This is a genomic window from Acinetobacter sp. YH01019, from assembly GCF_013420285.1.
In the GTDB taxonomy this organism is placed as follows: Bacteria; Pseudomonadota; Gammaproteobacteria; order Pseudomonadales; family Moraxellaceae; genus Acinetobacter; species Acinetobacter gandensis.
The window spans coordinates 1-57,671 of the sequence record NZ_VOYM01000007.1 but is presented as its reverse complement, the minus strand read 5'-3'; the positions used below and the strand labels follow the sequence as shown (position 1 = coordinate 57,671).

Sequence of the window (57,671 nt, the reverse complement as noted above, 5' to 3'; positions counted from 1 at the left end):
ATCCTTCACCGTATTTAACAGGCAGACCCACCACGGTACATTCCACTTTGAAATGTTGATTTGGTGCGTCACCCTGAATATCTACAACCTCGTAAACCGGGAGAGGTTTTTTACGTGCTTGTAAATACTCTTGTAAACGTGATTTAGGGTCTTTCAGTTGATCAGTAGGTTCAATATGATCTAAATATGGAACGTACCATTTCAAAACAATAGGTTCTAAAATTTTGAGATCCTGACAATCGACATAGATAGCTCCAATGATCGATTCTACTGTATCCGCCAGTATAGACTCACGATGATGACCGCCAGATTTCAATTCACCTGTGCTTAGAATTAATTCTTGGCTCAGTTTTAAATCATTGGCGATTTTACCTAGGGCTTCCTGACGAACAAGCGTCGCACGCATACGCGTTAGACGCCCCTCGTTCTCATGCGGATAAGCATGATACAAATAATTGGCAATTATCATTCCCAACAATGAGTCGCCTAGATATTCTAGACGTTCATAATTGGTTTTATGGCTCACCGATCGGTGGGTCAAGGCCAGTTGTAACAATGCAGGTTGTTTAAACTGATAACCGATACGACTTGCTAAACGAGCTTCATTTAGCTTGGACTGAGCTTTGATCAAAACTTTTCTCGAACTTCAACACAATATCAATATTCAATAAGAAAGGTTTTCTTATCTCATAATCTTTTTTCACTTGTAGACCATCTACATTTGTGACTTGAGCAATATCCTTAAAGTTTAAATCACGCACACCATTCATATCTAGACGCTGAGACATCTGAGATTCAAATTTAGATGGCGCAATATTTTTAGGACTACTCTTCATTAACGCTTCAATTTCGCTGTTAACCAAGCGGTCATCAACATACGGTCCCCAAACCGCAATTAAAGCCTTTGCTAAAAAAGCAAAACCAATCACCGCAATTAAAATTGCGATATAAGACGTTCCCCGTTGATGTCTCATTTTATTTTCCTGATGTAAGACTAATCAATACTACCATTACGACTAAATGAAGGTAGTTTTAAACCAGGTTCCTTATGCATCCACTTATAAAAAGCACGTCCAGTTAAATTTTCTTCAGGTACAAAACCCCAGAAACGACTGTCAGCACTTTGATCACGATTATCCCCCATCGCAAAATAGTGACCTTCAGGAACCTTAACTTCCCAATATAAACCATTTTCAGTCGAATATTTACCATTTTCAACATAGTTGATAAATGGTGCTTGACGGGCAACATTCACCCCTTCAAGTTCACGCATGGTAAATGTATGCGTACCCATCGTTTCTTTGTGATAAATCGCAGTAGGCGTATCTAAAGTATCTTTTTCACGGCTAAGTTCAACTGGAACTTTTGCCACTTTTTGACCATTAATACTGAGCTGCCCATGATCATAAACAATATGATCACCCGGCAAACCTACAACACGTTTGATGTAACTAATGGTTGGTTGTGGCGGGTAGCGAAATACGATGACATCACCACGTTCGGGCTCACCCACATCAATAATTTTTTTATTGATAATTGGCAAACGCACACCGTAATCAAATTTATTCACCACAATAAAATCACCGGTTTCTAGGGTTGGAACCATAGAATCAGATGGAATATTGAAAGGTTCATATAAGAATGAACGCAAAATTAACACCACAGCTAATACAGGCCAGAAGTCATAAGCCCATGTGATAATGACATTTTCATTGCCTTTACCTTTTGTCTGTCGTTGTTTCCAGACCAATTTATCCAACAGCCACACTAAGAAAAAGATGACTGTGACAGGTACAAGGATCAAATTAAAATCAAAATCCATGAGCTCATTTACCTCTTTTTATTATCTGTCTACTTTCAATACTGCAAGGAACGCTTCTTGTGGGATTTCAACACTACCCACTTGCTTCATACGTTTCTTACCTTCTTTTTGTTTCGCTAAGAGTTTTTTCTTACGCGATACGTCGCCACCATAACATTTCGCCAATACGTTTTTACGCATCGCTTTGACAGTTGAACGAGCAATGATTTGTGCACCAATAGCAGCTTGAATCGCAACATCAAACATTTGACGTGGAATTAAGTCTTTCATTTTTTCCACAAGTGCAATACCACGATGGCGTGCATCTTGACGGTGGCAAATCATGGCCAAGGCATCAACCTTATCACCATTAATTAACACATCTACCTTAACCAAAGATGAAGACTCAAAACGCACAAAATTATAATCCAATGATGCAAAGCCACGTGAGCAAGATTTCAATTTATCAAAGAAATCCATGACCACTTCAGCCATTGGAATTTCAAAGGTAATTGATACTTGGTTCGCCATAAACTTCATATCTTTTTGAACACCACGGCGCTCAACACACAAAGTCATGACATTACCTAAGTATTCTTGAGGCACTAAGATATGACACTCTGCAATTGGTTCACGTAAGTCTTCAACCGTTGAACCATCAGGCATTTTAGATGGGCTGTCGATATAAATGGTTTGACCATTTTTCATAACTGCTTCGTAAATTACGGTTGGTGCAGATGAAATAAGATCTAAATCGTATTCACGTTCCAGACGCTCTTGTACGATTTCCATGTGCAGCATACCTAAGAAGCCGCAGCGGAAACCAAAACCTAAAGCATCCGAACTTTCAGGTTCAAAGAATAAAGCCGAGTCATTAATTTGTAATTTATGTAATGCTTCACGGAATGGTTCGAAATCGCTTGCATCAATTGGGAACAAACCTGCATAAACCTGCGGCTTCACTTTTTTGAAACCTGGTAAGCTTTCAACTTCTGGTGTTGTTGCAAGTGTGATGGTATCACCGACTGGTGCACCAAAAATATCTTTAATACCAGCAATAACGAAGCCTACTTCACCCGCTTCAAGCACGCCTGTTTCAGTATGTTTTGGATTGAAGATACCTACAGATGTAATAATGTGCGTTTGGCCTGTTGATTTCATCAACATTTTGTCGCCTTTACGCACACGACCTTCTTTCACACGTACTAAAGAAACCACACCTAAGTAGTTATCAAACCAAGAGTCGATAATCAAAGCTTGTAACGGCGCTTCACGGTCACCTTGCGGTGCAGGAATGACATTGACTAGTGTTTCAAGCACACCTTCAATCCCCAAACCTGTTTTTGCCGAACAAGTTGGTGCTTCAGTTGCTTCAATCCCGATAATGTCTTCAATTTCTTGAATCACACGCTCAGGCTCTGCTTGCGGTAAATCAATCTTATTTAATACAGGCAGAACTTCCAAGCCCTGTTCGATCGCGGTATAGCAATTTGCTACTGATTGAGCTTCAACACCTTGTGCAGCATCAACAACCAATAAAGCACCTTCACACGCAGCCAATGAACGAGATACTTCATAAGAGAAGTCAACGTGTCCTGGTGTATCAATAAAGTTGAGTTGATACTCTTCACCGTTTGGATGCGTGTAATACAAGGTAACAGACGCAGCTTTAATCGTAATACCACGTTCACGCTCAAGCTCCATAGAATCAAGAACCTGTGCTTGCATTTCACGATCTTGTAGACCTCCACAAGTTTGAATAAATCGGTCCGCTAGCGTCGATTTACCATGATCAATATGCGCAATGATCGAGAAATTACGAATGTTTTTAATATCAACAGATTTTTTAGCTTGCGCCATGGGCTACCTTGAAAAAAATAAAGCGCTATGCAATCAATATTTAATGCATAGCAAAAGCCGAATAGAAATTGCGAAGGATTATAGCAGATGGATTTTTCAAAGTATCGAAAATAATGCAAAGCTTTTAGAGAGAGCATCATTCTGCAAAAATGATGCGGCAAAATACGTATTGTTTAGGTTATTCAGCTTTATTTCCACCATCATCATACTGACTAAAATCCATAGGATTTTCTGTAGATGCTAAAGGTTGATAAGCTTGAGTAAACGTCGGAGACATACGCTTTGGACGCCCTGTTGCAATTTCTACACACGCCCACTGGGTGTTGGCTGTAAATAAAATCGCTTTGTCTTTAGGGCGATAAAATACATACTGCCGAAACGAATACAATGCATTGATATCATTCAACCATGTCCGCAAAATGATTTCTTCACCTTCAAATGCTGCTTTACGGTATTGCACATGATGTTCAACAGCCACCATGGCATGCTTCAATTCAATATATTCTTTTAAGCCTAAACCCAAAGCTTCAATATGTGCTGTTGCGACATCTTGCATCCAACTGACATACACCACGTTATTTACATGATTTAATGTATCGATATGTTCAGCTTGAACTGTAATTTTTAAATCAAAGATATCGCTCATAGCGTCCTGCAAATTTTAAACTATGTCCCACAGTCTACTCATTTTTATCTAAGGGTAAATTGCAAAAACACTAAAGTTAAAAAAACCACTCGCTTGGAGTGGTTTTAATTTAGTAACTCATTACTGAATGCGCATACCAACAATGGCGCTTTGCCCTTCACGGATTAACGAAACACGTGCAATACTGCCATTTTTCAAATCAGAAACTGCTTTAACAAAGTCTTCAGAGTTATTCACGACTTTGTTATTAATTTGAGTGACGACATCACCCGGCTGGATACGCGCTTGTGCTGCAATACCACCTGCACGAACATCCTGAATGAGCACCCCACCTTTTAATTTTAAGCGAGATGTTTCATCTGCTGTCAGATTGCGAATTGACACCCCTATCACAGGTCCTTTACGTACAGGAGTCACTTCAGCTTTGGCTGGTGTATCACCCGGTGCTGTAATTAAAGTTGCAGAAATATTCTGACGCTTATCATCACGTAACACTTCTAATTGAATTTTTTGGTTCGGCCCTACGCGGTTTAGGTAATTGAGTAATTCACCGGTACGTGAAATTGGGGTGCCATTGAATTTTAAAATTACATCACCCGCTTTAAAACCGGCTTTGGCAGCAGGTGAATTTGGCGCCACTTGCGTAATCAATGAACCTTCTGGTTTTGACAAATTATAAGATTCCGCCAAATTGCGATCGACATCTTGCAACATCACACCTAAATATGCACGCGTCACTTTACCGTTTTTCTTCAACTGATCTGCTACATCCATCGCAACATCAATCGGAATAGAGAATGACAAGCCCATATACCCCCCCGTACCACTAAAAATACGAGAGTTCACACCAACTACCTCACCCGACTGATTAAAAAGCGGACCACCTGAGTTACCTGGGTTTAAAGCCACATCGGTCTGAATAAACGGAACTGAAGTTTCCCCCATCATGTTACGCATTTTTGCACTAACAATACCCGCCGATGCCGAATAATCAAAACCAAACGGAGAACCAATCGCAAGTACAGGCTCACCCACACGCAAGCGATCAACATTGCCTGTGCGAAGTTCAGGGAAATTACTACCATTCACTTTTAATAAGGCAACATCAGTGCGCTCATCGCTTCCAACGACCGTTGCATCAATCTCACGACGGTCATTCAACACAATCGTAACTTTAGACGCATCCTCAACCACATGATGATTTGTCAATAAATAACCATCTTTACTGATAAAGAATGCACTACCGTAACCTGTTTTTTCTTGTGGTGCTTTTTGTTGTGGAATAATGACCTGATTACCAAAGAAGCGGCGTAAAATTTCAGGAACCTGCTGTTGTAATAGTTCTTCTTGGCTTAACTTTTTAACAACATTTACACTCACAACCGCAGGGCTTACCTGCTCGACTAAATTCGAAAAATCCACAGGGCCAGCAGCTTGTGTCTGTGCTGTTGCAACCGTAAATACTGCTGCATACAATCCTTTTTGTAAGTACGATTTGTTCATTTTTAGCATTCACCCAATTGTGCTTATCATTTGAAATATGTTTGTTTTTATCACAAAGCAAGTCTTTGCTTCGTAATAAAATGTTGGATCAATTCTTAAGAATATTATCTTAATTATTCCTTAAATATTACACATCTATGAATATTTTTCATTATTCTTAAACATTCATGCCCTTGCCTTTTTGATCAAAAAACGTTGTGATGATCGGATATTTTTAAAATTAGCTGATGGACATGTCTAATTTAAACACTACACATCATTTTGATGTGATTATTGTGGGAAGCGGTGGTGCAGGCCTAAGTTTGGCACTTTCCCTGCCAGATCATTTCAATATTGCAGTACTTGCAAAATCGACCCTGACCGATGCCAGTACCTATTTTGCCCAAGGTGGCGTAGCTGCAGTACTCGATAAAACTGATTCGATTGAACAACATATTGATGACACGATGATTGCAGGTGCGCATCTATGTGAATTCGATGCAGTTAAACAAACGGTCAAAGGTGGAAAACCTTCAGTAGATTTTTTACTTAATCAAGGTGTGCAATTTACCTTAGATGAACAAGCACAATTACACCTTACTCGTGAAGGCGGTCACTCTCAGCGACGCATTATTCATGCAGCAGATGCCACAGGTCGTGCTATTTCCACAACATTGGTTGAACGTGCACAAGAAAAAACCAATATCCATATCTTTGAAAATTTTATTGCGATCGATTTAATCACCAGTCAAAAGCTGAATCCACACGCTGAAAATCGTGCCCTTGGCCTGTATGCACTGGATGAAAGTAATGAAAAAGTACATACCTTCCTAGCACCATTTACAGCACTTGCTTGTGGTGGAGCCATGAAAGCATATTTATATACATCCAACCCCGATATTGCGACTGGTGACGGTATTGCCATGGCCTATCGAGCAGGTTGCCGTGTTGCCAACATGGAGTTTAACCAGTTCCATCCAACCTGTTTATATCACCCGCAAGCACGCTCTTTCTTAATTACCGAAGCCATGCGCGGTGAAGGTGCATATTTACGTCTACCAGATGGTGAACGTTTTATGCTACGTTTTGATGAACGTGCTGAACTTGCCCCACGGGATATTGTGGCGCGTGCGATTGACTATGAAATTAAACGTCTTGGTATTCGCCATGTATGGCTAGACATTACCCATCAACCCGCTGAATTTATTACAGAACACTTTCCAACACTGTATGCACGCTTACTCGAATTAGGTATCGATATTACCAAAGAGATGATTCCTGTAGTTCCTGCAGCACATTACACTTGTGGCGGTGTCGTTGTCGACGAGAACAGTCAAACTGACATTTCAGGTTTGTATGCGATTGGCGAAACGTCCTATACCGGACTTCATGGTGCCAATCGAATGGCCAGTAACTCTTTACTTGAATGCTTTGTTTATGGCATGAGCGCAGCAAAACATATTCAGGAAAATTTTAAAGCAGATCAACCAATATCTACAATACCGGCATGGGATGATTCACAAGTAACCAATCCAGATGAAGATGTGGTGATTTTGCAAAACTGGGATGAATTACGCCAAACCATGTGGAATTACGTCGGTATTGTTCGTACTACAAAGCGCCTCCAACGTGCCCTACACCGCATTGAAATGCTTAAGCGTGAAATCACCGAGTACTATCAAGATTATCAAGTCAGCAAAAACTTAATTGAATTACGCAATTTAGTCTTGGTATCAGAAATGATTGTTCGCTGTGCCATGGAACGTAAAGAATCACGTGGCTTACATTTTACTTTGGATTATCCAGAACAAGCAGATGAACTGCGTAAAACAGTGTTAACACCACCTGATTTCACGGTTGATTGCCCTGTAGTAAATACTGAGTTAGTCTCTTAAAACTTTTAAATCAAAAAAGAAGCCGCACATTATGTCGGCTTTTTTTGATTTTACTATCCATAAATATGTAGCGCAGCTTTGAAAGTTTCTAAGTGCAGATTTACCAGATCATCCATATTCTGATAGCCCCCAGCCAATACAAACATCAACGGTATATCTGCACGTTTAGCCAAGTTAAAAACCATTTCTTCGCGTTTTTGTATCAAAGTGGTGCTAAACCATGATGAGCCAAAAGGGTCAGCTTGATGACAATCCATCCCTGCTTGATAAATAATTAAATCTGCACCCCATGCTTTAGCTTGCTGTATTCCTTCATGTATAGCCAAAGTATATTGTGCGAAATTTCCACGATCTTTATGCACATGCCGTGTTAAAGAACGTTCATAAGTGGGACAACCAAAATGTAGCCCATAAATACTAAAATTAAAAAGGTTCTCTAACCGTCTTGTAAACTCAGCTGTGCCATTCCCCCCATGTTGATCGCAATCGAGTACAAAGATTTTTTTATTCGGATTCTGCTGTGCCACCAAAGCCAAACCATTGAATGTGCAAAATGATCCACCGTATTCATACACTGCATGATGAAAACCCTGTGCAACATTTGCTGCAATGCCTTTTTGCAAAGCCATTTCTGCTGCCATCAACTGCCCTGCATTGATTCTCAGCACTGCATCTCTAAGCTGGGTATTCCAAGGCTTAAAGCCTGAAAAGGTCGCAAGCTTAGTGGGCTTCCCTGTCATAAATGCGTCCACATAAACAGGATCATGCACTTGGCTTAAAATTTCAGCGTCAATACACTCAGGTTCATATATTCGGATGTTCTGACATTGTTCTAAAGCTGTTCCAACTGCTAATAATTTTTCCATACTATTGGTATGGGTATGAGCAAAATATTTTGGCGAAAAGCATACATCTAACATGATGGAAACACTCAAAGTTGCGCTATTGCCACATCTATTAATTGCTGGAGCTCAGTCGTACCTGGACTATACAGACCATTATCCACTTGCTGCTGAAAATGCGTGCTGAATGCACGTTTTCGATTTTGTGGCGACACGGCCAAAGTCGTTAAGCGTAAAAACCACCAACCAGAAATGGCCTGATAAGGAATCACAAAACCTTTAAACTCCCGATTTTGTCGTTTTTCAACTAATTGTTCAGCATCATAACTCACGGAAAAAAGTGAACCTGCTGGAATACGAACACCATTCATGAGTACAGGTTTCAAACTGATACAAGAATGGTTATCCCCCATATTTAATTTTTCCATAAATATGGGCTGACCGTGTACATCTACAAAAATATTAATTTCACCGTTACGTAATACACGTCGATGTGCGATTTTTAAAAAGAAATTTTCAGCCATTGGACATGAGCCAACTTTTGGCTTATCAACCAGTGCTTGCACTTCAACAATTTGGTTTTCAATCGGGGATTTTGGCAAAATCACATCTTCAATCAAGGAACAAATAAGCTGACTTTCTTCTAAATTTGCATGTTGCTGGATTTGACGCAAACTTTTTTGGAGACGTAATTCTTTCTCTAAAACATCGCAAAATTCTGTAGCTTGTTCAGATTGATTCAATTGCTGAATATTTTGATTCAAATCCAGATTACGCCAACTTGACAAATCTACATGATATGCACGACTTTGATCTAAAATTTTGCGTAAACCGTGCGTGTCATATTGATCAAAAAGTTTAAGATCTTGAAATTCATGTGATACGCGCGGCACATTAATATATTCAGCTAACACACGTGTGGCTTGGGTATAGCCACAGCCACGTCGTTCAGTTTGATGTGAGTAATGCTCATTCAGCATTTCTGTCAATTTTTCTGACAAAGGATATGCATGATCCTGAAAGAGCCGAACAACTTCATGTGCAGTAGCAGTCATGTATTTAACCAATCAAATCTGTGATTCAATTATAGATTTAAAACAGCACTTATGAGTTGATTGATTTCTACTAAGCTTTTGAAATTATGCAAATAAAAATACACTACGCAGAAAATTCACCAACCAATGCACAATTTATTTAGACAGACTGCTGCATTTTAATCCAATGTAATGGATCAACTGCATATTTTCAGTTCAATGTCGCTGCGGAGGAATCGAATAGCTACCGGTAATATGAGCCACAGGCTCTTCAACACCCTCTGAATAAACCAATACCTCACCATAAATGATGCTTTTACCGACCTTAAGTAATCGACATTCTCCCCGCAAGTCTTTATTCGCCTCAGGCTTTCTTAAAAAGTTAATATTCATACTTGTGGTGACTGCAAGTCCGACAATTCCAATCTCTGCAAGTATTGCCACATACAATGCAAAGTCCGCCAAAGTCATCATAGTCGGGCCTGAAACAGTATTGCCAGGCCGCAAATCTTTTTCAGTCACATGCCAAATTAAAGTGGCAGCCTTTTCACCAACTTCTACGATAGTGCAATGCTTTAAACTTGGTGCAAATTCAGTTTCAAGGAAATTAATAATCTCCTGTTTTGTAGCATGCATAAAAATCATCCATAACTTTTGCTATGAATGATTTTTAAATCAAATGCCTAACAAATACTATGGCATTTTAGATCTGCTGTAGATGCGATAATGCCTGTTGGAAAACATGCTCAGGTGTTTGGGTTGCGTCAAGGCGTTTCATTCGTTCAGGGTGCGTTTGATGAATCTCAGCAAAACCTGATCTTACTTTCTCAAAGAAAGCTGCTTTCTCTTGCTCAAAACGGTCTAAAGCACCACGCTCTCTTGCTCTTAACATTCCTGTTTCTATCGGTGCATCAAGCCAAAAAGTAATATCGGGTATACGCGCAACAAAACTTGCATTTAAGACGTTGAGTTTGTCACGATCTAAGCCACGTCCTGCACATTGATAAGCAAAACTCGAATCGGCAAAACGATCACATAAAACGATTTTACTTTCTGCCAATGCCGGTAAAATCACGCGCGCCAAATGCTGCGCACGTGCAGCATACATAAGCAACAATTCGGTATCATCACTCATTGCTTCATCATGATTGACGGCCAAAAGTAATGCACGAATTTGTTCAGCCATAGGTGTACCACCCGGCTCACGTGTAAGTACGACATTTTTACCCAAATTTTGGAAATGATCATGTAATTTACGAATGAGTGTAGTTTTACCCACACCTTCCGTGCCTTCAAAGCTAATAAACATGCTCACTCCTTAGTTTTTCGCACGAATTACAGATAAATATTCTTGTACCGCGCGATTATGGTCTTGCAAATTACTGCTAAATTTATGGCCGCCATTTCCTGTTGCAACAAAATATACATTGTTAGATGAATCAGGATGCATTGCAGCTTCAATGGCTTTTTGACTCGGCAAAGCAATCGGTGTTGGTGGTAAACCATTAATCGTGTAAGTGTTATAGGCTGTTGGTGTACGTAAGTCCTGACGCGTAATATTACCGTTGTACTTATTGCCCATACCGTAAATCACAGTTGGATCTGTTTGCAAACGCATCCCTTGTTTGAGACGACGCACAAATACACCAGACACTTGTTCAAGCTCACTATCAATACTGGTTTCTTTTTCAATAATCGACGCCATGATCAAGGCTTCATATTTATCTTTATACGGTAAATCATTAGCACGATTTGCCCAGGCTTGATCAAGCGATTTCATTTGACGTTGGTACAAATCTTTTAAAATTTTACGATCAGACTCACCTTTGGCAAAGAAATAAGTATTCGGAGCAAATAAACCCTCTGGGTGTGAATATGGAATACCCAGTTCCTGCAAAATCTTTGAATAAGGCAGATTGCTAATGTCATGCGTTACCAATGGATCACTTTTCAATGCATCAATCAGTTGCTTAAAGGTCGTCCCTTCAATCACTAAAATACGATTCATTTGTGCATTTTCAGAGTTCGAAATCAACTCCATCACATCACGCACACTCATGCCTTCATGAATTTCATACACACCTGCTTTTAAGGTGTCATTAATCATGATTTTTTGATACAGCTTTAAAATGATCGGGAAGCTTACCTGTTTGTCCTTTGCTAGACGGTCGATAAATCCAGAATAAGTGTCACCAGTTCCAATGGCTAACATCTGTTTCTTACCGTCGATAGGATATGCTTTAAACAGGCTTGACCACAATAGCATGGCAAGCAAAAGCACAACGCCAACCAAAACAACAAAGATAGCTTTCAAAGGAAAACCTGTCTTCACAGGCTTTTTCTTATTGGATTTTTTCGAGGCAGCGGACATATTAATGAATCTGATTTAATTGAAGCGTCTGGAAAAGTTCAATACAAGTTTGAACATCTAATACAACCCCATTCAGAGTTGATGCAATTTTCATTGGACTCAGTGCATTACAGAAGAATACGCTTTTAAAATCAGCAATTTCGTCCATATAAATATAGCGCTGTGTGCAATTTATACCATGTTGTTGCATACGTTTCAGAATTTCTGCCCGCATGACTCCATGCACACCATTATAACCAAGTTCAGGCGTGATCCATCCTTCATTTGTATGAATAAAACAATTACTGCTCACACCTTCAACAACTGAACCCTGCACATCGGTCACCAATGCTTCTAACCAGCCCTTTTCATCTAGTTCCGCTTTAAGCATGACTTGTTCTAAACGGTTTAAAGACTTTAACCCGACCAAATTAGGCATGGTTAAACCAATTGCCTGTTGAAGGATGCCACTATCAACAATGTCATAATTAAAATCATCTACCTTTTTAGGATAATAAAATACCCATACATCAGCAGGATGATCAGGCAAGCTGTAACCACGCTGCCCCTCACCTCGACTCAGCACGATTTTAATTGTGCCATTGACCGCATCACTTTTGCGCAGCAGTTTTAGTGTTTGTTCAATCAAGTCTAAATTGGCACTTAGCTTTAAACGTTCATTACTCAGCTTTAAACGTGCTAAATGTAAGGGCCACAGTTCAATCTGACCCTGACGAATACGTGCTGTAGTAAAGCAGCCATCACCATAATGAAATGCTCGATCTAGCAAATCAATATGTTCAATTTGCTGGGTATTTTTAAAACACTGCATAGCGCGTTATCCCAATTCAATCTGCCTAGTTTAAAAAATTACGAAGACAAATGTATTTCTTTTTTGGTCATATTAAATTCTTTTTTTATTATTTTTTCTGCATAAAAACTACAGATACTCTTACTTCATTAAATAAAACATGCACAAAAATGAGGCACACATGAACATTGCAAAACTAAAAATTGGGGTATTGGCTGCGTTAATTTCGACAACAGCATTCAGCGTATCGGCCAAAGATTTCTTAAATGTCTCTTATGACCCTACACGTGAGTTGTACGATAACTTTAATAAAGACTTTGGTGCATATTGGAAAAAGACCACAGGACAAGACATTAACTATAAACAATCACATGGCGGCTCAGGTAAACAAGCACGTGCTGTCATTGATGGCTTAGATGCCGATGTCGTCACGCTTGCACTTGCTGCCGATATTGATGAAATTGCAGCACGTGGCTTAGTGGCTAAAGACTGGCAGAAAAAATTCCCACAGAACTCGACACCTTATACCTCAACTATTGTCTTCCTTGTGCGTAAAGGCAATCCAAAGGCTATTAAAGATTGGGGCGACCTGATCAAGCCAGGTGTTGAAATTATTACACCAAATCCGAAAACCTCTGGAGGTGCACGTTGGAACTATTTAGCTGCATGGGCTTGGGCTAAACACCAACCTGCGGGTAACGATAGTAAAGCTCAGGAATTCGTTCGTCAGATTTATAAACAAACCAAAGTACTTGATTCAGGTGCTCGCGGTGCAACAACAACATTTGCTGAACGTGGCATTGGCGATGTATTACTGGCTTGGGAAAATGAAGCACATTTGGCTGTGCGCGAACAACCCGGTAAATTTGAAATCATTACACCATCTTTATCGATTTTAGCTGAGCCACCAGTGGCAATTGTTGAAAAGAATGTGAAAAAAGACGGTAATGAAAACTTAGCCAAGGCATATTTGAACTATCTATATTCACCTGCAGGTCAAACCATTGCCGCACAAAATTACTATCGTCCACGTAATGCAGCAGTTTTAGCGAAATATAAAAATGTATTTAAACCTTTAAAACTCGTCACGATTGACAAAGAGTTTGGTGGTTGGGGCAAAGTACAAAACAAACATTTTGAAAATGGCGGTATTTTCGATCAAATTGTAAAAACCAATAATTCAAAATAAGTTAAGCATTTCACTAAAGCATCGATCTTTTACATAAGGTCGGTGCTTTTTTACACCCACACTCTTTATTATCTTTTTTATTCATATTAAATTCGTTTTTAATTATTTTTTATGCATAAAGATAAGCGCTATTCTGCATCCATGTTACAAACCATGTAAAAAAATATTGAGGTTCACATGAGCATTTCCGCTAAATTAAAATTGGGTGTTTTAGCTGCTGTAGTATCCACCCTTTCATTGGGCGCAGCAGCAAAAGATTTTTTAAACGTATCTTATGACCCGACGCGTGAATTGTACGAAAGTGTGAATAAAGACTTCAGTAAATATTGGGAAAGCCGTACAGGTCAAAAAATTAATTTCAAACAATCACACGGTGGTTCAGGCAAACAAGCACGTGCTGTGTTAGATGGTTTGGATGCCGATGTTGTGACGCTTGCCTTAGCTGCTGACATTGATGTTTTAACTGAAAAAACCCAACTTCTCCCAGCAGATTGGCAAAAGAAACTACCACACAACTCAACTCCTTATACATCAACGATTGTTTTCCTTGTCCGTAAAGGCAACCCAAAAGCGATTAAGGACTGGGGCGATCTTGTGAAACCGGGTGTGGGCATTATTACCCCAAACCCAAAAACTTCAGGCGGTGCACGTTGGAACTATTTAGCTGCATGGGCGTGGGCTAAACACCAAGCTGGCGGTAGTGATACAACAGCGCAAGAATTTGTTCGTAAAATTTATAAAAATACCAAAGTCCTTGATTCAGGTGCACGTGGTTCAACGACAACATTTGCTGAACGCGGTATCGGTGATGTTTTATTGGCTTGGGAAAATGAAGCGCATCTAGCTATTCGTGAACAACCAGGTAAATTTGAAATTGTGACTCCATCACTTTCAATTTTAGCTGAACCGCCTGTTGCGATTGTTGAAAAAAATGCCGAGAAAAAAGGCAACTTAAATTTAGCCAAAGGTTATTTAAACTTCCTTTATTCACCTCGTGGCCAACAAATTGCAGCTCAAAACTTCTATCGCCCGCGTGATGCCAAAACATTGGCACAGTACAGCAAAGTTTTTCAGCCATTAAAACTCGTTACGATAGATAAAGAGTTTGGTGGTTGGAATAAAGTACAAAAAGCACATTTCGAAAATGGCGGTGTATTTGACCAAATTGTAAAAGCCAACAATGGCAAATAAACCAACCGCTTTGACTGAATAAGGAGCATTGACATGACACATACAGTAATTGTCCCTGGTGTAGGCGGAAGCGAACATGCACATTGGCAGTCATGGTTACAGCGTCAACTGATGTCATGCTCTCGTGTTCAACAAAAAGACTGGAATCACCCTGTACTTAAAGACTGGATCAAACAATTTTTAAAAACTGTTCGTCCACTCCAAGGTGATATTCAAATTGTGGCTCATAGCTTTGGCTGCTTAACCACAGTAGCTGCACTTGCGCTGCACCCTGAACTAAATCAAAAAATTAAAAATTTAGTTTTGGTTGCACCAGCAAACCCGGCTCGCTTTGGTGAAAATGGTTTCGCACGTAATAGTGCGACAGACTACAAAGCGTTCTTTCATCAGTTAAGTATTCGTGTACCCGCAACCATGTTGATCAGTGAAAATGATCCTTGGCTAGCATTTGACGATGCCAAGCAACTTGCTGACGCTTGGAAGTTATATCCGGTCAATATGGGTGCTGTTGGACATATTAATGTTGCATCGGGTTTTGGCCCATTCCCTGAAATTTACAATTACTTAATTTCAGAAAATTCTATGCAACATATCAATATAACTGATGATCACAAGTATTTATTTAAATTTGCTTTTTAAGCACTGCTAACTATGCTTGTCGCGAATTCATTTTTTAAATTTTTGCTGACCTCTACTGTCAGCCTTTCTCTTTTTGAGGAGTAATCATGTCGCAGCGATCCCGAGTGCTGCCAGGATTTGGTCTTTCTCTAGGCTTTACCCTAGCGTATTTGTCATTAATCGTTCTCATCCCACTTTCAGCGGTATTTATTAAATCGCTCGGTATTGGTTGGGATGGACTTTGGGACATTTTGAGCTCAGAGCGAATTTTGAAGTCATTGCAGTTAAGTTTTAGTGCCGCAATTATTGCTGCACTAGTCAATGTGGTATTTGGCTTATTACTGGCTTGGTGTTTAGTACGTTACAACTTTCCAGGTAAACGTATTGTCGATGCATTAGTAGACTTACCTTTTGCTTTACCCACAGCTGTTGCAGGTATTGCATTAACTTCACTGTATGCACCTACAGGTTGGATCGGTCAATATCTTGAACCGATTGGTATTAAAGTTGCCTATACCCCTATTGGTATCACATTGGCACTCATCTTCATTGGTATCCCATTTGTCGTTCGTACCGTTCAACCCGTTCTAAGTGACTTGGAAACTGAACTTGAAGAGGCTGCATCTGCACTCGGTGCAAACCGTTTTCAGATTGTGACCAAGGTGATTTTGCCAATTTTATTCCCTGCTCTATTAACCGGTTTTGCCTTAGCATTTGCTCGTGGCGTGGGTGAATATGGTTCTGTAATCTTTATTGCTGGTAATCAGCCATTTAAGACTGAAATTGCGCCATTGATGATTATTTCTCGCCTAGAAGAATATGACTATGCAGGTGCAACCACCATCGCTGTTGTCATGCTAGTAATTTCATTTGCGATTTTGTTCTTGATTAACTTAGTACAAGCTTGGGCAAGTCGCCGCACAGGGAGAACTGCACGATGAATGTCAACAGTAATGCACTTGCGAAAAAATTACAGTCACGCGATGCGACCCGTGAACCTACGTGGGTGCGCTATACCTTAATTATCATTGCGCTGATTTTCTTTCTAAGCTGCCTCATCTTGCCATTAATTTTGGTTTTTGTTGAAGCATTTAAACAAGGTGTTGGCGTTTACCTACAAGCTTTGGTACATCCTGATACCTTGTCAGCGGTTAAACTCACCTTACTTACTGCAGTGATTGCCGTACCACTTAACGTAGTTTTTGGTGTAGCTGCCGCATGGACTGTGGCGAAATTTAATTTCCGTGGTAAATCGATTTTAACCACCATTATTGATATGCCATTCTCTGTTTCACCTGTTATTGCAGGTTTAATGTTGGTATTGATATTCGGTACGCAAGGCTGGCTTGGTGGCTGGTTAATGGATAACGACATCAAAATTTTGTATGCGGTTCCAGCAATTGTTCTAGCAACTGTGTTTATTACTGTACCTTTTGTTGCACGAGAACTCATTCCGTTAATGGAAGCACAGGGTACAGAAGAAGAAGAAGCGGCCATTGTACTTGGTGCGTCTGGTTGGCAAACTTTCTGGAAAGTGACCTTACCGAATATCAAATGGGGCTTAATCTACGGCGTGATTCTGTGTAATGCACGAGCAATGGGTGAGTTTGGTGCTGTATCTGTGGTTTCAGGCCATATCCGCGGCGAAACCAACACTTTACCGCTACACGTAGAAATCCTTTACAACGAATACACTTTTAGCGCTGCCTTTGCTGTGTCATCTCTATTGGCACTCCTCGCGATTGTGACCCTGATTTTAAAAACATGGGTTGAAATTCGTCAGGAAAAACAAGACAAGCGTAAAGAAGATTCACAAGTTTCTTAAGGAATGACCTCATGAGTATTCAAGTTAAAAATATTGAAAAACACTTTGGTGCATTCCATGCACTTAAAAATATCTCTTTAGATTTCCCAGATGGTCAATTGGTTGCCCTACTTGGGCCATCAGGCTGCGGTAAAACCACACTGCTTCGTATTATTGCTGGTCTAGAATCTGCTGACGGCGGCCAAGTCATTTTGGAAGGTGAAGATGCAACGCAAGTTCATGTCCGTGAACGTGAAGTTGGCTTTGTATTTCAGCATTATGCCTTGTTCCGCCACATGACTGTGTTTGACAACATCGCATTCGGTCTTCGTGTTCGCCCACGTGCAACACGTCCAACTGAAGCTGACATTAAAAAGCGTGTAACTCGCTTACTCGATCTTGTTCAACTTGGTTTCTTGGCAGATCGTTATCCTGCTCAGCTTTCAGGCGGTCAGCGTCAACGTATTGCGCTTGCTCGTGCATTAGCGGTTGAACCTCGTGTATTACTACTCGATGAACCATTTGGCGCGCTTGATGCCAAAGTTCGTAAAGAATTACGTCGTTGGTTACGTACCTTGCACGACGAACTACACATTACTTCAATTTTCGTTACACATGACCAAGAAGAAGCGCTTGAAGTTGCTGACCAAATCATTGTGATGAATAAAGGAAATGTAGAACAGATTGGTTCCCCGCGTGAAGTTTATGAAAAGCCTGCAACACCGTTTGTATTTGATTTCTTAGGTCAAGCAAACCGTTTTGAAGGTCAAAGTTCAAATGGCGTGATTCAAATTGGTGAAGACCGAGTGCGTTTACCACAACCTGAAAACGCGCCACAAGGTAATGTTATTGCGTTTGCTCGTCCTGATGAGTTACGTATACATGCACAACCGCAGGAAAATGCCATCCAAGCGACCTTTATCCGTGAATTATGGATCGCAGGTAAAGTGATTGCTGAGCTGAATGACCGCCAAGGGAATTTGATTGAAATTTCATTGACACCTGATGAAGCAAAAGCACATCAGTTCCGTCCAAATCAAACGGTATGGTTAAGTGCAACTGCATTGCACTTATTTGAAAATCAAGTCGCATAAAGACGAAAAGATGGGGCAATTACCGCCCCATCCTCTTTTAAGGTATAAAAGATTATGAATTTCCAACAATTAAGAATTATTCGAGAAACTGTACGTCAGAATTTTAATTTAACTGAAGCATCTGCTGCACTTTACACCTCGCAGTCTGGTGTAAGTAAACACATTAAAGACCTAGAAGATGAACTAGGCGTACAATTATTTATTCGTAAAGGTAAACGCCTACTTGGTTTAACTGAACCAGGCCAATCCTTACTCGGTATCGTTGAACGCATGTTGGTCGATGCAGACAATATCAAACGTCTAGCAGATGACTTTAACAAAGTCGATGAAGGTACACTGACCATTGCGACAACGCATACGCAAGCGCGATATGTCTTACCACCTATCGTGAATCAATTTAAAAAAGAATTTCCCAAAGTTCATCTGATTTTACAACAAGCAAGTCCTGTTGAAATCACTGAAATGTTGCTTCAAGGTGAAGCCGATATTGGTATTGCAACAGAGTCTTTAACCACCGAAGACAACCTTGCAAGTGTGCCTTATTATAATTGGCAGCACAGTATCATTACACCACAAAATCATCCACTTACGCAAAAATCAAATATTACAATTGAAGATTTATCTAATTACCCAATCATCACCTATCACGGTGGTTTTACGGGTCGTTCAAAAATTGATAAAGCTTTTGAAGAGTCAGGCTTTGATGTTGATATCGTCATGTCAGCGCTCGATGCCGATGTCATTAAAACTTATGTCGAGCTCAACATGGGTGTTGGTATTGTCAATGATGTCGCTTATGACACCGAACGTGATTATCGACTTAAACAAATTCCAACCGACATCTTTGGTGTAAATACAACTTGGATTGCCGTACGCAAAGGTCATTTACTGCGTGGCTATGGTTATGAGTTTATTTCTCTGTGCTCACCCGATGCAGATATCAAAGCACTAAAAAGAGTCGCATATCCTGAAGATTAAGACTTTAAAACAATAGTGAGGGCGTACTGCCCTCTTTTTTATGAATTTTTTTGAATACCCATGACATTTATATGGTTTTTTTTGAATATTTGATTAAAATATAAACTGAAAATAATAAATTTAAAACTTTTGTGACAGCCAGGGCTTTATGAAAAATAAAATATTTTATTTTGCGATGACGTTGGGTGTACCTTTTCAATTTGTTCAGGCAGCTGCGCTTGAACAAATGGATCAAAACATTTCAGCCTTCCTCGAGCCTAATAATTATGCAGAAATCAACCTTGCGATCTTTGATGCCAAAGTTGATGGCGAGGTACAATATAAAGAATATATCGCTGAATTAGGCATTCAAGAATTTTCTACCGGCAACCTCGTACAGCGTGAATACACAACAAAATTCGCATTAAAATTTCAACCACACGCTAAAATTTCGACGGGCTTAATTTACGAACAACCATTTAAAACTGATGTTAGTTACGTCTATAGCCCAAGCTTAGCCGATGGTTCCAGAATTGAAATCGAAGCTGCTGATATCAATTTTAGCACTCACAACTTTACTGGTCTCTTAGGCTACCAACCCACTAAAAATTGGAACTTTTATACTGGTTTAAGTGCTCAATCATTTAAAGGAAATTTAAAAGTCTCAGGACAACAATACGACGCCCTGAATGGCTATGATGTTCACTTTAAGAATGACAATGGTTTGGGATGGCTCGCTGGGCTCAGTTATCAATATCCTGAATATGCAATTAAAACCAGCTTAACCTACCGCTCTAAAATTACACACAAGAATAGAACCAGTGAATCCACATTGTATTCCAATGGTCCTATTACACTGAGCCCTGAATTTCACACAACATTTGAAACACCGCAATCGGTGAATTTAGAACTACAAACGGGACTAAGTTCCAAAAACATTGCCTATGGCAGTGTACGTTGGGTTAATTGGCAGGATTTTGTTATTCAGCCACCGCAACTCACAGCTGTACTTCATTATGCCTCGCTTGATCCGCGTTATGCTGAATTAGCAAAGCTTAAATTGATTGACTATAAAAAAGATCAGTGGTCGGGAAAAATTGGGTTTGCTCATCAATGGAACCCTTCTTTACTTACTGGATTAGAGTTCGTTTGGGATAATGGCACAGGAAACCCAGCATCAACATTAAATCCAAGTGATGGTTACCGTGGTATAGGTTTGGGCAATATGTTGAGGTTTAATGCTGATACATTCATTGCAAGTGGACTTTATTATTTGAAATTTTCTAAACCATCGATACCCACTAGTCCAAGTTCTTCTCACATCTCTGGTTTATCAAGTGTAGATGATAACGATGCGTTTGTTTACGGCTTGAAAATTGGCCATCATTTTTAATGTTTAAATCATTAAAAATGCAAAAAAAACGAGCCGAAGCTCGTTTTTTTATTCTATGTTTTTTATGAAAACTTACCAGTGATAACTTACACCAACTTTACCCACTGGAAGCCATTGATATTTATCATCTTGTTCAACTTTACGTTCATGATCAGCAAGGATTAATGGATCATCACCAACACCTGTTAAGTTGGCTGTTGGGTTACCTGTATAATATGCACCTACTTCACCAAAAACGCCCCAGTTTTTATTCAGCTTTGGAGCAAAACCTAAACCAACGTACGGTGCAATATCGTTATCGTAAGAAACTGTACCATTTACACGTGTAAAGTTCGTATCTTGACCACCAATTTCAATTGGTGTATCACCTCTACGACGTTTGTCAAGTGTATACTCAGTATCTACATAACCTACACCCGCAGCTACATATAAACCTTGTGCCCATGGATTTGCACTCGCACCCCAAGGACGAATTTCAGCATTTAAGTAAGCGAGTTTATTGTCCATATCCATGTCGTATTTCACGCCATCAACAGACAAATCATCAGACCAAGAAATGTCACCACCGTTATAACCTAATGCAAGGCCAACGTAAGGATTAGCAGTCCAAAGTAATGCACCACCATAGCCAGTCGTACCTACTTCTAAACGAGCACCTGTCGGAATTAATTGATTTTGGTCAAATGCATAGCCATCGTGAACAACTGATGTGTCAGCCATTACTGAACCAGCAGAAGCTGCAAGTACTGCTGCAATAGTCAATAAACCTAATGATTTCATGTGTTTCTCCTCAAAATAAACTGTTTTTCAGATTTCGTTCAATCTTGTTATATGGCACATCTTAAATGAATGGTCGCTCAACTTTTATGCAGAATTACTGACTTTTTGTTAACTTTTGATACAATTTGAATTTAATGTTGATTAATAATAGTTTTTTTATTTCTGCATGCCATAATTTTAAGAGACTTCGAAATTTTGGCTGTATATTTTGTGTATTTTTTCTACAATTCAATTTACATTGATAAGTACATCACCTTTGTTTTTTAGTATTTCGTCTGTGTTTAATTATTAATTCCGATCTTTAGCTGTTTTTTCATCTATTTTTGACACGTTTTAGTGTAAAATCTTGGAAAATTTTTTTCTGGATGGAAGAACATGTCTCAGCTTTCGACAATCATTGAACAAGCGTTTGAAGACCGTGCGAATTTCACAGCAGCGGACTGCTCAGCTGAAATCCGTCAAGCCGTTGAAGAAGTTATTGCCGGCCTTGATAATGGTTCATTACGTGTTGCTGAAAAAATTGATGGTGAATGGGTTGTTCACCAATGGATTAAGAAAGCCGTATTGTTATCATTCAAATTAAATGACAACAAACCAATGGAAGCTTGTGATCTACGCTTCTATGACAAAGTTGATACTAAGTTTTCTGATTGGACTGAAGAACAATTTAAAGCTGCTGGTGTACGTGTAGTTCCACCTGCTGTTGCGCGTAAAGGTTCATTCCAAGCGAAAAACGTTGTATTGATGCCTTCTTATGTAAACATCGGTGCGTATGTTGACGAAGGTACTATGGTTGATACATGGGCAACCGTTGGTTCATGTGCACAAATTGGTAAAAACGTTCACTTATCTGGTGGTGTTGGTATTGGTGGTGTTCTTGAACCACTTCAAGCGAACCCAACAATTATTGAAGATAACTGCTTCATCGGTGCACGTTCTGAAATCGTTGAAGGTGTAATCGTAGAAGAAGGTTCTGTAATTTCTATGGGCGTATTCATTGGTCAATCTACTAAGATTTATGACCGTGAAACTGGCGAGATTCATTACGGTCGTGTACCTGCTGGTTCTGTAGTTGTCTCTGGTAGCCTTCCATCTAAATGCGGTAAATACAGCTTATATGCAGCAGTAATCGTGAAAAAAGTTGACGCGAAAACTCGTGCGAAAACAAGCTTGAACGATTTGTTACGCGAAGACTAAGTCTTAATTTATCCGGAGCATTTATGTTCCTCGGAGCTTTAAACGCTCCTCGTCTCTACGGTTAGAAATGATCGTAGAGATTTTTTGTTTTTTTATATCTGGTTAATTTTGCTATGAGTACCCTTCGATCTTCCACTATTCCTGTTTCTGATCCGTCTGCGGGTTTACGTATCACGGAGATTTTCTATTCATTGCAAGGCGAAGCCAATACTGCGGGCTTACCAACAGTCTTTATCCGTTTAACCGGTTGCCCATTACGTTGCACCTATTGCGATACCACCTATTCGTTTGAAGGCGGTGAACGCCAATCATTAGAAGAAATTATTCAAACTACGTTAGATTTTAAAACGCCTTATATTTGCGTGACGGGTGGTGAGCCGCTTGCTCAACCGAACGCATTACCATTAATGACGCGTCTTGCCGATTTAGGCTGCGAAGTCTCATTAGAAACCAGCGGTGCTTTAGATGTCTCTAAAGTTGATCCGCGTGTTTCTAAAGTTATGGATTTAAAAACCCCAACTTCGGGTGAAGTTGCACGAAATTTGCTTAGCAACTTCGATCATCTAACTCAACACGACCAAATCAAATTTGTGATTTGTAACCGTGAAGACTATGAATGGTCAAAACAGCAAGTTGAACAATATAAACTCAACGAAAAAGTGAGCACCATTTGGTTCTCCCCTGCATTCGCAGTAGAAAAAGGTGCGGTTCGTTTACCTCAACTTGCACGTGATTTAGCACAATGGATTTTAGAAGACCATCTCCCTGTTCGCTTTCAATTGCAGTTACATAAATTGCTTTGGAACGATGAAACTGGTCGTTAAGTTTTAAAAAATTTGGAGTAATGCATATGCGCCCTCGTGCCATAGTTTTATTGTCTGGCGGTTTAGACTCAACTACATGTTTAGCTTGGGCTCAAGCACGCTATGAGTGTATCGCATTGAGCTTTATGTATGGTCAACGTTCAACGACTGAACTTGATGCTGCTCGTGTATTAACTCAGCAAGCTGGTGTAGAACATCGTGTCATTAATATTGATTTGGGTAACTTGGGTGGTTCTGCGTTAACAGACCATAGCATTGAAGTACCAGATCATGAACAAACCGGTATTCCTGTAACTTATGTACCAGCACGTAACACCATTTTCCTTTCGTATGCACTTGCTGCTGCCGAGGTTTTTGGTGCAGAAGCGATTGTTATCGGCATTAATGCGGTTGATTACTCAGGCTATCCAGACTGTCGCCCTGAATTTATTGACGCATTTGCCAACATGGCTCGTCTTGCAACAAAGGTCGGTGTTGAAGGAAAACCACTTAAATTTGAAACACCTCTGTTACATTTATCCAAAGCAAATATCATTCGCTTAGGCATAGAACATGGCGTAGACTACAGTCAAACGGTGTCTTGCTATCAAGCAGATGACCAAGGTCGTGCTTGCGGTAAATGCGATAGCTGCCGTCTGCGTAAACAAGGTTTTGCGGATGCAGGTGTTGAAGATCCGACACGTTACATACCGAAATAACAAGGTAGGGTTTATGAAAAATTTAAAATCAAACATTATTCTTTCTGCTGCTATCTCTGCAGCTGCATTGTTTGCTTCAGTTGCTCACGCTGACAACGACAAGCTTCAACAAGCATATAAGAGCACTAACGTTAAATCTTCGTTAATTAATGTTTGTAAAGAAGAAACTGGCAAAGGTAAAAAACTAACTGCTGCTGAAGTTAGTAAATACTGTACTTGTGCTGTTGAGGCAGATGGTCGTTTAACCAATGCTCAAAAATGGGAAATCCAAAGCACAATCAACCAGAAGAAAAGCCCTGCAACACTTGCTTTTGTTCAAAAACAAAATAAAGATTTACAAGCATGCTTCGGTCCTCAGTTAACAGGTAAATTAAAAACCTTAACTGAAGAAGCAATGAAATCTGCGCAAGCAAAAAAATAAGTTAGAAAACAAGAAAAGCCTGCAATTGCAGGCTTTTTTTACGGCTTTAACTTCATGACAAATTCTGTATGATGAATGACATCAAAACACGATAATTGCTGCCTTTAGGGCGGAATCAAAGTAAGGAACTTACATGTCTGCTTTAACTCTACCTAATCAAGTTTTTCCAACAACGACTGGTGAAATTAACCTTGCTGAACTTCATACGGAATGGTTAATTGTGTATTTCTATCCAAAAGACTCAACACCAGGTTGCACCACACAAGCTGTTGGATTTTCATGTTTAAAAGATCAGTTTGACACTTTGAACACCACTATATTTGGTGTTTCTCGAGATTCTGTAAAAGCTCATCAGAACTTCACAGAAAAACAAAATTTAAGCATTAATTTAATCAGTGATAAAGAAGAAACCCTTTGTCATCACTTTGACGTAATTAAAGAAAAAAATATGTATGGTAAAAAAGTGATGGGCATTGAACGTTCAACGTTCATTTTCCATAACGGTGAATTGATCAAAGAATATCGCAAAGTCAAAGCGGCTGGCCATGCAGAACAAGTACTTGAAGATTTAAAAAGCATACAAGCTTAAGATCTAAGGTGTCACTTCCTGAAATAGATTTTAAAAAAGGCCCGAATTTATCGGGCTTTTTATTACTTGTTGAAAAGCTAAATACAGCACACTAAATTATTAAAAACTCGCACTACACAACAAAGAAATTGCAATTCCCCACATCATTAAGGCAATGATACCATCCAATATTTGCCATGAACGTGGATGTTGAAATATTGGCAATAAATATCGTGCCCCATACCCCAAAGCAAAAAAGAACACGAATGATGCATTCATTGCACCAAAAGCAAAGGCCAGAGAATGTGTTTGATATTGAGTCGAAACCGAACCAATTAACACGATTGTATCCAGATATACATGTGGATTGAGCCAAGTAAAAGCCAAACAAATGAGTACAATCTGTCCTAGATGCGCTTCAGACTGCCCTTCTGGATTTAAGGCCTGACCACCTTGTCGCATATGTTGAAAATGCTGCCAACCATAAAACATTAAAAATGCTGCGCCTGCATATTTCGCCCATGTAAGTAAATCAGGATAAGATCGAATCAAACCCGAAAAGCCCAGCACACCTAAAGCAATTAATATGGCATCTGACAATGTACAAATCAGGCATATCCACAAAATATGTTGGCATTTTAATCCTTGCTTTAAAACAAAAGCATTTTGTGGCCCAATTGCAACGCATAGGCTTAAACCCAGTGCAAGACCATGAAAATAAGTAGAAAACATGATTATTTACAGACATATTAGATTTTATTTGATTATCTAACTTTAAAAATTAAATTGATTATTTCTAAATTAATATCACTCAAACTAAAATAAACTGAGTTGTTAAAATGTTTTGATTTAATTGTAGCGGAGCGTAAATATGCTTAATAGTAAACAGTGTGAGGCTTTTCTTGCTGTTGCTGAAACGGGTAGTTTTGATTTCGCTGCGGAGCGCCTGTGCTTAACGGCTTCCGCAATCACTTTACGTGTACAGCAGCTCGAAAAACAACTTGGTCATTTACTGATCGTGAGAGAACGGCCTTGTCGCGTCACTTCTTCAGGTGAAGCCTTATTGCATTATTTACAACATAGCCGCTTGCTGGAGCAGCAATTGATACAACAGCTTACAGGCAAATCTGCTGCTAACGAATTCTATCAAGTCAATATTGCAACCAATGATGATTCACTCGCAACTTGGCTACTCAGCACACTACAGCACGTACTCATTGAAGAAAAAATTGCATTGCATTTAAAGGTCGATGATCAAAGTCAAACTCATCATCTACTGGAGGCTGGCTTAGTCAATGCATGCATCTCGACTGAACAGTATGCGATGAAAGGCTGCCAAGCTGTGCGAATTGGTTCGATGACTTACAGAATGGTTGCGACACCCAACTTTATTAATAGATGGTTTCAACAAGGCATTCATCGCGAAAGCCTAAGACATGCTCCTGCGGTTATTTATAATGCCAAAGATCATCTCCATACAGATTTAATTCAAAAACAATTTGGTCTGAGTCCACAGAGCTATCCACATCATTTCATCCCATCATCAAATGCATTTGTAGAAACAATTTTGCTTGGTTTAGGCTTTGGTATGCTGCCAGATTATCAAATTGGCAATCGACTGAAATATGGTGAATTAATCGAAATTTTGCCCGAGTTTAAGCATGAACTAGAGCTTTATTGGCATCATTGGAATCAACAATCGCTACAACTACAAAAAATCACCGAAGTCTTGGTTCGAAGTGCACATTTAAAAATGCAGAAAAGTGAGCATACACACCTTACAGGCTAGCTTAGTATTTATTGAGCTGGTTTCCATTGCCCTTTGAGTTGAATTGTGACCTGCTCACCTACACCACCCAATGCCTTACGCATACCAAAGTCACTGCGGTTGATGGTTGTTGTCGCATGCACATCAAGTAATTTTGCATTGTTCGCTGTAGGCGTTAAGGTCGTATCAAATATCACAGGCTTAGTGACACCACGTAATGTAAGATTGCCATAGATCTGATATTTTGCATAAGCAATAGGTTTGATCGATGTACTTTTAAATGTGACTTGCTTAAATGCAGCTACATCGAAAAATTCACTGCCTAAAATCAATCCTTTTAGGCTCGGCTTACTCAAACTTAAACTTTCGACATCCAAGACCAAAGTTGCCAATCCGCGTTGCGGTAATTCAGGATCAAAAACAAGTTGCGATTGAACTTGGTTAAAACGCCCCTCCACTATAGACAAACCTACAGACTTAATGCCAAAGCTAATTTGGCTACTTGGCGTCAGTGTCCAGTTTGTCGCATAAAGTTGCGAACACATGGCTAAGCATAAGAATGCTGTAAAATATTTGGTTAATCGCTTTGCCGAGTTTTCCATGCGCTGCCACATCATCTACTCCTATTATAAGTCTTCTTTTTTTAGATCACCTCGTTGCGTAATGAGGGACATAAGCATAGTAACGGCTTTTAAATCAGGTTCGTTTTATCCTGAGTCAAAAATTTGTGTTGAAGTTGTTTATAAATGTCGGTGCGTTGAAAGGTTTGTAAAAACGCGATCGTCCCACCAGGAAATGCATCAGGTAAAATTTCACCACGGTAAAAAGCTTCTCTTAAAGGTGTCGCTGATATCGCACCTGCTAAACTTTCTAATTCGACCATCGGCCATTCAGGGAAGAGATTTAAATAATAAGAAGACTCATCTTTAAAATGTCCAATAAGTCCAACTTTAGCCCCCTCTTCCACGACATCTGCAACAAGAGTTTTGACTAATTTTTGCCATTTCTCACTGTTATAGACATCAATAACATGGACAAACTTAATTCGCTTTTGATCTTGTTCTGAGAAATTCGACAAGATCATTTCTTCACGTTCAGTTGCAAGAAAAGGATTCTTTAAATTTCTTTCATTTTGAGCAGATCCTAATGCCAATAATACATTTTGACTTTGCTCTAACGCAATTTTAATGGTTTCTAAATGCGCAAAATGAAAAGGCTGAAAGCGCCCAATGAAAACCAAATAATCAAATGAATATTTCATAACAAATCAAACTTTTTATGAACTGAGCAGTTGTGCCGCCAAGTGAAATATGCGACATAATGTCGGGCATAAAATCAAAATGAAACTATTAAGCAAGGATAGTACGATGACACTGAGCTGTATTCAACAACCTCATGAACATTTGAATGCGAATTTAGACAATGGCGTACTAACCTTAGCCATTAACCGTCCTCAAGCGAAAAATGCGCTGTATACAGAGTTATATCTGTGGATTGCCAAAGCTTTAGATGAAGCAGATCAAGATAACTCTGTGCGCGTTGTTATTTTACGTGGTGCAGATGCTGACTTCAGTGCGGGCAATGACATGCAAGATTTTATGAAATCTGCTGCTCAAAAAGGACAAGCTCCAGCTTCTGAAGGCGCACCGTTTATTTTATTAAAATCCGCTGCTCAATTTTCTAAGCCGCTGATTGCTGCGGTTCGCGGTGTTGCCATTGGGATTGGTGTTACGATTCTGCTTCATTGCGATCTAGTCTACAGCGACAATACTGCCCTATTCCAAATTCCGTTTGTGAGCCTTGGTCTATCGCCTGAAGGTGCATCGAGCAAGCTATTGGTTCAACAAGCCGGCTACCATAAAGCGGCGGAATTACTGTTAACTGCTCAGAAGTTTGATAGTGCGACAGCGCTTTCAGCAAATTTGGTCAATAGCATTGAAGAAGATGCTTATGCGACAGCTGCGAAAAAAGCAGCACAGTTATCTGCACTTCCACTAGCATCTTTGGTTCAATCAAAAGCATTAATGAAACATAATGTAGATGAAATCGTGGCATGGATTGACCATGAAGCTGAAATTTTCATGGATCGAGTAGGCTCTCCAGAAATGATGGAAGCTGTTGCAGCCTTTATGCAAAAACGTAAACCTGACTTCTCTCAGTTCAATTAATTTGTAATGGAACTAAAAAACCACTCATATTTGGGTGGTTTTTTTCATCTCAGCCCCAATCTATTTTCTAAATTAAAAAACTGGATGTTTCCACATGACTGCAGCATCACAAACTGACAATAAACCTGAAAAGAAACGCTACTACGAGCCTGCGCCTGAAGGCATCGATATCGAGAATTTTAAAAAAGTTGTACAAAGCCGTCGTTCTGTACGTAAGTTTACCGACAAGGCCATTCCAAACGACATTTTAGATGAATGCTTAGACCTCGCCTTGCTTGCACCCAATTCATCCAATTTACAACCGTGGACATTCTACGTCGTTCAAAACCCTACAAAGAAAAAACAATTAGTGAAAGCTTGCTTAGGGCAACTAGCTGCAAAAACTGCTGCTGAATTGATTGTCTGTGTCGCGCGTACTGACCGTGTTGATGAAATGGCAAAACGTAATATTTCTGAATTTCCATTTCCTGAAGCCCCTGCCGCTGTTCTAAAATATTACAAGTTCATTCCCTATAACTATAAAACCGGTTACTTCAACTCACTAGGTAACTTTAAGAAAGTAGCTTTCAAAGTTGCACGCACACTCGATAAACAATTACCTGTGACTGCCTTTAATAAAGCCGATGCGAAATTATGGGCAAGTAAAACCACAGCGTTAGCATGCGAAAACTTAGTTTTAGCTTTACGTGCCTATGGTTTTGATAGCTGTATGATGGAAGGTTTTGATGAGCCAATGGTGAATAAAATACTCGGACTGAATCATCAGCAATATCCTGTGATGGTAATTGGTGCTGGTGAACGAGCAGCAGATGGCGTGTTCTTTCCTCAGTATCGTTTTGACCGTAAGTTATTTATTCAAAAGGTTTAATGACCACATCATTTACCCATCAAGATCATTTGATACACGTAGGGCGACAAGGATGTCGCGACCGTTTGACTGTGGGACAGGACGTCCCATCAGTCAAACAAAGGGCTTTTGTTACTTTTCGCCCGTGAAAAGTAAAAATCATCTACAGATCAATAAATGAAAACAATTACCGCATATAGCGATAGTGATGCGGCATTAATACTCAACATCGACCATCTGAATAAACTCAAAAGCAGGCTCCTCATAAGGGTGACTCACCTTTAAAGCTCTCGCGACATGACTCGCTCGATCTTCTGGAACAATAGTTTCCACCCGCCATTCCGGAATACGCTCTAAAGTATCCAACTCACCAATGAATGGACTCGCACCTTTTACCGGCTTAAATTGCCCTGTGCCTAAAACCTGCCATGCACAGTGCTCATAATTACCTATACCACCCGCACCGGCTTCAAATACCGCAAGTTTTGTTGCATCAAGGTGAGATTCTGGAACGTAATAAATCAGTTTAAGCATGTATATTCTCTATCACTGCATGATCTTGCTTTAAAGCATTGCTAATTAAATTCAGTGCAATATTTTTAGAATTTTTTGCAAAACTAGCATATAAGCCAAGCTGCGGCAGCACTATATCTGTTTGAATAATCTTAACCTGAGGACTTAAGAATTTTAATAAATATTCTGGGACAAAACTAAAACCCATCCCCATATTAATTAAATTGAGATGCAGCATAACATTAGTCACCCATAGCATTTGATCATGCCTAAGTTGATGAAATGCAATCAGAGCATTTAACTTTTCATAAAAGACTGGAGAAGCATTTTTCTCACACATAATCACCGTATGATTTTTCAATTCTTGTAATTTTAATGGACGAACTGAGGGATGTAAGCTCTCTAAAGCTACCATATAAATTTGCTCGCTCATCAAATGAATATTTTCATAATCTGAATGCTGTAGTTCATAGCGGGTAAAGGTGATATCCAATTCCGCATTTTTCAGCGCTTGAATTTGCTCTAAGCAGGTCAAACTATGCAGATGAATTTTTATATCAGGAATAGTGCTTTTAAGTTGCGCCAAAATAGTTGGCATCAGTTTAATTTCAGCGACATTTAAAAAGCCGATATGAATTTGATTATTTTTTTGCTGTGCAACTTGTCTCGCCGCAGCGACTGCTAATTTACTACTCTCTAATGCTTGCTGCGCATGAAATTGAAAAGCCTGTCCTTCATCGGTCAAAGTAACTTTACGTGCTGAACGTTCAAATAAAGTTACGCCAACTTCTTGTTCTAAGTCCTTAATTTGTTGGCTAAGCGATGGTTGAGCCGTAAACAGTTTTTCTGCGGCTTTGGTAAAACTTTGCTCTTCAGCAACCGTTAAAAAATAACGTAAATGACGCAGTTCCATCTCACAACCTATTCACTCGATTCTCTCAATCATCCTTAGTATGTAGAGAAAATTTATATACATCTAGACTTAAAACCAATACATATTTCATTCACTAAACTGCTTACTTAGACTTCAATAAGCACCAGTCAAAGACTGAATTGGACTTAAAAAACGGAGTCAAGTATGACACAAGCGTATGATACCGATGTATTAGTCATTGGTACGGGACCTGCGGGCTCAACTTTGGGCTTAGCTTTGGCAAATTATGCCGTAAAAGTTCAACTTTGTACTCAATTTAATTGGTTAGCCAACAGTCCACGTGCGCATATTACCAATCAGCGTGCTATGGAAGTGTTACGTGATTTAGGTATTGAAAAACAAGTTCTAGAAATTGCTACTCCATGGGAGCAGATGGGTGAAAGTCTCGTAACTACCAGTTTAGTTGGTGAAGAAATTGCACGCCTCAGTGCTTGGGGTACAGGTGATGAACGTCACGGTGATTACATCAAAGGTAGCCCTTGCCCTTTAGTAGATTTAATTCAGCCCAAAATGGAAGCATTATTAGTTAAAAATGCTGCTGAACGTGGCGCAATATATAATTTCAATACTGAATATTTATCCCATGTGCAAGATGAGCATGGTGTAACAGCAACCTTTTTAAATCGTATTACAAATACTGAATTCAGCTTACGTGCCAAATATTTGGTCGGTATGGATGGGGCAAAATCCAAAGTCCTTGAACAGCTTGATTTACCCCTTGAAGGGGTGATGTCTCGTGCAGGTACAGTCTATGTCACGTTTAAAGCTGATCTTTCCAAATATGTGCAACACCGCCCTGCCATTTTGCAATGGATTGTCAATCCTGAAGCCAGCTTTGGTGATCTGGGCATGGGCTTACTCCGTGCCATTACACCGTGGAATGAATGGATTATGGGTTGGGGCTTTGATATTTCCAAAGGTGAACCACAAGTCACCGAAGAACAAGTTCGTGCTCGACTCAATACCTTTGTCGGTGCTGAAGTTGAAGATGTTGAAATTCAAAAATTATCCTATTGGTATGTAAACCAAACATGGGCAACTGAATATTCAAAAGGGCGTGTATTCTGCGGTGGTGATGCGGTACATCGTCATCCACCATCAAGTGGTTTAGGCTCAAATACCTGTATGCAAGATGCTTTTAACCTCGGTTGGAAACTTGCATACGCAGTTAAAGGCTGGTCACTACCATCGCTACTTGATTCATATACGCTTGAACGTGCACCTGTTGGCAAGCAAATTGTCGCGCGTGCCAATCAATCACGCTTTGACTATAAATACATGAAAGATGTTTTCGGCTTTGAACAAGGTGTGACGACGCAAAAACAAATGTTGGAACGAATCTTCGCTGAAAATGAGCAAGGTGCTGAAATTCGTCAAAAACTGTTCCATGCTTTAGAAATTAAAAACTTTGAGTTTAACGCGCAAGGTGTAGAGCTAAATCAGCGTTATACGTCCAATGCAGTGATGGGTGAATCTGAACCTGAAGTATTTGAAAAAGATCAACAACTGTACTTACAAGCGACCACACGTCCAGGTGCTAAAGTACCGCATACATGGTTGATTAATACCAAAGGCCAAAAAATTTCAACTTTAGACATCACAGGCAAAGGTCGTTTTACCTTAATTATGGGCTTGTCTGGCAAAGGCTGGAAGCAAGCTGCCGAAGCTTTGGATTTGCCTTATTTGGATGTGATTCAAGTTGGTTCACGTGAGTATCGTGATGTATATGGTACTTGGAATGCTAAATCTGAAATTCATGAATCAGGTGCAGTTTTGGTTCGTCCAGATGGTTATGTGGCATGGCGATATCAAGACAGTACAAATGCTGCTTTTGATTTTGAAAATACGTTGAAGGCTGTGCTGAAGCAGATTCAATTGGCTGTTTAATCAATAAAACCACCTTCGGGTGGTTTTATTAATTCAATATTTTAGGATTTTTCTTTCCTACAATGTTGTTGTTTTTCTACACCTTTTTCAGCTTTATCTAACAACAATACTAAATTTTGTGTTCGATGATTTGAACCTTTTGGTACAAAACTATTTTGACTATATCCATTTTTATAAACACAAATCGACCAACTATATTTTGCTGGGAATATATGAATAAATTGCAAACTTTTCTTTGCAGAAAATGTAGCAATTCCGTCCTGTGTTTTTTTTAATGTAGATTCAGTAAAAGACTTGCCTTGCCATGTTGTAAGATTTAAAAATACTTCTGCATCGTCCAACTTTTCATTTTGCTCATTGATAACAGTTATATTAATTTTCGGATGCTTCGTTTTTAAAATAGGAAAGCACCCACTTAGCAATGTTGACGGAAACATAAAGCCTAAAAGTAAAAATATTTTTATATCTTTTAATAATACAAATTGTTTAAAGCTCATTATTAATTTTTGCAGTTTTTTAATTATGCATTAGTTTACATAAAAAACCGCCCCACGGCGGTTTTAAATATTACATCTGCAACGCATAACCCAAAACTAAAAACACCAACTGCAAACACACCACTGCACCAAAAAGCTTCCAGCCCTTTTTACGCAGCGCAGATTTATCCACTGCCGAATATTCTGCTGTTTTAATCATGTCATCACCTCATCATGAGTGTTGATACTAAACTCGTTTAGTTATCCATCTTTCTTTTATCTTGCTGTCTTTTATCTTGCTTAGTTATTGTGCATAAATTACACACTAGCATGTTTCCACAAATATAAAAGCAAAATCTAAACCAAGTTCAGTGGGAGAAATAAAAATTTAAAACCAACAAAAAACCACCCGCAGGTGGTTAAAAATCGAAAGCGATTATATGTGTAAAAACAAGCATTCACAATAATTAATATATCTTTTGGTAAATTTTAACCATAAAAAAAACCACCCGAAGGCGGCTCTTTTCTATGATTCATCTATCTAAGATTAACCAATAAATTTACGGGCATTACGGAACATACGTAACCATGCACCATCTTGATCCCAGTCTTCTGGTTTCCAAGAATGCTGAATCGCACGGAAGTTACGTTCAGGGTGTGGCATCATAATTGTTGCACGGCCATCTTTCGAAGTTACACCAGAAATCGCTTCTGGCGAACCATTCGGGTTCAATGGGTAATGCTGCGTTGGGTTGCCTTGGCTATCTACATAACGCAAGATCACTTGGTCATTTGCATTTAAAGAAGCCAAGTTTTCTGCCGAAGTCACAACACGGCCTTCACCATGCGCAACTGCGATTGGAAGAATCGAACCTTCCATACCTTCTAACAATACAGAGTTAGATTTTTCAACGCGTACGTTGACAGCACGTGCTTCAAACATCTCAGACGTATTGCGGTGGAAACGAGGCCAAGCTTCTGCACCCGGAATGAGCGGCGCAAGTTGTGACAACATTTGACAGCCGTTACAGATACCTAGAGAGAAAGTTTCATCACGGTTGAAGAATTTCTCAAATTGGTCACGAAGTTTAGGATTGAATAATACAGATTTAGCCCAACCGCCGCCTGCGCCCAATACGTCACCGTAAGAGAAACCGCCACACGCGACTAAACCTTCAAAGTCATCAAGACTGATACGGCCAGCAAGCAAGTCGCTCATGTGTACGTCTACGGTATTGAAGCCGACTTTATCGAATGCAGCAGCCATCTCTACATGACCATTGACACCTTGTTCACGCAGAATCACCATGTTTGGACGGCGTTCATTGATGTACGGTGCTTCGATAGGCTCGTTCAAATCAAATGTTGGTTTTGCAATTAAACCTGCATGTGATTTGTCAGCGATTAACGCATATTCTTGATCCGCAGTTTCTACGTTATCACGCAGACGTTGGATTTGATGTGACACTTCAGTCCATGCTTGCTGTAATTCAGCACGGTCTAAGCTCAAACCATTTACAGTTAAAGTATCTGTATCGTTTACAGTACCTACTACTGCAATTGCATCTTTAATTGATGATGCAGCGACTTCAGCTTCTAATGCAGCCCAATCCGCTTTGCTGATTTGAAGAACTGCACCAATTTCTTCTGCAAACAAGCTTGCAGTAGATTGATCTTCAAGTGCTACACCTAGGCGTGATGCAAACATCATTTCAGCAACAGTCGCAACCAAGCCACCATCACCGATGTCGTGATACGCTTTAATTAAGCCACGGTTGTTCCAATCTTGAACCAACGCAAAGAATGCTTTGAAGTCATCGAAGCTATCTACGTCAGGTGTTACAGAACCAATTGCTTTATAAACCTGAGCAAGGATCGAACCGCCTAGACGGAACTGACCTTTAGAAAGATCGATACGTACAAGTACAGACTCGATATTTTTAAGTTCAGGTGTCAATGTTTTGCGAACATCCGTCACAGGTGCAAATGCTGTGATCACGCCTGACATTGGTGAAGTGACAGATTTGTCTTCGCCTTCGTCATTCCAAGTGGTACGCATAGACAATGAGTCTTTACCTACTGGAATTGCGATACCTAGTGCAGGACACATTTCCATACCGATGGCTTTTACGCCTTCGAATAATGCTTGGTCTTCGCCTTTTTGACCTGCAGCCGCCATCCAGTTTGCAGACAATTTAATGTCACTGATCTGGTCGATTTTTGCAGACATGATGTTTGAAATAGATTCAGCAACCGATAAACGCGCTGACGCAGCAGGATTTAACAATGCAACGGGTGGACGTTCACCCATTGCCATTGCTTCACCTGTATAACCTACAAGGCTTGTTGTTGTCACTGCAGCATCTGCTACAGGTACTTGCCAACGACCTACAAACTGATCACGTGCAACCATACCTGTAATAGAACGGTCACCAATAGTAATTAAGAACGATTTAGATGCAACTGTTGGATTCTTAATAACACGGTAAATCGCATCTTTAAGATCTGTTACTTTAGCAGCATCAAAATCATCGCCTTTACGTTCAATTGTTTCATATGAACGGCTCATGCGTGGTGTACCGCCAAGCATCACTTGCATTGGCATATCCACAGCTTTGTTTTCAAACAATGGATCTTCAACGGTTAAATGGCGCGCTTCAGTCGCTTCACCCAATACCGCAAACGGACAACGCTCACGTGCACAAAGCGATTCGAACAATTCTAAAGAACTTGGACGAATGGCCAGTACATAACGTTCTTGCGCTTCGTTCGACCAAATCTCCATTGGAGACATGCCTTTTTCCAATGATGGAATTTTACGTAGATCGAGTACCGCACCCAATTCGTGGTCATTTACCAGTTCAGGCATTGCATTTGAGATACCGCCCGCACCAACATCATGTACAGATACGATTGGGTTATGGTCTTCCATGCGCCAGCAAGCATCAATCACTTCTTGGCAACGGCGTTCCATTTCTGGGTTTTCACGCTGTACAGATGCGAAGTCTAGGTTTTCACCCAGCTTACCGCTGTCTACAGAAGACGCTGCACCGCCACCTAAGCCGATGAGCATTGCAGGACCACCTAGTACGATCAGTAAATCGCCTGGTTGAATCGCATCTTTTTCTACATGATCAGGACGGATGTTACCGTAACCACCGGCAATCATAATTGGCTTATGGAAGCCTTTTACATCACCATTTACATTTTGTTCAAATGTACGGAAGTAACCATTTAACGCAGGACGACCAAATTCGTTGTTAAAGGCTGCACCGCCCAATGGGCCTTCAATCATAATTTGAAGTGGAGATGCCATACGAGATGGTTTGCCGTAGTTTTCTTCCCAAGGCTGTTCAAAGCCTGGAATATTCAAGTTAGATACGGTAAAACCTGTTAAGCCTGCTTTTGGCTTACCACCACGACCTGTTGCGCCTTCGTCACGGATTTCACCGCCCGAACCTGTTGCTGCACCAGCAAATGGTGCAATCGCTGTAGGATGGTTATGCGTTTCCACTTTCATCAAGATGTGAGCGGCTTGACTCTTGTATTTATAAACGTGGTGACCTGTTTCAGCGTCTTGTTTTGGATAAAAACGCTGTGTGTCAAAACCAACTATTACAGAAGCGTTGTCTTTATATGCCGACAATACATCTGTAGGTGATTCTTTATAGGTGTTTTTAATCATTTGGAACAATGACAATGGTTGAACTTCACCATCAATTGTCCATTCAGAACCGAAAATTTTGTGACGGCAATGCTCTGAGTTCGCTTGGGCAAACATCATCAATTCGATGTCATGCGGGTTGCGACCCATTTTTGTGAATGCATCGGTTAAATAATCAATTTCTTCATCAGAAAGCGCAAAACCAAATTCAGAGTTAGCTTTCACCAACGCCTCTTTACCTTGACCCAAAATATCAATTGAGTTTAAAGGCTTTGGTTCAGTTTCAGAGAAAAGTGCCGCAGCATCTTCAATAGCATTGAAAACACTTTCGGTCATGCGGTCATGTAATGCTAGTTTTACTTCATCTGAAACAGCATTTACGCCCTTCAAAGTAAACAAAACACCGCGTTCAAGGCGATGAACCGGTGTATTACAGTTGGCAAAAATGTCTGTTGCCTTAGACGACCACGGAGAGATGGTTCCAACACGTGGCGTCACTAAAATTTGGACTTCGTCACTTGCTGCTTGGTGCAATTCAAAAGATTGACCATCGTTGAGAAGCTGTAAAGCGGATTGCTGTTGTTGCTCGTTGAGCGCTTGGTCAAAAAGGTAAACCCATTGACTTTCAATTGATTGAACAGAACTAATTGACGTTAAACGTGATAATAGTTGAGTTTTCTTAAATGAAGAATGTGCAGGTGCACCGGCAACGATAAACATGCTGATTTTGGCTCCACGGGATGATCGAAAAGACCATGCCACAATGTGACTTGAGAGAGCGCATATTCTACTGTGTATTAGTTAAATCAGCTAGATGTGAAAGTGAAATTGTAGTGCTTATATCGGGAAGTTTAGGCAATAATGTTTTTATTTTTAAATAATAAAATTGAATTTAGTCGCACAGATTAACACAAAATTATCTGATTTTTTCATTTCACCCTAAGAATAATATTCAAACTATAAAAATGTTTTATTTTTCAACAACAACTCACTTTTTAATCAAGCGTTCAAACCATATTTGAAAATGAATTTCAGGTCTAAATGTGTGAGATTTAAACCTGAAATTCATAAAAGACTAAAATCATTTCACATTTGAAATTGAAACATTTTATTTATTCAAATCTGACAATAGATGTTGAATTACATTGAGGGCTAAGTTCAGTGAGTTTACATCTACACCATCAATCGTATCGCAAGCCTTGTGATAGCACGGTGCAAATTCGAGTTCATCACCTTTCATTTGCTCATTAAATAAAATTAGTGAAGTAACAGGAACTTTCCCTAAAAATGGCAAAGTATCGCTTGCTGTTAAAGTCGTTACATCATCTTTAATCTGAATATTATTGGTTTTAAAATATTGACGCATTCTTTCTTCTAATGCAGCATCCTGCGGGTGCTTAGGTAATTGGCTCATGCTGTCTAAGATTGGCTGATAATCACTTTGTGCAAGTCCATTGGCTTTAAACTGTGCCGCCATTTCTGCAATTGATAAATGGTCACCATCGGCAATCATGATATTCGGATTCTTTGTTCCCACCATATCAACATTGATATAGGCTTGAATGCCTTGAAGCTGTTTCTCACTGAGTGATTTCACAAAAGCTTGTGAACCTGCAATACCAACCTCTTCCGAATCCCAAAAGGCAAGATATAGTGTGTGTTTAGGTTTTACCTTTTGCTTCGCATAGTCTTGTAATAATGCTAACAATACTGCAACGCCTGAAGCATTATCATTAATCCCAGGCCCCATTTTCACCGAATCATAGTGCGCGCCGACAATCACAGCGGTATCTTTGTATTGCCCTTCAATCTCAATCACAATATTTTGCCCAACGGTCTTTTCTCGATTTTCAAATGGCAACATTTGCGCGTGCAAGCCTGCTTTCTTGGCTTGTTCAAGAATATATTGTGCGGAAGCCAATCCACCTGCTGTACCTACTGCACGATTGCCACCATTTTGTTCCGCAATTTCTTCAAATGTTTGTAAATGATGCATCATGCTATTTTCTGATGCAGCAACATTTTGGTTTGGCTGCACTTTCGTTATATTTTTTTCTGTATTGAAACTTGTACAACCTGACAAAAAAAATGTCACGCCCAAACTTAGTGCAGTCAACGTAGGAAGAAATTGTTTTCTATACATTTAAATTATTCTCATTAAAAATTAAAAAATGGGATAAAAGGTAAAATTTGCCCATCTATACTAACAGCCCATTTTTAAATTTCTGTTTTGTTTTGCATTTCACTAAGGCAAATCACTCATACATCTTTTAAGACAAGTTGTGTCGCCCCACACTAGTGCTTTTCTGCTAAGTTTGGCATTATTCAATTCAAGTAATAATTGAATAATGATAAATGACTCAAATGCGTTGGCTTGAACTTCTTTCTACAGTTCGTATTGGTAGCAATAAACACAGTTCTGAACAGGCACGTAGCCCTTTTCATAAAGACTATGACCGCATTATATTTTCGCAGAGTTTTCGACAGCTTAATCGCAAGACCCAAGTTCATCCTTTAACTCAACACGATGGTATTCACACCCGACTTACGCATTCACTTGAAGTGTCTTGTATCGGGCGTTCACTCGGCATGTTGGCTGCGGAAAAAATTAAAGATGAATTGCCAATGTGGATTTCGCCTGCCGATGTTGGCGCGATTATTCAAGCCGCTTGTTTAGCACATGATATTGGCAACCCGCCTTTTGGGCATGCTGGTGAATATGCCATTCGCGAATGGTTTGATGATGCATCACATACAGACTTTTTAAAAGATTTAAGCCCAGAAGAAGAAGCCGATGTTCGTCAGTTTGAAGGTAATGCACAAGGCTTACGTTTACTGACTAAAATTGACTATCATCCGAATGATGGTGGTATGCGCCTAACTTACGCAACCTTAGGGGCTTACTTAAAGTACCCATGGCTATCCAAAACCATTGCATCACAAGGAAATACGCCTGCCAGTCAGCGTGCCAAGTTTGGCTGTTACCAAGCCGAAAAAGACATCTTGCAGCAAATTGCAGAACAACTGGGTTTAATTCAACTCGGTGAATATCATTATTGCCGTCATCCACTGACTTATTTATTAGAAGCAGCGGATGATATGTGCTATGCCCTGATTGATTTAGAAGATGGCATTATTCTCAATATGTTGACCTATAACGAGGTAGAGCCGATTTTCCTTGACCTGATTGGTGATTATGGCATTCCTGCCGAACTTGCCATGACAAATACCACATGGCAGCAGAAAATCGCCGCTTTGCGTGGCCGCGTGATGAAGCGTTTAGTTGAAGAAGTGACGACAGCTTTTACACGTCATCATAATGAAATTTTGTCTGGCCAACTAAAAGGCAGTTTATTGCAATATTGCAGTGAAGATATTGAAATCGGGATTAACCGTGCCAAAGAACTGGCTCGTGATAAAATCTTTGAACATCCACATAAAGCAGGATTAGAAATTATTGCGCACCAAAGTTTGCAAAATATTTTGGATGCCTTTATTCCACTAACCACGCCCAATAAAACTTTGAGCTTTAAAGAGCAACGATTGATGTCTATTTTACATCGTTCAGGAGCACATTTTGGTATGTCGCATTATGACAATATTATGCAAGTACTCGATATCATCTCTAAGTTTTCAGATCATCAAGCCTATAATTTAGCGCAAGAGTTACAAGGGAATAAAGTTGGTTTCTTTTAAACCATTAAAATATCTATGGCTAGCAATTCACTATCCTTCACGCTAATCTCACAACAAATTGGACATGTGGGAAATACCCACAGTGAACTTAAATATAGTCTGAACTTAAATCTTAAATAAAGTGAATAAATGACATGATCGGATGCTTAATTGGCGAAGTGCTAGCATTGGAAGCACCAACAGTATTACTTAATGTAAATGGCGTAGGCTACGAAATTGACACTCCGCTTTCTACATTTTGCCAACTACAAAAAGGTCAAAAAGTTACGCTCTGGACACATCTTGCAGTACGTGAAGATGCACAACTGCTTTATGGTTTTAGTAACCCACAAGAAAAATTAATTTTCCGCACTTTACTTAAAGTAAATGGTGTTGGGCCAAAAATGGCGCTTGGCATTCTTTCAACGTTAAGTGTTGAAATGCTGATTCATACAGTTGAAAATGAAGATGTAAATACTTTAGTCAAAGTACCAGGTGTGGGTAAGAAAACCGCAGAACGCTTGATGATTGAACTTCGTGACCGTTTTAAAGCGATGTCATCTGGCACAGTACCAAGCAATTCAACTTCGGAGCAAATCCAATTTACCGGTAATTCTGCCGTTGCGGAAGCTGAAGCAGCATTGCAATCACTGGGCTACAAACCACTAGAAGCACAAAAATTAGTGAATGCTGCCAAAGGTGACTTCACCGAAGCCAGTGATATCATCCGCGCTGCCTTAAAGTCGATGAATAAGTAAATACCTATTAAACGCAAGCCAACACTGGCTATGCTAAAGGCGACATGGATGTCGCCTGTTGAGTTGGGATACACGACGTATCCTCAACTCAACAAAAGATTTTTGTTACTTTTGATCTTTCAAAAGTAAAATAATGCCTACACAATGGTAGCAAAATACAAATCAAGATTTGAGGCTGTGCATGCAGCATCAAAATGCTCAGCTCACGAGATTAGTTTATTCAATATGCAAGACCGTCTTATCAGTGGTTCAGAAAAACCCGAAGATCACTTTGATCGTGCTATCCGCCCTGCCACACTCAAAGACTACATCGGGCAACCCGTTGTCCGCGAACAAATGGAAATTTTCATTGGCGCTGCCCGTGGCCGTGGTGAAGCACTCGATCACACACTTATTTTTGGCCCACCAGGTTTAGGTAAAACGACGCTTGCCAACATCATTGCACATGAAATGGGTGGCAATCTCAAGTCAACCTCTGGCCCAGTACTTGAGCGTGCCGGCGACTTGGCAGCCATGCTGACTAACCTTGAAGAAGGTGACGTACTGTTTATTGACGAAATTCATCGTCTTTCACCTGTGATTGAAGAAATTTTATATCCAGCCATGGAAGACTATCAGTTGGATATCATGATTGGTGAAGGACCAGCTGCCCGTTCTATCAAGCTCGACTTACCTGCATTTACATTAGTTGCAGCAACCACACGTGCGGGACTACTCACCTCACCTTTACGTGATCGTTTCGGGATTGTGCAACGTTTAGAGTTCTATTCCGTAAAAGATCTGACTCATATTGTGACTCGTTCAGCAAACTTAATGGATGTACCGATTACTGAAGATGGCGCACTGGAAGTTGCACGTCGTGCACGTGGTACGCCACGTATTGCCAACCGTTTATTACGCCGTGTTCGAGATTATGCCCAAGTCAAAGGTACAGGCGAAGTGACCCAAGAAATGGCGCAACGTGCTTTAGATATGTTGAATGTCGATAAAGATGGTTTAGACACTTTAGACCGTCGTTATCTTTCAATGTTATTGGAACGTTTTGACGGCGGCCCTGCAGGTGTTGAAGCTTTGGCTGCAGCTATGGCTGAAGATTCAGGCACATTAGAAGATGTGATCGAGCCCTACCTCATTCAGCAAGGCTATGTCATGCGTACTGCACGTGGACGTATTGCCACCAACATGGCGTATTTACAGTTTGGGATGACACCACCAGAGCCGAAAGATAAGTAAACGATAATTCACTGAACGACTTCAGGGAGTTAAATGCTCCCTGCATATTTATTTAAATTTTTAAAATAAATTCAATCCACTACAAACAATAAACTAAAATGATAAATCTTGAGAATAGAATAATTAACAAAATTAATAGCGATTACATTCAAAACCTACCATTAGACAGTGCCATTGAACACATTCCCAGAGAACAACCTATCAGTTCATTTAGCCCAAAACAAATGAGTGATTTTGAAAGCTTATTCCACACAGAATACAATTATTTTATCACTGTCGAATGTGAAAACATTCTTAGCAAAGAAACCATAGAAGTAAATGAAGATAATATCTTAACTATTAAACAATCGCCTTCTGCATATCGTATAAAAAACCTGAGCTTCAACTATACTTCTGCCCTCATTTTTATTGGGACGTACTATCACGACGACGTACAAGCTTTGGTCAAGGAAAACTTTAAGCCAGCAAAAATTAATACGTTGTATTTCAGCTTCTCATTCTTTGCTTTAGTCATACTCGTTTATGTGTTTTTCTGGATAGATCTACCTAATAAACTTTTACTCATGTTAGTTATTGGCCTTGGCTTTTGCTGCTTAACGTATATGTATGAATCTTTAAAAGCATTACTTCCAAAGCAACAGAAAAAGAAAATGGAAGAAACTCACTTTCATATTGCAGGATATTTAGCAGCTCAACTACAAGATTTTGTCGATGCAAAATTTAAATTAGATGAACAAACAAATTAAAAGCAGTCTCTTTTTTAATCAATAATTACAACTACGAAAGTTAAAGATTTACGTGAGTTGAAACCTTGTGCCATTGGACTGATGACTCACGGTGCTAAACTGCCCGTCATTGAAGCACTTGACGAATCATTGAATTATCGCCATTTTTAAATGCTCTAATTCTTTGCTGAAGTGCAGACCAATATTTTTCAGATTTTATAAAGACGGAACACTCTCATGGCGAATAAATTCGAATTCAACATTCGTGTATATATTGAAGATACAGATACAGGTGGCATTGTTTACCACGCAAATCATATTCGCTTTATGGAACGTACCCGCACAGAATGGCTACGTGCTTCAGGTGTAGACCATTATTGGCATCAAAAAGATTACAACTTTGTCGTTCATAAAATAAATGTGAAATATTCACGTCCTATATTAATGGATGACCTAATTACTGTTACAGCAAGTGTAGTTTCGTGTAAGGCTACGTCATTTGTGTTGCAACAAAATATTTATCGTGGTGATATTATGCTGGCATCAGGTGAGGTAGAATTGGCATGTATCAGTGCAGAGATGAGACCCCGTCGCCTTCCTGATGAAATACGTGAACTGATTCTGAAAGAATTGGAACAAGATTAAAAAAATTATTTGGCACATGTAGTAACTATGGCAACTCAACTAGAATCAACACTCAAAGTTTCAGACCTCATCTTACAAGCAAGTCCTGTCGTACAACTGGTAATGCTCCTGCTGCTCTTAGCTTCGTTATTCAGTTGGTATCTGATTGCCAAGTTACACATGAGTTATAAAAAAGCGCAGGCCGATGATGAACATTTCCAAAAAATCTTTTGGTCTGGCGCCGAACTCAACACTTTATACAACAATGCCCAACTCAACTCGAAACGTGTTGGCCTTGAAGATATCTTCTATCAAGGTATGGGCGAATTTTTCAAACTAAAAAAACGCAGTGCGACATCAGAACAGTCAATTGAAGGCACTGAACGTATTTTACGTGTGGGTTTAAGCCGTGATCAAGGTCATCTTGAAAATGGTCTAGGTGCCCTTGCCAGCATTGGTTCAGTTGCACCTTATGTCGGTTTATTCGGTACCGTTTGGGGCATTATGAATGCTTTTATCGGCTTGGCTGATGTTGACCAAGTTACACTTGCAACGGTTGCGCCAGGTATTGCTGAAGCTCTGATTGCGACTGCCATCGGTCTATTTGCTGCAATTCCAGCGGTATTAGCCTTTAACCATTTTACAGCCAAAGGCGAAGCAGTTTATAACGACCGCGCGCTGTTTGCCGAAGAAATGGTTGCGTTATTACAACGTCAGTCTGTAGGTTCAACTCAGGACAATGACTAATGGCTATTCAACGTTCTGGACGCTTTGAGCGCATTAAAAAACCTTTAAAAAGTGACATGAACGTCGTGCCGTACATCGACGTTATGTTAGTTCTTTTGGTGATTTTTATGGTGACCGCACCAATGATCACCACAGGTGTTAAAGTCGACTTGCCACAGGCAAATGGCACTCCTATGCAAGCGGAAGACCGCCCTGCCATAGTGACGCTTGAAGCAGATGGAACCATTAAGCTTGAAGATAAAACACATAGTAATGATGTGCTAACGTTAGATGAGCTCAAAGTAGTATTAACTGCTTCTCAAAACGAAGCTACAGAACAGAAAAAACAAATGAGTGTGCTCATTAACGGCAGTGAATCTCGTCCCTATGGTGAAGTCATGAACCTCATGTCAGCACTTCAAGATGCAGGTTTAACACAAGTAGGTTTACTGACTGAGCCATTAAAATAATTTATGAAAGATTTCAAAAAGCCGCCTTTTAAACAAAAAGCCGTTGCGATTGGTTTCACACTAGGTGTGCATGTCGTCGCTGTGGTTGGCTTACTTTATCTTGGCATGAGTAAACCACCTGAGCCTCCTAAAAAAATAACCACTGTTTTGGTAAAACCGGAAGATTTAAAACCTGTAACACGTGAAGTCACAGAGTTTGATGAAACCGCGCATGAAAATGTAGCTGAACAAATCACGCAAACAGTAGAACCTAGCGTTGAACCTGCACCTGAAGTTCCAACATCTGCTCCACCAAAGCCGACTGAAACACCTAAAGCGGATCCACAGATTGCAGCACAACAAGCACTTGCCGCAGCAAAAGCACAGCAGCTTGCTGAACAAAAAGCTGCGGACAATGCTAAACGCGCTCAAGAAAAGGCTAAAGCTGCTGAAGCGGCTAAATTAAAAGCTCAACAAGATGCCAAAGTAGATGCGGCTAAAGCAAAAGCAGATGCCACAGCGAAAGCCAATGCCGACGCAGCAAAACGTAAAGCAGATGCTGATGCCAAAGCCAAGGCTGAAAAAATCCGTGCAGATGCGTTAAGAAAAGCAGAAGCTGACAAAGTCAAAGCTGCAGCAATGGCAAAAGCCAATGCTGATGCAAAAGCTAAGGCCAATGCAGACGCAGCAAAACGTAAAGCGGATGCAGATGCGAAAGCCAAGGCCAATGCGGAAGCTGCAAAACGTAAAGCAGACGCTGATGCGAAAGCTAAAGCCAATGCGGAAGCTGCAAAGCGTAAAGCAGATGCTGATGCAAAAGCTAAGGCCAACGCAGATGCAGCGAAACGTAAAGCAGACGCCGATGCAAAAGCTAAAGCCAATGCGGAAGCTGCAAAACGTAAAGCAGACGCCGATGCAAAAGCCAAGGCAGATGCAAAGGCTAAAGCCGATGCCGAAGCACGCGAACGTGCAGCCGAAGAAGCCAAAGCTTCATCAGCTAAAAAAGCAGCTGAAGAAGCCGCACAGAAAAAGGCTGAAGCGAAGAAGATTGCATCTACTGCAAAGAAAGATTTTGAAAATAAAATCCGTCGTGCATGGGACACACCTTCTGACTCTGCGGGTAAATCGGCAACTGCTCGGGTGACATTATCAGAAAGTGGTTCAGTCCGATCAGTAATCGTAAACTCGAGTGATCCGGACATGAAAGCCAGTATTGAAGCGGCGGTTCGTGCTGCAGCACCGTACCCAATGCCAAGCGACCCTGATGCTAGACGTGAAGCACAAAGCTTTACCTCTACATTTAGATCTTCAAATTAACTTTGATAAATCCCTGCATTGATTGCGGGGATTTTTTTATATTTCTTCTGAGTATGGCAAACTTTGGAAAATTCATTGATTAGATGGGTTCATTCACTGATTTTTTGAATGAAACAAATTCTATTTGGTCGACACTTTTCATAAAATGACATATACATAAGTTTTACTAGCTCATCCTAATCAAGAGCTACTTATTTCTTCTAAGCATTTGATTCAAAAATTAAATTTCAACTATATAGAATTATCATTTCCAATTCAAAATGTGATGTTGTCTGCACCACTTTTAAGATAAACTTCAGTGAACTCGAATAAAATCTCTGCATTTTTCACAGTGTTATAACAGTTCAGTCATATTTTCATGCTTTTAATAATCCAAAATCATGCCATTATGTGACACAACCAAATACAGACAATAACTCACATTTTTAGAGTAGTTAGCGAATGATGGAAATGACGCGTAAACATCTTCTTTGCTTAGCAATTATGACCGCTTTGAGTCCAGTTTTAGTCACTCAAACACATGCACAGCTTCATCTTGAAATCACCAAGGCGCCTGAAGCAGCGCCTAAAATTGCTATTGTGCCTTTTAGCAATGACACAAATATTTATCCTGTAGTTGAAAGCGATTTGAATCGTTCAGGAAAATTTACCAGTGCGTCTAAGAACTTAGCTGCAACTGCAGGGATGAATTCTCCAAATGCAGAAGCTTGGCAGGCGGCAGGTGTTCCCTTTGTTGTAACAGGAACATCAAAAACAACAGCTGACGGTTCATATGAAATTCACTATCAACTATACGATGTCGAAAAAAAGCAATACTTATTAAATGAACTGTTGACAGTTCCAGCTTCACGTTCACGTCAAGCAGCGCATATGATCAGTGATGCGATTTATCAAGCTTTAACAGGTATTCCTGGTGACTTCAGTGGTCGTATCGCTTATGTTCTGCGTAATGCAGCAACTCCAGATCAACGCTATACCCTACAAATTGCCGACACAGATGGGGAGCAGCCACGCACCATTTTAACTTCACGTGATCCAATCCTTTCCCCTGCTTGGACACCTGATGCTAAAAAACTGGCTTATGTATCATTTGAAACCAAACGTCCTGCGATTTACATTCAAGACTTAGCAACTGGTAGCCGTGAAAAAGTGGCAAGCTTCCGTGGTTTAAATGGTGCTCCAAGCTTCTCGCCCGATGGTAAAAGCATGTTGTTCACTGCATCTATGCATGGCAACCCTGAAATTTACCAAATGGATTTACAAAGCCGTCAGCTAAAACGGATGACCAATGATACTGCCATCGATACAGAAGCGCGTTATGCACCAGATGGCAAATCATTTATCTTTACTTCTGACCGTGGTGGCTCTCCACAAATTTATACCTACAACTTAAGTGCTGAAAGTGTAAAACGTTTAACATTCCGTGGTGCATTTAATGCCCGTGGCACTTTAAGTGCTGATGGTAAAAAATTAGCTTTAGTGCATCGTCCAAGTGGCAGTAACTATAAAGTTGCCGTACAAGACATTAACTCAGGTGTGACCAATATTTTGACGCCTACGAGTTTGGATGAATCTCCAAGCTTCTCGCCAAATGGTCAAATGGTGGTGTATGCAACACGTGAAGCGAACCGCGGCTTATTGTCAATTATGTCTTTAGATGGACGCTTCCGCATGAACTTACCAAGTGAACAAGGCGAAGTTCGTGAACCTGCTTGGGCACCAAAGTAAAATAACTGAATTGATAATTTTTTATTCAGCATTTAGCTCATAAATTTTTTATTAAACATCATAATGAATCGTCATGGAGATGAAAATGAACGCAGTAAAATTATTTGCTCTTCCTGTTTTAGCCACTGCCTTGGTCATGACAGGTTGCGCAAGCCGCAAACCTGCAGCAGATATTCAAGCAGGACAAAATCCGTCTAGCTCTACCACTGTAAATACTACAGGCCTAAGTGAAGATGCAGCGCTTAATGCACAAAACCTTGCAGGTGCCTCATCAAAAGGTGTAACTGAAGCTAATAAAGCGTATTTAGCAAAGCGCGTCGTACACTTCGATTACGACAGTTCTGAACTCAGCAATGAAGATCTTCAAACACTGCAAGCGCACGCACAGTTCCTTGTAGCGAATGCTAATTCACGTGTTGCTTTAACAGGTCATACCGATGAACGTGGCACACGTGAATACAACATGGCGTTGGGTGAACGTCGTGCTAAAGCGGTTGAAAGCTTTTTAGTAACAACAGGTGTTAATCTAAACCAACTTGAAGCTGTAAGTTATGGTAAAGAGATGCCAATCAATGCGGGTCATGATGAAAATGCATGGAAAGAAAACCGCCGTGTAGAAATTAACTACGAAGCTGTTCCACCACTATTGAAATAAGTTTATTTTCAGGATGGTAGACCTAGCAATAAAAAAGCACTCAAATTGAGTGCTTTTTTATACAAAACCCAGTCCATTAGGCTTCTGTTTTTACCGATTCAGAATTTTCTTTTTCAGCGTGCATAGATTCAATCAAATCATGCTTATTGAACTTTTTATATTCTGCCTTCGACTCATAGCCACTCCACGCAGCTTTCACAGTATCTGCAGAAATATTGTCTAAATTCAATCCTTCAGTTGCGGTTGGAGTCGCATCAAATTTTTGTGTGGTCATTGTTGTGCTCCCTGTCATTGGATTTTTATACCTCCTTCAACATAGCATGTTCAACCAGACTTGCAAGGGTAAAATGAAGGCAAATAGTCGAGTATGATTTTTCTTTTGCGTCGTTCTCATCTAAAATGTTGCACAATCACGTTTTTATCATTTTTGATAAATCAATATTTGGAGTTTTCCTGTCATGTCAAATCTCACCCTTTCCCAATTTTTACAACAACAAAGTGGTAATCTAACTCCTGCATTAGCACAAGTTATTGAAACAATTGGTAATACTTGCAAAGACATCGACCTTCTTTTACAAAAAGGTGCTTTGGCTGGCGTATTGGGTAGCGCGCAACACGAAAACGTTCAAGGTGAAGAACAAAAGAAACTCGACGTTATCTCTAACGACTATTTAATCGATGCTTTAAAAGTTCACCCACATGTAGGGGGGTTGGCTTCTGAAGAATTAGATGAATTCACGCCAGCGCAAGAAAATGGTGAATTCTTAGTATTATTTGACCCGCTTGATGGTTCAAGCAATATCGATATCAACATGTGTGTAGGTACAATTTTCTCAATTCTTCCAGCTAAAAATGCTGTAACACAAGCAGAAGACTTCATGCAAGCTGGTGTTAACCAAGCTGCAGCAGGTTATGTGCTCTATGGCCCATCAACTATGATGGCTCTAACTGTTGGCGCTGGCGTTGTATTCTTTACATTTGACCCAGAAAGCAAAGAATTCTTATTAACAAAAGATGCAATTGCAGTTGCTGCTGACACCAAAGAATATGCCATCAATGCTTCGAACCAACGCCATTGGGAAGAGCCTGTTAAACGCTATGTAGACGAACTTCTTGCAGGTAAAACTGGTCCACGTGAAAAAGACTTCAACATGCGTTGGGTTGCGTGCATGGTGGGTGATATTCACCGTATTCTTTGCCGTAGCGGTATCTTCATGTATCCATACGACTTTAAAGATCCGAAAAAAGCAGGTCGCCTACGTTTAATGTACGAAGCAAACCCAATGAGTATGCTTATGGAACAAGCTGGTGGTGCTTCTACTACAGGTCGTGTACGCATTCTTGACATCCAACCAACTGAACTTCATCAACGTGTACCAGTGATTATTGGTTCTAAAAATGAAGTTGATTTAGTCACCTCTTATCATAACTAATATTTACCCTTTTAACGAAAGTCAGTTATTCAGCTGACTTTCGTGGATATTTTCCCATGGCCCTGATTTATCTCGAATCAAAAGACAATCCTAAAATTAAGCATCTGCGTGGCTTAATCGACCAAAATGCCTATCGTAAAAAACAAGGTCAAACTGTTTTAGAAGGCACCCATTTGGTTCTCTCTTGGTTAGATGCAAAACGACCAATTAAATCTATTTTCACCACTGAAAGTGCGATTAATCACGCCGATTTTGACCTAATTGCTGAAAAATATTTAGGTACAGTGTTTATTCTAAGTGAATCACTTTATAAAGATATCAGTACATTAGGTACTTCAATTGCTTGCCTAGCGATTGTTGACTTACCCAACTCAAGTGAAGCGCTCAACTTTACTGAAGACACCTTAATTTTAGACAATATTCAAGATCCTGGTAACGTAGGTACTTTGCTCCGCTCTGCGGCTGCAGCGGGTATTGAACAAATTGTATGTACTAAAGGTTCAGCATCGCTTTGGTCTCCACGTGTTTTACGTGCAGGCATGGGCGCGCACTTCTCAGTACATACTTATGAAAATATCGTCCTTGAAGATATTTTGCCAAAGTTCAAAATTCCTGTTTATGCTACCAGCTCACATCAGTCTGAAAACCTATATTCAAAAAATTTACGCCAGCAATGTGTATGGATTTTAGGTAATGAAGGCCAGGGTGTGTCTGAATATGCATTAAAACATGCGGAAGCAGTTGCCATTCCCCAACCTGGTGGACAAGAATCACTTAACGTCGCAATTGCCGGTTCAATCTGCTTTTTTGAGATGGTTCGCCAACGTCAGTAAAATCGTTACTTTATTTTATTAAGACGCGACCATTCAAAAAAATAGATTACACTAGAAAAATAATAATTCTTTTTGTCAACCTAACCATTATTTCCAACGTTATTTAAGTATGAATATGGAAATAATGGTGGGTGTCCAATGACAGGATTTTCCATCCCTATGGATTTAGCACCCAAACAGTCCGAGACCCAAAATAGTAGTGTTCTGAAGAGCACAGCTGAATCTCGCCTGAAAAACTTCATGAATGAAGTAACGGGACGTGCTTTAGTAATGATGGAAAGTGCAACACACGGACAACATGGCATTGCTATGGATTTAGTCCAAGAAGCATTTATATCATTGCATAAAGCCTATGCTGACAAATCTACAGATGAATGGTATCCCCTGTTTTACACCATTTTAAATAATAAATTGCAGGATTGGCGTCGTAAAGAGGCTCGCCGTTCTCAACCATTTTCTTTATTCAGAAAAGTTAGTCTTGATGACGATGATGTTGAATTGCAAGATGTTGTTGATGAATCAACGCCTAATCCATTCGACTTCTTAGATCAAGCAGTTACTGCAGATGAAATACAAAATGCCATTGCAGAGCTTCCTGTTCGCCAGCAACAAGCATTTATGTTGCGAGCTTGGGAAGGTTTCGATACGCATACCACTGCAGAAATTATGAATTGTTCCGAAGGCAGTGTGAAAACACATTACCACCGTGCCATTCAAGGCTTACGTACCGCTTTGGCACATTTGAATCCACATATGGGAGGATCATCCGAATGAAACAAGATGATTTCTTAAAGCAAGTAACTTCCAAGCTTGATGGACTCGCACAGCATCACAAAGACAAAGCCAATGTCATGAATAACGTGCTTGAAGAAATTCACCAGCATGAAACTTCTCGCTACGGCTTTTGGAAAATGTCAGGCTTTGCGTTAGCCGCTGCAATCGCTGGTTTTGTTGTATTACCGAATGCAACTATTTTAGATGAGAAACCACAAAATCAAGTGATTTCAACCCCAAAACTCTCACCTCAAATGGTGGAAGATCTTGAAATGTTAATGGTTCTGGGTGAGGACAAAGTTCCACATGGCAGCTAAAAAAATCGCAATTGCATTTTGTGCATTCAGTTTTTTGCAAACAAGTTTTGCAGGCTTTGATCGTTTTTGGATTTTCTCTAAAGACGCGGATACTCAAGTCAATGAAACTTGGGATGCATTATCTGATGTTGAGCAACAAGCACTCATAAAAAAATACCAAACTTTGAAAGAAATTCCTGCTGCACAAAGCGTTAGCTTACAGCAACGTATGGATTGGTTTACTCAACTTCCTGATGCAGAAAAACAGCGCATGCGAGAAACATGGCAAAAAATGAGTACGTTAGAGCGTAAAGAATTAGCCACACGTATGCAAAGTGCAGCTCCAGATGAACGCTCAGCTATTCGTGATGAGTATATTAATAAATACTTGCAACCCGCTATTACAGTGCATTAAGTTAGACACTTTTTAATATGTTTGCCAATAAAAAACCCTCTGTGAGAGGGTTTTTTATTGCTATTGAATTCTAGTTCATTCGACGACGATAGACTACTAAACCAAACAAACTGATTAAACCTAATATTCCAAAAGATCCACCACCACTCGATGAGGTATTGGTGTTTTTAGCTGTATTTTTCAAAGTTAAAATACCAATATTGGATTTTGCTCCCTCGGAATCAAATACCGAATATTTGACAGGGTAATCAAATTGGCTCAGATTATTTTTCACACTAAAAGAAAGCTTTCCACCATAGCAGGTCTCTTTGACATAACTCCCTGGACACTGTCCACTGCGTTCAGCTGTAAAATTCAGGCCCGCAGGAATGCTATCTAAATGAATCGGCAAATCTAATCCATTAACATCTTTATTCCACAATGCTTTGCCTGAAGGGAGTGTAGCTAATGGACCATCTCCCTCCTCACTGGCATTCAGCATTAAGTTATCAATGTTCAAAGTCAAATTACTTGATGGATCAATTGAATAAGTTTTGCTTTCAACAATTGGTTCAATATTTTTAAATACAGCTTTTAGAATTCCTGAAGAACTATTTGATGTATTGGTTTTTTCGGTCAAAGTATATTGGCAAAATGCGAAATCTGTTGCATCCGTTACATCTCCACCCGCTCTATAAATCACAACTTTATGAAGTTTAGCATCCCATTCACATTTCAAATCATCTAGATCACCACCAACTACCGATGCCTGGCCTGATGCGATTGTAATTTCTGAACCAATTCCCAGCGGTTTTGCACTTACCGTATAATTATCTGCATTTAACTTCTGTAATTGTCTTGATTGGGTGCCAATCACAGTTACTTCTTGAGGTAGCGATTTTTCAAAAGGATTAAAATAAATTGCCCGATATTTTAAATTGTTTTTCAATGCAGCTAGTTCAGCTTCTTTGACCGATAAGTCTTCTTGATTCGCAATTTTATATTCTTTATATACGGGATCATTAATATCTGCTTTAAGTCCATCAATTTCATCTTGATAACCTTTTACTAAGACCTTTATCGATGAATTTGTTAACTCATCAACATCGGCTGCCGTAAGATCCATGGACTCTACAGAACCAATTTCACAACTATTGCGAGAATCTGGATTAAGTTGCAAAGTCCCATCTGTAATACGAACCAGCCCTCTTTGATCATTTTCCGAACAATTACTAAGACCAGTATTCATTAGGCTTGTAGCTAAATTCGTCTTCAGTGGATAATACAAAGGTAAATATAGGTTATATTCAGATGTTTCCTGTAAAGGTGTGAGATAAGTCGATATCGCATTATTTTTTACATCAATATTCTTTATAGAGCTATTGGTGCTAGTCAAAACACTTTCAGGTAAATCACATAATGCTTCTGTTAACTCAAAAGCATTACCTGTCGCGTAAAATATTTGGGTTTTATCAGGTACTGTATTATTCAGATATCGACAAGATTTACCGGTTTTATTAAATGCTAAGACATTAAAAGCCAATGATTTAGAACCATTTTTATCATAGTAATAAGTACTGTAGGCATCATTTTCAACAATGGTGTTACTGGTAAAGCTGAATAAAGATGCAGCACTTAGACGCTCAACACTATTGTTTACCGTATTATCAATCGCTTTGATAATACTACCTGTTGTTGCACTTGCCCTATTTTTTGCTATGGTATTTGCCATCAGTACTGAAGTAACTTGGCCACAGTAATCAAATATACTTTGACTATTCGCTGAACCATTTTCAATAAAGCTACTTTGGGTGAAACTAATATTAGGCTTACTATCACCAAAATTACCCACACAATCCATTGCCAAGACACTACCTTTAGGTGCCTGATTTGACTGCACTAATGTACTCACTAAATCTACATTTTTTTCGTTGTTTAACGTAGAGGCATAAATTGCACCACCTGCAATATCCGCCTTAGAGTTATCAATAATGCCGTTACTAAGCACAAAACTTCCGCCGACATTTACAGCTCCCCCCTCGGGTATTAGAATATCCATTAGTTAAACGAACACTTTGCATCACAACATTTGCTTCAGTTTTGCCCGTATTTAAAATACGGGATTTTCCTTGGGCATTAATTGTGGTTTTGATTGCTTCGTATGCAGGGTAATTTCCTGTTAATTTATTTTTAACATCAAAATTCCAGCGACTTTTGCCTTGAATCGTAATTTGTGTCTCTGGAACTAATTCACCTAAACTGAGTTTGTATTCACCAGCTTCAAGTTGAATAATGTCGTTTTGTCCATTTGCTGTATTGCCAGCTTTACATCCACCAAATGCGGCATTTTTTCTTGCTGTCTCTATCGCTTCACGCAATGAACAATTATTTGCATTTTCACCATTTTCATCATCAAAAGTATTTACATATATGATTTTATCGTCAGCAGCCATAAGTGACATGGCTGCAAGCACCATGGCAGCTAATAATCCTTTTTTATAATTTTTCATGACACATCCTTATTACTTTTTATATCGGCGTAATCCAATCAAGCCAAAAAGTGCAGTTAAGCTTAACCAACCCAACGCGCCACCAGAAGTTTTCACAGATTTATTTTCCATATGATTGACCGGTTCTTGGAAAATTCGAACTTCTGCTGATAGATAATTTTTTGAAGTCTCTGTGTTAAAACGTGTTGATGACGTTGCAATTTGAACTTCAAAAATATCGGCTCCATGCCAATCACCATTTGGCGTATAAGTCACATCACCATTCAAGTTCAGTGTCATTTTTCCCTTTGACACTGTACTTTGCTTAATAACTAAACAACCATCTTGCCAAGGCTCACCCGTTGGATTCGCTTTGCCCATAACAGCATCACACTCTTCTTTAGGGATTAAATCACTGTCCCCAAGCTGTTCTAAAATATTAAACTTGGCTATTTCACCTGGATGTATGTCTTGGCCTAGTCGAGAAATACTTGTTGGTACAACAATTTCAATCGCACCTCTATCACACCAAACATCATCAGCACTTCTAGATTTGCCACGTTGATCACTAGACTCGCAGTAAATATGTTCTTCATTTCCATTCGCGGAAGTTGTACCTTTATTTAAAATTGGACTTGAAAACAAAGTACTATAGGACAATAGAATACGTGGGCGTAAATAACCAATAAACGTATTACTTGGAGTACTGAATGGACAGAAAAGTGACTCACGATCTTCAGAAAGTGTCTTACATGCCCCTTCATCACTTCCAGCAAATAGTTGAGTACCATTCCAAATTTGATTTAAATTATCAACTTTCTTTGTAGCTAAATCATTACAACTGTTAGCCATTAAATTATTATATATAACTGATTTATCAGCTGTTGCATCCGCAACGCGGCAATCCTGTGTACCATTTCCTAATATTATACTATTAGCCAGATACGCAATTTTTGATGCATTAAAATCAACACCCGCTGAATTTTTAACTACACTCACGTTATTTACTGCTAAGCCGTCTAATAGATTAAGAGCAGAACCTGTATTTTTAAAAAAAGTGCTATTTGTAACTGTTGCTGTAATAGTTTCTCCAGTCGCACCTGATTTGCTAAAGACAATAGCTCGACCACTCGTGCTACTATTACCTTTAAATAGACTCATCGAAATAGCAAAGCTTGGTGCTAATGCGTAAACAGCGCCACCTTCTGTAGCAGTATTATTTTCAAATATGGTATTTTGAATATTGAGTAGACTTGCTGCTGTTTTACCCTCTTCTGATAAACCAACATTATAAATTGCTCCGCCCAATCGCGCATGACCATTAATTAATTTGACATACTCTAAGCTTAATAGCTCGTTGTTATATATAATTCCACCTAAATCAGCACATTGACTAACACCACACCCTTTTAAAGTAATTTCTTTGAGAGAAACTTTAAATTGTGTATTTTTTTCATCATCAATATGAAAAATTTGGTCGGAACCAGTCATTTCAATAATGGCATTATTTAATCTAGGAACAGTGTCATCATTAAAAGAAGCGTCATAAGTCGTTTTAATATTGGTTTCAGCTGTAAGATTAATTTTTTTGGTGGTGTTTCAAAAAGTATGCTGGCATTAAACGAATCCATTATTGATATAAAAGAACACTAAATCAAAGGCTTTGAAATGATTTTCAAGCTTTTTGGAGAAGTTGCAGCTTCTCCTAAAGCCTCGCCTGATTCGATGCCGTAATCGACAATTATTGCCTTCTATACCCACAGTGAAAAATTTACCAATCAACTGTTTGCATTCTTTAAAGGTCGTAACAAAGCTATCCCAATGGTCACTTGATATACATGTATAGCTTA

At 39.6% G+C, this 57,671-nt stretch carries 60 protein-coding genes (1 of these 60 running past the window's edge); 33 read left to right on the top strand and 27 right to left on the bottom strand.

Features of this window, described 5'->3' with window-relative positions; genetic code table 11:
• The 6 genes from rnc to FTT84_RS03295 all read right to left on the bottom strand — a co-directional run.
• On the bottom strand, positions 1 to 631 hold the 5' portion of the coding sequence (gene rnc / locus FTT84_RS03320; RefSeq protein ID WP_180056894.1) for a ribonuclease III. Its footprint begins 68 nt before the window's first position; the window shows 631 of its 699 coding nt (coding positions 1-631); its start codon is at positions 629 to 631; its stop codon lies off the left edge, out of view.
• Entirely contained in the window at positions 603 to 974 is a 372-nt protein-coding gene (locus FTT84_RS03315; RefSeq protein WP_067765145.1) for a DUF4845 domain-containing protein, read from the bottom strand. The genes rnc and FTT84_RS03315 overlap by 29 nt, the downstream gene beginning before the upstream one ends.
• A gap of 20 nt (positions 975 to 994) precedes the next feature.
• The gene (gene lepB, locus FTT84_RS03310) at positions 995 to 1,822 is read right to left on the bottom strand and encodes a signal peptidase I (RefSeq protein ID WP_067765148.1); all 828 of its coding nucleotides are present in this window, start codon (positions 1,820 to 1,822) and stop codon (positions 995 to 997) included.
• 21 nt (positions 1,823 to 1,843) lie between these two features.
• Positions 1,844 to 3,661, bottom strand: coding sequence for a translation elongation factor 4 (lepA, locus tag FTT84_RS03305; protein ID WP_067765150.1), 1,818 nt, complete (start codon positions 3,659 to 3,661; stop codon positions 1,844 to 1,846).
• Between the two features lie 178 nt (positions 3,662 to 3,839).
• A complete protein-coding gene (locus FTT84_RS03300) occupies positions 3,840 to 4,307 on the bottom strand; it encodes a thioesterase family protein (RefSeq protein WP_180079999.1) in 468 nt (155 codons plus the stop codon).
• 120 nt (positions 4,308 to 4,427) lie between these two features.
• Complete coding sequence (locus FTT84_RS03295) at positions 4,428 to 5,810, bottom strand: Do family serine endopeptidase (RefSeq protein ID WP_180079996.1); 1,383 nt, start codon at positions 5,808 to 5,810, stop codon at positions 4,428 to 4,430.
• Between the two features lie 227 nt (positions 5,811 to 6,037).
• Here FTT84_RS03295 and nadB point away from each other — a divergent pair, with 227 nt between their 5' ends.
• Positions 6,038 to 7,684 (top strand): L-aspartate oxidase, encoded by a 1,647-nt coding sequence (gene nadB / locus FTT84_RS03290; protein ID WP_180079994.1) that lies wholly within the window; start codon positions 6,038 to 6,040, stop codon positions 7,682 to 7,684.
• Between the two features lie 53 nt (positions 7,685 to 7,737).
• On the opposite strand, the gene FTT84_RS03285 is transcribed toward nadB, so the two are convergent.
• From FTT84_RS03285 to pabC, 6 genes are all read right to left on the bottom strand, one after another.
• Positions 7,738 to 8,604 (bottom strand): histone deacetylase, encoded by an 867-nt coding sequence (locus tag FTT84_RS03285; RefSeq protein WP_180079992.1) that lies wholly within the window; start codon positions 8,602 to 8,604, stop codon positions 7,738 to 7,740.
• Positions 8,605 to 8,615: 11 nt separating this feature from the next.
• Positions 8,616 to 9,581 (bottom strand): hypothetical protein, encoded by a 966-nt coding sequence (locus tag FTT84_RS03280; RefSeq protein WP_067765158.1) that lies wholly within the window; start codon positions 9,579 to 9,581, stop codon positions 8,616 to 8,618.
• A gap of 195 nt (positions 9,582 to 9,776) precedes the next feature.
• Positions 9,777 to 10,196, bottom strand: a complete 420-nt coding sequence (locus FTT84_RS03275) for a PaaI family thioesterase (RefSeq protein WP_180079990.1) — start codon at positions 10,194 to 10,196, stop codon at positions 9,777 to 9,779.
• A gap of 67 nt (positions 10,197 to 10,263) precedes the next feature.
• Positions 10,264 to 10,869, bottom strand: a complete 606-nt coding sequence (gene tmk / locus FTT84_RS03270) for a dTMP kinase (protein ID WP_067765161.1) — start codon at positions 10,867 to 10,869, stop codon at positions 10,264 to 10,266.
• Between the two features lie 9 nt (positions 10,870 to 10,878).
• Positions 10,879 to 11,931, bottom strand: coding sequence for an endolytic transglycosylase MltG (gene mltG / locus FTT84_RS03265; RefSeq protein WP_180079988.1), 1,053 nt, complete (start codon positions 11,929 to 11,931; stop codon positions 10,879 to 10,881).
• Between the two features lies 1 nt (position 11,932).
• Complete coding sequence (gene pabC, locus FTT84_RS03260) at positions 11,933 to 12,742, bottom strand: aminodeoxychorismate lyase (protein ID WP_180079986.1); 810 nt, start codon at positions 12,740 to 12,742, stop codon at positions 11,933 to 11,935.
• A gap of 160 nt (positions 12,743 to 12,902) precedes the next feature.
• On the opposite strand from pabC, the gene FTT84_RS03255 reads away from it, so the two are divergent.
• The 8 genes from FTT84_RS03255 to FTT84_RS03220 all read left to right on the top strand — a co-directional run bounded on the left by FTT84_RS03255 (position 12,903) and on the right by FTT84_RS03220 (position 20,967).
• A complete protein-coding gene (locus tag FTT84_RS03255; RefSeq protein ID WP_180079984.1) occupies positions 12,903 to 13,910 on the top strand; it encodes a sulfate ABC transporter substrate-binding protein in 1,008 nt (335 codons plus the stop codon).
• A gap of 177 nt (positions 13,911 to 14,087) precedes the next feature.
• A complete protein-coding gene (locus FTT84_RS03250) occupies positions 14,088 to 15,101 on the top strand; it encodes a sulfate ABC transporter substrate-binding protein (RefSeq protein ID WP_180079982.1) in 1,014 nt (337 codons plus the stop codon).
• 33 nt (positions 15,102 to 15,134) lie between these two features.
• Positions 15,135 to 15,740 (top strand): alpha/beta hydrolase, encoded by a 606-nt coding sequence (locus FTT84_RS03245; RefSeq protein WP_067765174.1) that lies wholly within the window; start codon positions 15,135 to 15,137, stop codon positions 15,738 to 15,740.
• Positions 15,741 to 15,826: 86 nt separating this feature from the next.
• A complete protein-coding gene (gene cysT / locus FTT84_RS03240) occupies positions 15,827 to 16,660 on the top strand; it encodes a sulfate ABC transporter permease subunit CysT (RefSeq protein WP_067765176.1) in 834 nt (277 codons plus the stop codon).
• Positions 16,657 to 17,544 carry a sulfate ABC transporter permease subunit CysW gene (cysW, locus tag FTT84_RS03235; RefSeq protein ID WP_180079981.1) on the top strand — a complete coding sequence of 296 codons (888 nt, stop codon included), beginning with the start codon at positions 16,657 to 16,659 and terminating at the stop codon, positions 17,542 to 17,544. Before cysT ends, cysW begins: the two co-directional genes overlap by 4 nt.
• A gap of 11 nt (positions 17,545 to 17,555) precedes the next feature.
• Positions 17,556 to 18,617: a sulfate/molybdate ABC transporter ATP-binding protein gene (locus tag FTT84_RS03230; protein WP_180056930.1), complete on the top strand. Its 1,062-nt coding sequence runs from the start codon at positions 17,556 to 17,558 to the stop codon at positions 18,615 to 18,617.
• A 54-nt stretch (positions 18,618 to 18,671) separates the two neighbouring features.
• A complete protein-coding gene (locus tag FTT84_RS03225; RefSeq protein WP_067765182.1) occupies positions 18,672 to 19,595 on the top strand; it encodes a CysB family HTH-type transcriptional regulator in 924 nt (307 codons plus the stop codon).
• Between the two features lie 148 nt (positions 19,596 to 19,743).
• Positions 19,744 to 20,967, top strand: a complete 1,224-nt coding sequence (locus tag FTT84_RS03220) for a transport of long-chain fatty acid (protein ID WP_257223351.1) — start codon at positions 19,744 to 19,746, stop codon at positions 20,965 to 20,967.
• 72 nt (positions 20,968 to 21,039) lie between these two features.
• Here FTT84_RS03220 and carO read toward each other — a convergent pair whose 3' ends face one another.
• Positions 21,040 to 21,747 (bottom strand): ornithine uptake porin CarO, encoded by a 708-nt coding sequence (gene carO, locus FTT84_RS03215; RefSeq protein WP_180079978.1) that lies wholly within the window; start codon positions 21,745 to 21,747, stop codon positions 21,040 to 21,042.
• A 375-nt stretch (positions 21,748 to 22,122) separates the two neighbouring features.
• Between carO and dapD the strand changes: the two genes are divergently transcribed.
• The 5 genes from dapD (at position 22,123) to FTT84_RS03190 (ending at position 25,476) form a co-directional block, all read left to right on the top strand.
• Positions 22,123 to 22,944, top strand: a complete 822-nt coding sequence (gene dapD / locus FTT84_RS03210) for a 2,3,4,5-tetrahydropyridine-2,6-dicarboxylate N-succinyltransferase (RefSeq protein WP_067765188.1) — start codon at positions 22,123 to 22,125, stop codon at positions 22,942 to 22,944.
• A gap of 113 nt (positions 22,945 to 23,057) precedes the next feature.
• Positions 23,058 to 23,768: a 7-carboxy-7-deazaguanine synthase QueE gene (queE, locus tag FTT84_RS03205; RefSeq protein WP_067765191.1), complete on the top strand. Its 711-nt coding sequence runs from the start codon at positions 23,058 to 23,060 to the stop codon at positions 23,766 to 23,768.
• A 26-nt stretch (positions 23,769 to 23,794) separates the two neighbouring features.
• Complete coding sequence (gene queC / locus FTT84_RS03200; RefSeq protein WP_180079976.1) at positions 23,795 to 24,466, top strand: 7-cyano-7-deazaguanine synthase QueC; 672 nt, start codon at positions 23,795 to 23,797, stop codon at positions 24,464 to 24,466.
• 13 nt (positions 24,467 to 24,479) lie between these two features.
• The gene (locus tag FTT84_RS03195) at positions 24,480 to 24,887 is read left to right on the top strand and encodes a hypothetical protein (protein ID WP_074383343.1); all 408 of its coding nucleotides are present in this window, start codon (positions 24,480 to 24,482) and stop codon (positions 24,885 to 24,887) included.
• 133 nt (positions 24,888 to 25,020) lie between these two features.
• Positions 25,021 to 25,476: a peroxiredoxin gene (locus FTT84_RS03190; RefSeq protein WP_180056944.1), complete on the top strand. Its 456-nt coding sequence runs from the start codon at positions 25,021 to 25,023 to the stop codon at positions 25,474 to 25,476.
• A 99-nt stretch (positions 25,477 to 25,575) separates the two neighbouring features.
• Here FTT84_RS03190 and FTT84_RS03185 read toward each other — a convergent pair whose 3' ends face one another.
• A complete protein-coding gene (locus FTT84_RS03185; RefSeq protein ID WP_180079974.1) occupies positions 25,576 to 26,187 on the bottom strand; it encodes a LysE/ArgO family amino acid transporter in 612 nt (203 codons plus the stop codon).
• A 139-nt stretch (positions 26,188 to 26,326) separates the two neighbouring features.
• Here FTT84_RS03185 and FTT84_RS03180 point away from each other — a divergent pair, with 139 nt between their 5' ends.
• The gene (locus FTT84_RS03180; RefSeq protein ID WP_180079972.1) at positions 26,327 to 27,244 is read left to right on the top strand and encodes a LysR family transcriptional regulator ArgP; all 918 of its coding nucleotides are present in this window, start codon (positions 26,327 to 26,329) and stop codon (positions 27,242 to 27,244) included.
• An 8-nt stretch (positions 27,245 to 27,252) separates the two neighbouring features.
• Here the strand turns inward: FTT84_RS03180 and FTT84_RS03175 are convergent, their stop codons facing one another.
• Both FTT84_RS03175 and FTT84_RS03170 read right to left on the bottom strand, forming a co-directional pair.
• Positions 27,253 to 27,837, bottom strand: coding sequence for a YceI family protein (locus FTT84_RS03175; RefSeq protein ID WP_257223350.1), 585 nt, complete (start codon positions 27,835 to 27,837; stop codon positions 27,253 to 27,255).
• Positions 27,838 to 27,914: 77 nt separating this feature from the next.
• Positions 27,915 to 28,484: a nicotinate-nicotinamide nucleotide adenylyltransferase gene (locus tag FTT84_RS03170; protein WP_067765211.1), complete on the bottom strand. Its 570-nt coding sequence runs from the start codon at positions 28,482 to 28,484 to the stop codon at positions 27,915 to 27,917.
• A 106-nt stretch (positions 28,485 to 28,590) separates the two neighbouring features.
• Between FTT84_RS03170 and FTT84_RS03165 the strand changes: the two genes are divergently transcribed.
• Positions 28,591 to 29,391 (top strand): enoyl-CoA hydratase-related protein, encoded by an 801-nt coding sequence (locus FTT84_RS03165; RefSeq protein ID WP_180079970.1) that lies wholly within the window; start codon positions 28,591 to 28,593, stop codon positions 29,389 to 29,391.
• 94 nt (positions 29,392 to 29,485) lie between these two features.
• Positions 29,486 to 30,259, top strand: coding sequence for a nitroreductase family protein (locus tag FTT84_RS03160; protein ID WP_180079967.1), 774 nt, complete (start codon positions 29,486 to 29,488; stop codon positions 30,257 to 30,259).
• Between the two features lie 195 nt (positions 30,260 to 30,454).
• On the opposite strand, the gene FTT84_RS03155 is transcribed toward FTT84_RS03160, so the two are convergent.
• A complete protein-coding gene (locus FTT84_RS03155; RefSeq protein WP_180079965.1) occupies positions 30,455 to 30,772 on the bottom strand; it encodes an NGG1p interacting factor NIF3 in 318 nt (105 codons plus the stop codon).
• Entirely contained in the window at positions 30,765 to 31,664 is a 900-nt protein-coding gene (locus FTT84_RS03150) for a LysR family transcriptional regulator (protein WP_180079962.1), read from the bottom strand. Before FTT84_RS03150 ends, FTT84_RS03155 begins: the two co-directional genes overlap by 8 nt.
• Before the next feature lie 165 nt (positions 31,665 to 31,829).
• On the opposite strand from FTT84_RS03150, the gene FTT84_RS03145 reads away from it, so the two are divergent.
• Positions 31,830 to 33,572: an FAD-dependent monooxygenase gene (locus tag FTT84_RS03145; RefSeq protein ID WP_180079960.1), complete on the top strand. Its 1,743-nt coding sequence runs from the start codon at positions 31,830 to 31,832 to the stop codon at positions 33,570 to 33,572.
• Positions 33,573 to 33,613: 41 nt separating this feature from the next.
• On the opposite strand, the gene FTT84_RS03140 is transcribed toward FTT84_RS03145, so the two are convergent.
• From FTT84_RS03140 to FTT84_RS03130, 4 genes are all read right to left on the bottom strand, one after another.
• Entirely contained in the window at positions 33,614 to 34,069 is a 456-nt protein-coding gene (locus FTT84_RS03140) for a hypothetical protein (protein WP_180079958.1), read from the bottom strand.
• A 70-nt stretch (positions 34,070 to 34,139) separates the two neighbouring features.
• Complete coding sequence (locus FTT84_RS17995; RefSeq protein WP_257223017.1) at positions 34,140 to 34,268, bottom strand: KGW motif small protein; 129 nt, start codon at positions 34,266 to 34,268, stop codon at positions 34,140 to 34,142.
• A 327-nt stretch (positions 34,269 to 34,595) separates the two neighbouring features.
• Positions 34,596 to 38,432, bottom strand: coding sequence for a phosphoribosylformylglycinamidine synthase (gene purL / locus FTT84_RS03135; protein ID WP_180079956.1), 3,837 nt, complete (start codon positions 38,430 to 38,432; stop codon positions 34,596 to 34,598).
• A gap of 388 nt (positions 38,433 to 38,820) precedes the next feature.
• Positions 38,821 to 39,855: a M20/M25/M40 family metallo-hydrolase gene (locus tag FTT84_RS03130; protein WP_373684986.1), complete on the bottom strand. Its 1,035-nt coding sequence runs from the start codon at positions 39,853 to 39,855 to the stop codon at positions 38,821 to 38,823.
• Between the two features lie 212 nt (positions 39,856 to 40,067).
• Here FTT84_RS03130 and FTT84_RS03125 point away from each other — a divergent pair, with 212 nt between their 5' ends.
• The 10 genes from FTT84_RS03125 (at position 40,068) to pal (ending at position 49,602) form a co-directional block, all read left to right on the top strand.
• Positions 40,068 to 41,408, top strand: coding sequence for a deoxyguanosinetriphosphate triphosphohydrolase (locus FTT84_RS03125; RefSeq protein WP_180079954.1), 1,341 nt, complete (start codon positions 40,068 to 40,070; stop codon positions 41,406 to 41,408).
• Positions 41,409 to 41,542: 134 nt separating this feature from the next.
• Positions 41,543 to 42,145, top strand: coding sequence for a Holliday junction branch migration protein RuvA (ruvA, locus tag FTT84_RS03120; RefSeq protein WP_067765241.1), 603 nt, complete (start codon positions 41,543 to 41,545; stop codon positions 42,143 to 42,145).
• Between the two features lie 225 nt (positions 42,146 to 42,370).
• Positions 42,371 to 43,378 carry a Holliday junction branch migration DNA helicase RuvB gene (gene ruvB / locus FTT84_RS03115; RefSeq protein WP_067765755.1) on the top strand — a complete coding sequence of 336 codons (1,008 nt, stop codon included), beginning with the start codon at positions 42,371 to 42,373 and terminating at the stop codon, positions 43,376 to 43,378.
• A gap of 98 nt (positions 43,379 to 43,476) precedes the next feature.
• Positions 43,477 to 44,124, top strand: coding sequence for a hypothetical protein (locus FTT84_RS03110; protein WP_180079952.1), 648 nt, complete (start codon positions 43,477 to 43,479; stop codon positions 44,122 to 44,124).
• 216 nt (positions 44,125 to 44,340) lie between these two features.
• Entirely contained in the window at positions 44,341 to 44,748 is a 408-nt protein-coding gene (gene ybgC / locus FTT84_RS03105; RefSeq protein ID WP_180079950.1) for a tol-pal system-associated acyl-CoA thioesterase, read from the top strand.
• A 27-nt stretch (positions 44,749 to 44,775) separates the two neighbouring features.
• A complete protein-coding gene (gene tolQ / locus FTT84_RS03100) occupies positions 44,776 to 45,474 on the top strand; it encodes a protein TolQ (RefSeq protein ID WP_180056961.1) in 699 nt (232 codons plus the stop codon).
• Complete coding sequence (gene tolR, locus FTT84_RS03095; RefSeq protein WP_180079948.1) at positions 45,474 to 45,923, top strand: protein TolR; 450 nt, start codon at positions 45,474 to 45,476, stop codon at positions 45,921 to 45,923. Before tolQ ends, tolR begins: the two co-directional genes overlap by 1 nt.
• A 3-nt stretch (positions 45,924 to 45,926) precedes the next feature.
• On the top strand, positions 45,927 to 47,219 hold the full coding sequence (gene tolA / locus FTT84_RS03090) for a cell envelope integrity protein TolA (protein ID WP_180079946.1): 1,293 nt from the start codon (positions 45,927 to 45,929) through the stop codon (positions 47,217 to 47,219).
• A gap of 444 nt (positions 47,220 to 47,663) precedes the next feature.
• On the top strand, positions 47,664 to 48,947 hold the full coding sequence (gene tolB / locus FTT84_RS03085; protein WP_180080011.1) for a Tol-Pal system beta propeller repeat protein TolB: 1,284 nt from the start codon (positions 47,664 to 47,666) through the stop codon (positions 48,945 to 48,947).
• An 85-nt stretch (positions 48,948 to 49,032) separates the two neighbouring features.
• On the top strand, positions 49,033 to 49,602 hold the full coding sequence (pal, locus tag FTT84_RS03080) for a peptidoglycan-associated lipoprotein Pal (RefSeq protein ID WP_180079944.1): 570 nt from the start codon (positions 49,033 to 49,035) through the stop codon (positions 49,600 to 49,602).
• A 76-nt stretch (positions 49,603 to 49,678) separates the two neighbouring features.
• Here the strand turns inward: pal and FTT84_RS03075 are convergent, their stop codons facing one another.
• A complete protein-coding gene (locus FTT84_RS03075; protein WP_067765259.1) occupies positions 49,679 to 49,876 on the bottom strand; it encodes an NF038105 family protein in 198 nt (65 codons plus the stop codon).
• Positions 49,877 to 50,060: 184 nt separating this feature from the next.
• Here FTT84_RS03075 and FTT84_RS03070 point away from each other — a divergent pair, with 184 nt between their 5' ends.
• The 5 genes from FTT84_RS03070 to FTT84_RS03050 all read left to right on the top strand — a co-directional run bounded on the left by FTT84_RS03070 (position 50,061) and on the right by FTT84_RS03050 (position 53,353).
• Positions 50,061 to 51,035 (top strand): class 1 fructose-bisphosphatase, encoded by a 975-nt coding sequence (locus tag FTT84_RS03070; protein ID WP_067765260.1) that lies wholly within the window; start codon positions 50,061 to 50,063, stop codon positions 51,033 to 51,035.
• A 56-nt stretch (positions 51,036 to 51,091) separates the two neighbouring features.
• Positions 51,092 to 51,868 carry an RNA methyltransferase gene (locus FTT84_RS03065; RefSeq protein ID WP_067765262.1) on the top strand — a complete coding sequence of 259 codons (777 nt, stop codon included), beginning with the start codon at positions 51,092 to 51,094 and terminating at the stop codon, positions 51,866 to 51,868.
• Positions 51,869 to 52,027: 159 nt separating this feature from the next.
• The gene (locus FTT84_RS03060; protein WP_067765268.1) at positions 52,028 to 52,642 is read left to right on the top strand and encodes an RNA polymerase sigma factor; all 615 of its coding nucleotides are present in this window, start codon (positions 52,028 to 52,030) and stop codon (positions 52,640 to 52,642) included.
• Positions 52,639 to 52,959, top strand: a complete 321-nt coding sequence (locus FTT84_RS03055; RefSeq protein WP_067765271.1) for a hypothetical protein — start codon at positions 52,639 to 52,641, stop codon at positions 52,957 to 52,959. The genes FTT84_RS03060 and FTT84_RS03055 overlap by 4 nt, the downstream gene beginning before the upstream one ends.
• On the top strand, positions 52,949 to 53,353 hold the full coding sequence (locus FTT84_RS03050) for a DUF3106 domain-containing protein (protein ID WP_067765275.1): 405 nt from the start codon (positions 52,949 to 52,951) through the stop codon (positions 53,351 to 53,353). The genes FTT84_RS03055 and FTT84_RS03050 overlap by 11 nt, the downstream gene beginning before the upstream one ends.
• A 70-nt stretch (positions 53,354 to 53,423) precedes the next feature.
• On the opposite strand, the gene FTT84_RS03045 is transcribed toward FTT84_RS03050, so the two are convergent.
• From FTT84_RS03045 to FTT84_RS03030, 4 genes are all read right to left on the bottom strand, one after another.
• Complete coding sequence (locus tag FTT84_RS03045) at positions 53,424 to 55,391, bottom strand: CSLREA domain-containing protein (RefSeq protein ID WP_180079942.1); 1,968 nt, start codon at positions 55,389 to 55,391, stop codon at positions 53,424 to 53,426.
• On the bottom strand, positions 55,333 to 55,842 hold the full coding sequence (locus FTT84_RS03040) for a CSLREA domain-containing protein (RefSeq protein ID WP_180079940.1): 510 nt from the start codon (positions 55,840 to 55,842) through the stop codon (positions 55,333 to 55,335). The genes FTT84_RS03045 and FTT84_RS03040 overlap by 59 nt, the downstream gene beginning before the upstream one ends.
• A 12-nt stretch (positions 55,843 to 55,854) precedes the next feature.
• On the bottom strand, positions 55,855 to 57,381 hold the full coding sequence (gene rbtA, locus FTT84_RS03035; protein WP_373684987.1) for a rhombotarget A: 1,527 nt from the start codon (positions 57,379 to 57,381) through the stop codon (positions 55,855 to 55,857).
• 57 nt (positions 57,382 to 57,438) lie between these two features.
• On the bottom strand, positions 57,439 to 57,671 hold a 233-nt coding region (locus FTT84_RS03030; protein ID WP_257218538.1), incomplete at its 5' end, for an IS1 family transposase.

Coding starts and splice junctions, on each gene's coding strand:
- FTT84_RS03180 (WP_180079972.1), top strand. CDS start 26,327: ATGCTTAATAGTAAACAGTGTGAGGCTTTTCTTGCTGTTGCTGAAACG.
- FTT84_RS03195 (WP_074383343.1), top strand. CDS start 24,480: ATGAAAAATTTAAAATCAAACATTATTCTTTCTGCTGCTATCTCTGCA.
- FTT84_RS03145 (WP_180079960.1), top strand. CDS start 31,830: ATGACACAAGCGTATGATACCGATGTATTAGTCATTGGTACGGGACCT.
- ruvB (WP_067765755.1), top strand. CDS start 42,371: ATGCAAGACCGTCTTATCAGTGGTTCAGAAAAACCCGAAGATCACTTT.
- queE (WP_067765191.1), top strand. CDS start 23,058: ATGAGTACCCTTCGATCTTCCACTATTCCTGTTTCTGATCCGTCTGCG.
- FTT84_RS03140 (WP_180079958.1), bottom strand. CDS start 34,069: ATGAGCTTTAAACAATTTGTATTATTAAAAGATATAAAAATATTTTTA.
- FTT84_RS03300 (WP_180079999.1), bottom strand. CDS start 4,307: ATGAGCGATATCTTTGATTTAAAAATTACAGTTCAAGCTGAACATATC.
- FTT84_RS03045 (WP_180079942.1), bottom strand. CDS start 55,391: ATGGATATTCTAATACCCGAGGGGGGAGCTGTAAATGTCGGCGGAAGT.
- purL (WP_180079956.1), bottom strand. CDS start 38,432: ATGTTTATCGTTGCCGGTGCACCTGCACATTCTTCATTTAAGAAAACT.
- tmk (WP_067765161.1), bottom strand. CDS start 10,869: ATGTTTATTAGCTTTGAAGGCACGGAAGGTGTGGGTAAAACTACACTC.
- FTT84_RS03295 (WP_180079996.1), bottom strand. CDS start 5,810: ATGAACAAATCGTACTTACAAAAAGGATTGTATGCAGCAGTATTTACG.
- FTT84_RS03165 (WP_180079970.1), top strand. CDS start 28,591: ATGACACTGAGCTGTATTCAACAACCTCATGAACATTTGAATGCGAAT.
- tolA (WP_180079946.1), top strand. CDS start 45,927: ATGAAAGATTTCAAAAAGCCGCCTTTTAAACAAAAAGCCGTTGCGATT.
- FTT84_RS03155 (WP_180079965.1), bottom strand. CDS start 30,772: ATGCTTAAACTGATTTATTACGTTCCAGAATCTCACCTTGATGCAACA.
- FTT84_RS03055 (WP_067765271.1), top strand. CDS start 52,639: ATGAAACAAGATGATTTCTTAAAGCAAGTAACTTCCAAGCTTGATGGA.
- cysT (WP_067765176.1), top strand. CDS start 15,827: ATGTCGCAGCGATCCCGAGTGCTGCCAGGATTTGGTCTTTCTCTAGGC.
- FTT84_RS03075 (WP_067765259.1), bottom strand. CDS start 49,876: ATGACCACACAAAAATTTGATGCGACTCCAACCGCAACTGAAGGATTG.
- FTT84_RS03150 (WP_180079962.1), bottom strand. CDS start 31,664: ATGGAACTGCGTCATTTACGTTATTTTTTAACGGTTGCTGAAGAGCAA.
- FTT84_RS03170 (WP_067765211.1), bottom strand. CDS start 28,484: ATGAAATATTCATTTGATTATTTGGTTTTCATTGGGCGCTTTCAGCCT.
- FTT84_RS03245 (WP_067765174.1), top strand. CDS start 15,135: ATGACACATACAGTAATTGTCCCTGGTGTAGGCGGAAGCGAACATGCA.
- FTT84_RS03190 (WP_180056944.1), top strand. CDS start 25,021: ATGTCTGCTTTAACTCTACCTAATCAAGTTTTTCCAACAACGACTGGT.
- pabC (WP_180079986.1), bottom strand. CDS start 12,742: ATGCAGTGTTTTAAAAATACCCAGCAAATTGAACATATTGATTTGCTA.
- FTT84_RS17995 (WP_257223017.1), bottom strand. CDS start 34,268: ATGATTAAAACAGCAGAATATTCGGCAGTGGATAAATCTGCGCTGCGT.
- FTT84_RS03225 (WP_067765182.1), top strand. CDS start 18,672: ATGAATTTCCAACAATTAAGAATTATTCGAGAAACTGTACGTCAGAAT.
- FTT84_RS03280 (WP_067765158.1), bottom strand. CDS start 9,581: ATGACTGCTACTGCACATGAAGTTGTTCGGCTCTTTCAGGATCATGCA.
- mltG (WP_180079988.1), bottom strand. CDS start 11,931: ATGTCCGCTGCCTCGAAAAAATCCAATAAGAAAAAGCCTGTGAAGACA.
- cysW (WP_180079981.1), top strand. CDS start 16,657: ATGAATGTCAACAGTAATGCACTTGCGAAAAAATTACAGTCACGCGAT.
- tolR (WP_180079948.1), top strand. CDS start 45,474: ATGGCTATTCAACGTTCTGGACGCTTTGAGCGCATTAAAAAACCTTTA.
- FTT84_RS03285 (WP_180079992.1), bottom strand. CDS start 8,604: ATGTTAGATGTATGCTTTTCGCCAAAATATTTTGCTCATACCCATACC.
- FTT84_RS03070 (WP_067765260.1), top strand. CDS start 50,061: ATGTCAAATCTCACCCTTTCCCAATTTTTACAACAACAAAGTGGTAAT.
- tolQ (WP_180056961.1), top strand. CDS start 44,776: ATGGCAACTCAACTAGAATCAACACTCAAAGTTTCAGACCTCATCTTA.
- FTT84_RS03315 (WP_067765145.1), bottom strand. CDS start 974: ATGAGACATCAACGGGGAACGTCTTATATCGCAATTTTAATTGCGGTG.
- ruvA (WP_067765241.1), top strand. CDS start 41,543: ATGATCGGATGCTTAATTGGCGAAGTGCTAGCATTGGAAGCACCAACA.
- nadB (WP_180079994.1), top strand. CDS start 6,038: ATGGACATGTCTAATTTAAACACTACACATCATTTTGATGTGATTATT.
- FTT84_RS03065 (WP_067765262.1), top strand. CDS start 51,092: ATGGCCCTGATTTATCTCGAATCAAAAGACAATCCTAAAATTAAGCAT.
- FTT84_RS03220 (WP_257223351.1), top strand. CDS start 19,744: ATGAAAAATAAAATATTTTATTTTGCGATGACGTTGGGTGTACCTTTT.
- dapD (WP_067765188.1), top strand. CDS start 22,123: ATGTCTCAGCTTTCGACAATCATTGAACAAGCGTTTGAAGACCGTGCG.
- ybgC (WP_180079950.1), top strand. CDS start 44,341: ATGGCGAATAAATTCGAATTCAACATTCGTGTATATATTGAAGATACA.
- lepB (WP_067765148.1), bottom strand. CDS start 1,822: ATGGATTTTGATTTTAATTTGATCCTTGTACCTGTCACAGTCATCTTT.
- pal (WP_180079944.1), top strand. CDS start 49,033: ATGAACGCAGTAAAATTATTTGCTCTTCCTGTTTTAGCCACTGCCTTG.
- FTT84_RS03040 (WP_180079940.1), bottom strand. CDS start 55,842: ATGAAAAATTATAAAAAAGGATTATTAGCTGCCATGGTGCTTGCAGCC.
- FTT84_RS03110 (WP_180079952.1), top strand. CDS start 43,477: ATGATAAATCTTGAGAATAGAATAATTAACAAAATTAATAGCGATTAC.
- FTT84_RS03185 (WP_180079974.1), bottom strand. CDS start 26,187: ATGTTTTCTACTTATTTTCATGGTCTTGCACTGGGTTTAAGCCTATGC.
- FTT84_RS03275 (WP_180079990.1), bottom strand. CDS start 10,196: ATGCATGCTACAAAACAGGAGATTATTAATTTCCTTGAAACTGAATTT.
- FTT84_RS03250 (WP_180079982.1), top strand. CDS start 14,088: ATGAGCATTTCCGCTAAATTAAAATTGGGTGTTTTAGCTGCTGTAGTA.
- carO (WP_180079978.1), bottom strand. CDS start 21,747: ATGAAATCATTAGGTTTATTGACTATTGCAGCAGTACTTGCAGCTTCT.
- FTT84_RS03130 (WP_373684986.1), bottom strand. CDS start 39,855: ATGTATAGAAAACAATTTCTTCCTACGTTGACTGCACTAAGTTTGGGC.
- FTT84_RS03125 (WP_180079954.1), top strand. CDS start 40,068: ATGACTCAAATGCGTTGGCTTGAACTTCTTTCTACAGTTCGTATTGGT.
- FTT84_RS03175 (WP_257223350.1), bottom strand. CDS start 27,837: ATGTGGCAGCGCATGGAAAACTCGGCAAAGCGATTAACCAAATATTTT.
- lepA (WP_067765150.1), bottom strand. CDS start 3,661: ATGGCGCAAGCTAAAAAATCTGTTGATATTAAAAACATTCGTAATTTC.
- FTT84_RS03255 (WP_180079984.1), top strand. CDS start 12,903: ATGAACATTGCAAAACTAAAAATTGGGGTATTGGCTGCGTTAATTTCG.
- FTT84_RS03160 (WP_180079967.1), top strand. CDS start 29,486: ATGACTGCAGCATCACAAACTGACAATAAACCTGAAAAGAAACGCTAC.
- FTT84_RS03050 (WP_067765275.1), top strand. CDS start 52,949: ATGGCAGCTAAAAAAATCGCAATTGCATTTTGTGCATTCAGTTTTTTG.
- tolB (WP_180080011.1), top strand. CDS start 47,664: ATGGAAATGACGCGTAAACATCTTCTTTGCTTAGCAATTATGACCGCT.
- FTT84_RS03230 (WP_180056930.1), top strand. CDS start 17,556: ATGAGTATTCAAGTTAAAAATATTGAAAAACACTTTGGTGCATTCCAT.
- queC (WP_180079976.1), top strand. CDS start 23,795: ATGCGCCCTCGTGCCATAGTTTTATTGTCTGGCGGTTTAGACTCAACT.
- FTT84_RS03060 (WP_067765268.1), top strand. CDS start 52,028: ATGGATTTAGCACCCAAACAGTCCGAGACCCAAAATAGTAGTGTTCTG.